Source organism: Ensifer sp. 1H6, assembly GCF_001976035.1.
Classification (GTDB): domain Bacteria; phylum Pseudomonadota; class Alphaproteobacteria; order Rhizobiales; family Rhizobiaceae; genus Ensifer; species Ensifer canadensis.
The window spans coordinates 224235-267832 of record NZ_MOAI01000006.1 but is presented as its reverse complement, the minus strand read 5'-3'; the positions used below and the strand labels follow the sequence as shown (position 1 = coordinate 267832).

The window sequence follows — 43598 nt, the reverse complement described above, 5'->3', positions numbered from 1 at the left end:
GGCCTTCATGCGACTGCCGGCCGCGACCTCGCCGGGCCGCTGCCGTCGAGACAACGGGGCCATCGCGGTCGGCGCGAAGGCTGCCAAGCCCACCGTCATTCGGCGCATCGCGCGGTGCCTGGCCGGCGAAAGCGGCTCGCGGCGGCCGCTAGCGGGCGCGGACGGCTGCAGCTCGGGCCTGCTCGTTGCTGTATCGCGTGGCGTGACCGCGTCGTCGAGGCTGACCGAAGGGGTCGGCGCCGGGCGTGCCTTCAACGCCGCGCGCTCCTCGGTTTCGATCGCATGGATGACCGCTTCCAGCCGATGGCGCTGCTGGGCGACGACGTTCTGATCCTCGATTCCCTGCTTCTGCAGCCCGGTTTCCAGCGCCTGTCGCGCAGATTGATAGATGCGCGCCCGCGTTTCGGCGTTGGTTCTGTCGGAGCGCTCCAGCGCATTTCGGATTGCAGTTTCGAGTCCGCTCACGTCAAATCCTTCTGTGCACACCGGGCCTTACAGCGCCGCGCGTCAAATATGACGCGTAAAGGACGCTGTAACGCCTTAAATCTGCTGCATAATCCTATCCCTGAATCGGATCCGATTTAAAGGATTATGCAGTAGCCCCCGCCGGCGCTCGGCATTCGATCGGTGCCTTTTTCATCATCCGCAAGCTCTTATCGGTTAATTCCGGATGCACGCCGTTGGTTTTGTTAACAATTGCGTAACCGCTGCTTTCAAAATCCGCAAGTCCGACGCGCCGGCAGCCCCGGCAACGGCGGGGAAAACTGCTTCCGAACCGTCGCTTCGCTTCGAAAATCCGCATCTTTGCAAGCGCGCAACTTGCTGCTATCTATTTTGACGTTTACGCAAACGTCAAAAATTTCATGGGATGGAGAACTCGATGTCGCTGCCGCCAATTCTTTCCGGAACGACGAGACTGCCTGTTGTCGGCGCACCCTTGTTCATCGTCTCGCATCCCAAACTGACGATCGCGCAGTGCAAGGCAGGAGTGGTCGGGTCCTTCCCGGCATTGAACGCCCGCCCGCAATCGCAGCTCGACGAGTGGCTTGCCGAAATCACCGAAACGCTGGCCGACCACGACGCCAAGAACCCCGGCCGTCCGGCTGCCCCCTTTGCCGTCAACCAGATCGTCCACAAGTCCAACACCCGCCTCGAACAGGACCTGATGCTCTGCATCAAGTATAAGGTGCCGGTGGTGATATCATCGCTCGGTGCCGTGCCCGAGGTCAACGCCGCCATTCATTCCTACGGCGGCATCGTGCTGCACGACGTGATCAACAACCGCCACGCCAATTCGGCGATCCGCAAGGGCGCCGACGGCCTGATCGCCGTTGCAGCGGGCGCGGGCGGCCATGCGGGCACGCTCTCGCCTTTCGCCCTCGTCCAGGAAATCCGTTCCTGGTTCGACGGCCCCTTGCTTCTCTCCGGCGCGATCGCCAATGGCGGCGCCATCCTGGCAGCCCAGGCGATGGGCGCCGACATGGCCTATATCGGCTCGCCCTTCATCGCCACGCAAGAAGCGCGCGCCAGCGACGCCTACAAGCAGATGATCGTCGACAGCAATGCCGCCGACATCGTCTATTCCAACTACTTCACCGGCATTCACGGCAACTACCTGAAGCCATCGATCTTGGCGGCTGGCATGGACCCGGAAAGCCTGCCGGAAGCCGATCCGTCGAAGATGGACTTCGCCCAGGCCACCGAGGGCGCCAAGGCCTGGAAGGACATCTGGGGCTGCGGCCAGGGCATCGGCGCGGTCCGCGAGGTCACTTCGGTCGCGCATATGGTCGATCGGTGGGAGCGCGAATACGACGCCGCGCGCGCCCGCCTCGGCTCCGCCCCGCCCCCACGATCGCCGCCAACAAGGAATTTTCAAGTTCTCGAAACTGATGGCTTGAAATCTTGGCGCTTTGCGTTTATCAGCGCCTCACACTTCGTTCCGCGGACTTTTCGCGGAACCGCCTCAGGGCCGCTTTAGCTCAGTTGGTAGAGCACATCATTCGTAATGATGGGGTCAGCAGTTCGAGTCTGCTAAGCGGCACCATTTTCCTTCAAAGAAATGAGCACTGTAGCGGGATGAAAGTCTGAAGCTGGCCGAAGGTCAGCTCGTCTTGCCACGCATGAGCGGCCGGCAAGAGGTCCATTTCGAGGAAGCCGATCGATGTCGCTTAAAGTCAGCCGTTTTCAAGTTCACGAGGATGCCGTCCAGGCCAATGTCTCCGGCCGGACCTGTTCCTTGTCGGCGCTGGAGATCGGCGGCGAGGTGTTTGTCGTGCTCACCTGGCTCGGAAACAAGGACGCGGGCCTGCGCCGTCCGGAATACGTGCTGCCGTTGGCGTCGATACCGCATCAATCGCGCGAACCGGATGCCGGATCGCCCTATCGCTGGATCCTGACAGGGACGTTGCCAATGTCGCTGTTCGACGGCAGCGCATCGCGGCAGGTCCGCCGACAGCACGGCGTCAGCCCCGGCCCGGCGCTCAACCTGCCGCTACCCGGCGCCACATCCTGATCTGCAGTCAAACGACAGCCTACTGCATGTTTCCTTAAATCCTATTCGATTTAAGGACAAAAGACATGCAGCAATTCAAAGTGCTACAGCGACCTTTGCGCGTCTAATAAGACGCGCGGCGCTGTCGACCGCTCGCTCACGCCGCCGGCTGGCGATCGGCCCCTTCCGGCGCTGGCACACGCCATGTCGCGCGAATGCCGCGACCACGGCAAGGCCCGCCAGAATCGCGGCTGCGGCCGGAAGCACAGATGGCGAGGCCGCTTCGACAAGCAGACCGCCGATGCCCGTGCCCAGCCCGACGCCGACATGCATCGCCGACAGGTTGAGACCGATGCCGGCTTCCGCCGTCTCGGGGCTCTGGCTGATCAGAAAGCTCTGCACCACGGGCGAAATCATCCAGCTGATGCAGCCCCACAGCATCATCACCACTAGGAACAGCAGGCGCATCTCGGACATGAAGGGTACGGCGATCAGCGCAAGCAGGTAGGCGAGCGGCGTCAACCGGATCGCCAGCCGCGGCGGAACGGCATCGCTGAACCGGCCGCCGAGATATCCACCGCAGACGCCGGCCACGCCGAAGGCGAAAAAGGCTGTGACGACCTCATCGCCCCGCATCCCGACGATCTCGGCCAGATAGGGTGCGAGATAGGCGAACAGGATGAAGTGACCGCCGATCATCAGCACCGACACGAGCTGCGCGCAGACGCAGGGTAGCGAGCGCAGATGGCCGGCATAGGAGCCACCGTGCGCCGGCTTCGACCGACCGCCCCCCGGTACGAACCAGCCACATGCCAACATCACGCAGGCCGCAAACAGCTCAAGGCCGATAAAGACGCTGCGCTCGCGGCCGCCATGCCGATGCGGGCGGCAACCAGGACGCCGTAATTCGGGCTGGCAGCGGCCACGACGTTGCTTGTGATGAAGAGCCCCAGCGTCACTAAAAGCAGGGTCCTGCGCTCCAGGCGCGCCGTCAGCATGAGGGCTGCCGGCGCCGCCAACGCGAATGTCACGGAGAAGACCGACGTCAGCTGCCCGGCGAGGCCGATCGAGACGCCGAGCCCTGACGCCACATCGGGCAGGATGCCGATGACGAGATTTTCCGCCGTGCCGGTGGCGAAGGTCGCCAATGCGAGGAGAAGAAGGGGGATGTTCATGTTGCCTTTCCCGATCGGTGGACGCCACGATCGGAAAAGGTCTTCCCGGTGTGGCGACTGGTTGCACACCGGGTTTCGAGGCAGAGCTTCGGTTATCCCTTTGACCGCGCTCCTAGCACGGATCGGCGCCTGCGAGAAGCGCCAAGGTCCGCCGGCTGGGCCGCCGCCTAAGCAGCCGCTATCTGCACAGCGCCACCATAACGCGAGAACCCGGGAAGTACCCGCTTGCATCCGCCGGCCCGGAATGCTGTCATCGCGCCGTCGCGAAAGCACAGTCTGATGCGGCTCGTTTTGTTTCTGCGTGGGGCGCCGATGATTGAGAATGCGCGTATTAAGATCTCGACGGCGCGGATGCCGGCAATGATGACGATCATCCTCCCCGTTGTCCTCTCGCTGGGGCTTGCCGGGTGCGGTGGCAAGCCCAAGGGCGTGATGACGCCGGTCGCCCTGACGGCACAAACACCGAAAACCTCACAGGTGGACATGCTGGTCGCAACGACCCGGCAGCCTTCCGGCGATCCTGCGACTCTGTTTTCAGGCGAAAGAGACGTCAACACCTTCATGACCGATGTTTCGGTATCGATCCCTCCGGATTCGGTGCGCAAGCCCGGCACCGTGCAATGGCCGCGCAAGCTGCCGCCCAATCCGGCGACCGACTTTGCGGTAACGCGGGTGCGGGAACTCGACACACTTGCCGACGGCAAGGCCTGGTTCAGGCAGCACAGTGTCGGCGGCCACACCTTCGTTTTCGTTCACGGCTTCAACAACCGCTACGAGGATTCCGTCTTCCGGCTTGCGCAGATCATCCATGATTCCGGCGCCCAGACAACGCCGATCCTGTTCACCTGGCCGTCGCGCGCCAATGTGTTCGAATACAATTACGACAAGGAAAGCACGAACTACTCGCGCACCGCACTCGAGGATACGCTGCGCATCCTCGCCGACGCGCCTGATGTCAAGGACATCACCATCCTGGCCCATTCCATGGGCACCTGGCTGACGATGGAATCGCTCAGGCAGATGGGTATTCGCGACGGCAACGTCCCCTCGAAGATCCAGAACGTGATCCTAGCCTCTCCCGATATCGACCTCGACGTCTTTGCCAAGCAATGGGTGGAGATGGGCAAGAAGAAACCGAAGTTCACGATCTTCGTCTCGCAGGACGACCGTGCGCTCGCGCTTTCGAGTTTCATTTCCGGTGACGTTTCTAGGCTCGGCGCCATCGACCCATCGAAGGAACCCTATCGCACGGACCTGGAGAAATCCGGCATCACCGCCATCGACCTGACCAAGGTTGAGACCGATGACGGGCTGCATCACGGCAAGTTCGCCGAAAGCCCGGAGATCGTGCAATTGATCGGCCAGCGGCTGATCAAGGGCCAGACTCTGACCGATTCCAACATTTCGGTCGGCACGGGCATTGCGGCCGTCGTCGCCGGCACAGCCAGAGGCGTCGGCAACGTCGCTGCGACAACGCTGTCCGCGCCGGTCAGCATCATCGAGAATCCACGCCCGACGAAAAAGCGGCAGGTGGTCGGCGACACGCTGTCCGAAGACCAACCGAAGCCGCTGGTGATCAACTGAGTGGACGTTTCGAGGGCCGACCGGAAAAACCGGTCGGCCTCAGTCGTCGTCGCCGACGAAGCGGTAACCGACACCAGGCTCGGTGCGGATAATCTTCGGGTCGGCCGGATCGCGCTCGATCTTGCCGCGCAACTGGCCGATGAAGACGCGCAGATAATGCAGGTCCTCTCCATGCGCCGCGCCCCAGACCGAGGTCAGCAGCGTCTTGTGGGTGACGACGCGTCCGGCATGGTGCGCCAGCATGACGAGCAGATCATACTCCTTCGGCGTCAGACGCACCGGCTCGCCGTCGCGCGTCACCAGCCGCTTGATCGTATCGATCGCCACGCCATCGGCCGAGAGCTGGGTGTGGCCGCCCTCCATCTGGATGCGGTGGCGAAGCGCTGCCCGGATGCGCGCCGTCAGCTCGCCGATGCCGAAAGGTTTTTCGATATAGTCGTCGGCGCCGAGGTCGAGGGCAGCGATCTTTTCGCTCTCGCGGTCGCGAGCCGACAGGATGATGATCGGCACCTGCGACCAGGCGCGGATGTTGGCGATCACATCCTTGCCGTCCATGTCGGGCAGGCCGAGATCGAGAATCACCACATCGGGCGCGGTGGTCGCCGCCGCCTTCAGCGCCTCGGTGCCCGTCAGCGCCTCAAGCACGTCATAGCCAGCGGCACTCAACGCCGGTCGCAGAAAACGCTGGATCTGGGGTTCGTCGTCGACAACGAGGATGCGCTCCACGCTCATGCACGGTCCTTTTCAGAAATTTCTGCTTCGGCGGCGGGAAAACGCATGGAAATGCGCGTTCCGCGACGCCTCAAAGCCGGGCTCTCAGCCTTGATGCGGCCGCCCATGGCCTCGACGAAGCCTTTGGCGATCGACAGTCCGAGGCCGGTGCCCGGCGTGCGGCCATCCACCTTGCCCCGCCGGAAGAATTTTTCGAATACGTGTTCGAGATCACCGTGAGCAATCCCCTTGCCGAGATCGGTGACCGACAGCACAATCTCGTTGCCGTCCCGCCTGGCATAGATGCTGACCGGCTCCTCGCCGCCGTATTTGTTGGCGTTGTCGAGCAGGTTGAAGAGCACCTGGCCGAGAAGCACGCTGTCGCCGCGCATCAACGGTAGTTCGGGCGCGATGCTGGTTTCGATCTCACGGTCCGGAAAATACTTACGCGCCCGATCGACGGCTGCCCGCACGGCGTCGGCGACATCCACCCAGTCGCGCTTGGCATTGACTGTCCCCGCTTCGATGCGGGTCATGTCCAAGAGGTTGGCGACGAAACGCGTCAACCGTGCGCCCTCCTCCTCGATCGATTGCAGCAGGTCGTCGCGGCTTTCCGGCGGCATGCGGTCGCCCAGCTGGCGCAGGCTGGTGACGGCGCCGGTGATGGTGGCAAGCGGCGTGCGCAGATCGTGCGAGATCGATGACAGCAAGGCAGCGCGAAACCGCTCGCCCTCCAGCTTGGCGGCGTGATCGAGGCTCTCGCGCGAAAGGCGCGCCCGGTCGATGGCGATCGCCGTCTGGTCGAGGATGGCGGCGAGCGCCCGCTCTTCGTTGATCTCCAGCGGCTTGCCGGCCTGGGCGAAACCGCAGACGCCGACGACGCCATGCGGGCTGGTCAACGGTCGGAAATGGAAGGGGCTGTTCGGCAGCGTACCGGTGCCGTTGCCGGCCGCCTCCTGCTTGTCCATCGCCCAGCGCGCTGCCATGGTATCGGTGACATCGAGCTCGGTGTCCGGAGGCCACGCGGCCTTGAGCTGCAGATCGCCCTCCTCCGGCAACAGCAGCGCGACATTGCGCTTCAGCGTCGTCTGCATCTGGGTCACCGCCGCCCAGAGCACATCGTCGACATTGGCGGTACCCGAGAGCTTGCGGGAGAAATCGTAGAGCGCCTGCGTCGCCGCGGCACGGCGTCGCGCTGATTTCGCCTGTTCGCGCACCCGGGAGGCCAGACTACCGGCAAGCGCAGCCGCGACCAGGAAAATGAACAGCGCGAAGACTTCGTGCGGTTCGGCGACCGTGAAGGTGCCGACCGGATCGATGAAGAAGAAGTTGTAGGCAAGAACCGAAAACAGGGCAGCCGCGATCGCCGCGACGTGGCCGGCATAGGTCGCCGACGCCAGCACCGCCAGCAGGAACAGCAGCGATATATTCGGCAGGATGATGAAGCGCTCGATCAGGACGCCAAGTGCAGTCGCCGCCGCCACGGTGACGGCCGCGATCGCGAGCGCCCGCCCGAAGCCCTCCGGCATTTGCCGCTTGACGCTCAGGCGACTTTTCGGACGCGGCTGCTCCTTGTCGGTAACCAGATGAATGCCGACGCCGGTGATGCGTTCGGCCAGCGCGTCGGGAAGCGATTGCCGGAACAGCCGTAGCGGGAACCGCTGGCGCCTGATGCCGATGACTATCTGCGTCGCATGCTCGCGACGGGCGAGCTTGAGGATCTCCTCGACGAAATCGTTGCCGACGATGCGGCGGGTTTCGGCGCCGAGCTGTTCGGCCAGGCGAAAAGTCTCGTCAAGCCGTCGCGCCGCTTCGCCATCGCCGCTTTCGCGGTCGGCCCGCTCGATGAAGACGACGATCCATGGCGCATTCAGCCCCGAGGCCAGGCGGCTGGCGGTGCGCACGACCTTTTCCGACAGCGGGTCGGGCCCGATGCACACCAGCAGACGTTCGCCGCTCGCCCAGGGGCCTTCGATGGCGTTCTGCTTGAGATAGTCGACCATCTGGTCGTCGACGCGGTCGGCCGTCCGCCGCAGCGCCAGCTCGCGTAGCGCCGTCAGATTGCCGAGGCGGAAGAAGCGCTCGATCGCGCGCTTGGCGCTGTCAGGCAGATAGACCTTGCCTTGGTTCAGCCGCTCGATCAGTTCGGCCGGCGGCAGGTCGACGAGCAGCACGTCATCGGCACGGCTGAGAACCGTGTCGGGCACCCGCTCGCGCACCGGAACGCCGGTGATCTGGGCAACGACATCGGACAGGCTTTCCAGATGCTGGATGTTGAGTGCCGTCCAGACGTCGATGCCGGCGGCAATCAACTCTTCGACATCCTGGTAGCGCTTCGGATGGCGGCTGTCCTCGGGGTTGCTGTGCGCCAGTTCGTCGACGACGATGATCCGCGGACGGCGGGCGAGCGCCGCGTCGAGATCGAATTCGGAAAGCACACGGCCGCGATGGTTGACATCGCGGCGCGGCAGTATCTCCAGCCCTTCGACGAGCGCGGCGGTCTCGCCGCGCCCGTGGGTTTCCACCAGACCGATGACGATGTCGACGCCATCGGCCTTCAACCGACGCGCCCGCGTCAGCATCGTGTAGGTCTTGCCGACGCCGGGGGCTGCGCCGAGAAAAACCGTGAGCTTCCCCTTTCGCCCCTGCCCGGCCAGCGCCAGCAGTGCGTCCGGGTCCGGACGGCTTTTCGATTCGCGGTCGGTTTCAGGCATTCAGGGTCTCTGGCAGCGTCTCTGGCCGCATCTCAGGCTTCACACTCAGCTTCTCCGGGCATCCAGAGCGAGGTTGAGTTCTAGCACATTGACGCGCGGCTCGCCTATGATCCCGAGCAGACGACCTTCCGTCGCCTGTTCGACCAGGCTCGCCACGTCGGCTTCCGCAAACCCGCGGGCCTTGGCAACACGGGACACCTGCTCGCGGGCGAAAGCCGGCGAAATATGCGGATCGAGGCCGGAGCCGGACGCGGTGCCGCCATCGGCGGCGATCTCGCCTGTTATACCGCTGGCGCGCAGCTTCTCGACGTCGGCGGCAACCCGGTCCTTCAGTTTGACCGAGGTCGGGCCGAGGTTGGATCCGGTCGAGCCGCCGGCGTTGTAGGCTTCGGGCCCGGTCGCGGAGGGGCGCGGCCAGAAATATTTGTCGGCGGTGAAGTTCTGCCCGATCAGATCGGAGCCGACGATCGCGCCATCGATGCGGATCAGGCTGCCATTGGCCTGCGCCGGCATCAATGCCTGGGCAACGCCGGTGATCGCGAAGGGATATGCAAGGCCGGTGATCGCAGTCAGCAACAAGGCCATGACGATTGCGGGACGAAGTTGGTTCAACATGATTACACCAGATTGAGAGCAGAGACGACGACGTCGACGAGCTTGATGCCGGCAAAGGGCAGCAGGAGGCCGCCGAGGCCATAGACCAGCAGGTTGCGGCGCAGGAGTGCTGCGGCGCCGACCGGGCGATACTTGACGCCCTTCAGCGCCAGCGGGATGAGCGCGACGATGATCAAGGCATTGAAGATGACCGCTGACAGGATTGCCGATTGCGGTGACGACAGCCCCATGATGTTGAGCGCGGCCAGCGCCGGATAGGTGGTGATGAACAGCGCCGGGATGATGGCGAAGTATTTTGCCACGTCGTTGGCGACCGAGAAGGTCGTCAGCGAGCCGCGCGTCATCAACAGTTGCTTGCCGATCTCGACGATCTCGATGAGCTTTGTCGGGCTGGAATCGAGATCGACCATGTTGGCCGCCTCGCGCGCCGCCTGCGTGCCGGTCTGCATCGCCACGCCGACATCGGCCTGGGCCAGCGCCGGCGCGTCGTTGGTGCCGTCGCCGCACATGGCAATCAATCGGCCGCCCTGCTGTTCCTTGCGGATATAGCCGAGCTTGTCTTCCGGTGTCGCTTCGGCGAGGAAATCGTCGACGCCGGCTTCCGAGGCGATTGCCGCTGCCGTTACCGGGTTATCGCCGGTCACCATCACGGTGCGTATCCCCATGGCACGCAGTGCCGCGAAGCGCTCCTTGATGCCAGGCTTGACCACGTCCTTGAGGTGGATGACGCCGAGCAGGCGATTGCCGTCCGCAACGGCAAGCGGCGTGCCGCCGGTGCGCGCGACCTGGTCGACGGCACGGCGGAATTCGGCCGGCACGTTCTCGTCGCGAACGCCTGCAAACTTCAGGATCGAATCCACGGCGCCCTTGCGCAGCCGGCGTCCGCCGAAATCGACGCCCGACAGTCTCGTTTCGGCGGCAAAGGGCACGACGGCATCAATTGCCAAGGCACCTGTTTGAACCGAGCCGCCACCGACAGCCAGAGCCACAACCTCGCGGCTCGTCTGCTTGTCGGAAGCTGGCAGCGATACGGCTGGCGTCTGACGACCGAATTCGCCGGTCGCAAGGGCGGCAATCGAGCGGCCCTCGGGGGTCTCATCGGCAAGGCTTGCCAGCAGCGCGGCATCGGCAAGCTCGGCATCCGTCACGCCGGGGACCGGCATGAAGTTGGCGGCCATGCGGTTGCCGAAGGTGATCGTGCCTGTCTTGTCGAGCAGCAGCGTATCGACGTCGCCAGCCGCCTCGACGGCGCGGCCGGATGTGGCGATGACGTTGAACCGCACCAGCCGGTCCATACCGGCGATGCCGATGGCCGACAGCAGGCCGCCGATGGTGGTCGGGATCAGCGTGACGAGCAGGGCTGCAAGAACCGTGACCGACAGAACCGTGCCGGAGTAGCCGGCAAGACCCCAGAGTGTCACGACGGCGACCAGGAAGACCAGCGTCAGGCCCGAGAGCAGGATAGAGAGCGCGATCTCGTTCGGGGTCTTCTGGCGCTGCGCGCCTTCGATGAGCGCGATCATGCGGTCGACGAAGGTGTCGCCGGGCGCCGTGCCGATGCGCATCTTGATCCAGTCGGACAGCACCTGCGTGCCGCCGGTGACGGCGGAGCGGTCGCCGCCGGACTCACGGATGACGGGTGCGGATTCGCCGGTGATGGCGCTTTCGTTGACCGAGGCGACACCCTCGACGACGTCGCCGTCGCCGGGGATCAGTTCCCCGGCTTCGACCAGCACGAGATCGCCGACCTTCAGCGATGTCGCCGGAATGGTCTGCGTTTCCCTGCCTTCGGCCGAGACAAGCTTGCGGGCCGTCAGTTCGGACTTGGTGCGGCGCAGGCTGTCGGCCTGCGCCTTGCCGCGTCCTTCGGCGACCGCTTCGGCGAAGGTGGCAAACAGCACCGTGAACCACAGCCAGGCGGCAATCTGGCCCGAAAACAGCGGCGTGCCGGTTCCAGTCGCAAGATCGCGAATGAAGAAGACCGTGACCATGGCTGCCACCACCTCGGTGACGAAGATCACCGGGTTGCGGACAAGCTGGCGCGGGTCGAGCTTGGTGAATGCGGCCTTGAAGGCCGGTAGCAGGATCGCCGGGTCGAGAAGGCTTGGGGCGACGGGTTTCGAAGACATTGTCTGTTCCTTCAGAAGGTCTGGCCCGAGAGCATGGCGAACTGCTCGACGATGGGACCAAGCGCGAGGGCCGGGAAATATTGCAGCCCGCCGAGGATGAGGATGACGCCGATGAGCAGGCCGACGAAGAGCGGCGTGTGCGTCGGGAAGGTTCCCTGGGAAGCCGGAACGCGGGTCTTGGCGGCGATTGAGCCGGCTATCGCCAGCACCGGTATCGCGTAGGCGAAACGGCCGAGCAGCATCGCGAAGCCGAGCGTCGTGTTGTACCAGGGCGTGTTGGCCGAGAGGCCGCCAAACGCGGAGCCGTTGTTGCCGGTAGCAGAGGTATAGGCGTAGAGGATTTCCGACAGGCCATGCGGACCTGACGTGCCGATGCTGGCGACAGCCGAGGGCATGACGGCAGAAATCGCGGTGAAGCCGAGGATCGAGGCGGGCAGGATGAGGATCGCCAGCATCGCGTATTTCATCTCGCGGCCTTCGATCTTCTTACCGAGCAGTTCGGGCGTGCGCCCGACCATCAGGCCGGCGACGAAGACGGCGAGGATCGCGAAGACGACCATACCGTAAAGGCCGGAGCCGACGCCGCCCGGCAGCACTTCGCCAAGCTGGATCAGCAGCATGGGGACAAGGCCGCCAATGCCGGTGAAGGAGCCGTGCATGCCGTTGACCGCACCGGTCGAAATGCCTGTGGTCACGCCGGCATAAGCCGCCGACATCGCTTGGCCGAAGCGGACTTCCTTGCCTTCCATATTGCCGAGAGACGCCTCGAGGCCGAGGCCGTGCAGGATCGGGTTGCCGTAGCTTTCGGCCCAGTAGATGACGCCGATACCGGCGATCAGCAACGTTGCCATGGCAGCGATGAAGGCCCAGCCCTGGCGGCGGTCACCGACTATCTGGCCGAAGGTGTAGACCAGCGCCGAGGTGATCGACAGCATCGCGAAGATCGACAGGTAGTTGCTGAGCGCGCTCGGGTTTTCGAACGGGTGCGCCGCATTGGCGTTGAAGAAGCCGCCGCCATTGGTGCCGAGCTGCTTGATCGCCTCCTGGCTTGCGACCGGACCAAGCGCGATCGTCTGCTGCACGCCCTCGAGCGTGGTGGCGCTGACGGAAGCGTGGAACGTCTGCGGCATACCCATCGCGACGAAAGCGAGTGCAACGAGAACTGCCAGCGGCAGCAGCACATAGAGGGTCGAGTGGGTCAGATCGACCCAGAAATTGCCGAGTGTCGCGGCGCCGGAGCGGGCAAAGGCGCGGGTGACGGCAAGCGCGATGGCGATGCCCGTTGCAGCCGACACGAAGTTCTGCACTGTCAGGCCGGCCATCTGGCTGAAATGGCTCATGGTGGTCTCGCCGCCATAGGACTGCCAGTTGGTGTTGGTGAGGAAGCTGACCGCCGTGTTGAAGGCGAGGTCTGGCGGGACGTTGGCAAACCCCTGCGGGTTCAGCGGCAGCGACCCCTGGAAGCGCAGGATGACGTAGAGAAGCGCGAAGCCGGCCGCGCTGAAGGCGAGCATCGACAGTGTATAGGCGAGCCAGCCCTGCTCCTTCCTAGCATCGACGCCAGCCGCGAGATAGAGCCCACGCTCGACGGGTCCGAGAACCGGAGAGAGGAAGTTGCGCTCGCCAGCGAAAACCCGGGCCATGTAAAGGCCCAATGGCTTGATCGCGAGGAAGACGGCGAGAAAGAGGAGGCCGATCTGCAGCCACCCGATAATAGACATGAGGAATTCTCCGCAAAATACGGCTGAACGATCAGAACCGTTCCGGTCGAACGAGGGTCACGATGAGATAGGCCGCGAGCGCAAAGGCGACGGCGAGGCCAATGAAGGCTTCGAACATCGACGCCTCCTAGAGCCGGCTGAGCGTGCGCGCGTAGAGCGCAAACACGACAAGGCCGCCGAGACCGGCGGCAAGAAAAAGGAAATCGGACATGTGCATTCTCCGGAACTGTTTATGGCCGGATGATGCACCCTCAGCGGGTCAATTATCGATTGCGATGGTTTCGCGCGCGCATAAGGAAAAGATAAGGATACTGCCACCGTCCGAAGGCGGCTGGCGGATTGGTGGCGTCAGAGCGTTTCCAACTTAAACTGAGTAACAGAAACGCTTTAGCTCTTTGTTTTTACGCATTTCCTGGCGAAAAACCGCTTCGCATCTTTGCTGGAAAAACCCTAGCCCTTGATGATCGGGCTTACGGTGGGTGCCGCTTCGGTGGTCACTTCGCGCATCCACTCGCGCCAGATGGCGACGAGCAGTGCCATCAGCACCGGACCGACGAACAGACCGAGAAAGCCCATGGTCTTCACGCCGCCGACGAGGCCGAAGAAGGTCGGCAGGAACGGCAGCTTGATCGGGCCGCCGACAAGGCGCGGACGCAACGTCTTGTCGACGATGAAGAGTTCGGTCGTGCCCCAGGCAAACAGCGCAATGCCCTGGACCGGCGAGCCGCTGGCGACGAGATAGACGGAAACCAGCGTGAAGCAGAGCGGCGCACCGCCGGGGATCAGCGCCATCAGGCCGGTGATGATGCCGAGCGTGACCGGCGAGGGAACGCCGGCCAGCCAATAGGCGACGCCGAGCACGATGCCCTCGCCGATGGCGATGATGCCCATGCCCGTCACCGTCGAGCTGATCGTCAGCGGCACCACGCGCGACAGCCGTTCCCAGCGCATCGGGAAGATGCGTTCGCCGAGATGATCGAGCTGCTTGGAGAAGGAGTGTCCGTCGCGATAGACGAAGAACAGCGTGATCAGCATGAAGAGCAGCGTCAGGAAGGCGTGAAACGCCGACGCGCCGATGACCAGCACGCCGCGATAGATATTGCCGATGTTGGAGCCGCTGACGAGCTGCACCAGTTCGCCGAGCGCTCCGGGATGGCCGACATATTTGACCCATTGCTCGCCGAGCCAGGCACCGGCGACGGGGATCGAGGTCAGCCAGACGGGCACGCCGGCGCCGTTGGCATTGGTTTCAACCGCCCAGACCAGCCAGTCGCGCACTTCGTCGACCGCGTAGACGGCAGCGACCGAGATCGGCACGACGATGAAGGCGACGACGCAGATAATGGCAATGGTCGCCGCCAGTGTGCGGTTGCCGCCGACGGCCGCCAGCAGGCGGCGATAAATCGGCCAGCTGGCAAAACCGATGACGACAGCAGCCAGAACCGGGACGAGGAAGCCGTGGAAGAAATAGACGCCGGCCAGAAGCACGAAGACGAGCATCCAGCGCGCAGCGGTGATCGGACCAACCAGAGCCGAGCGCGACGCCGCCGCATGCCCGAAGAGTCGCGGCTCTACGGGAAGGTTTTCTCGTTCGCGATTGCCCAACTGCACCAACATTCCTCCGTCTCCAGACGACCTTACAACAAACCCGAGGCCTTGCCAGCCTGTACAGTGCCGCGCGTCTCCCACAAAGACGTGCAAAGGTCGCTGTACCAGGATCTGATGCATAATTTTGCGCTTAAATCGATCCGATTTAAGCGCAAAATTATGCAGTGCCGCCCCCATGCCCCCGGTTTACGGTAGTTTCGGGGCCACAGCCGACGCTAGCGGCGGGACATGACAGAAAAATTTAGCGGCGCGCAAGCTCTCAGGCTTCATTTGATGGCAGAAGTCATTCTGCCGCACGTATCGCCGCCCGCTTGGTCGTCTCGGCGCGATCGACGAAAACCGATGCGAGGAAGATACCGAAACCGGCAACCCCCATGACGGCACCGACCAGACCAGTCGAAGTCCAACCATAGCCAGCGGCAATGGACCAGCCGCCAAGCCAGGCGCCGAGCGCATTGGCGAGGTTGAAGGCGGAATGGCTGAGTGCTGCGGCAAGTGTCTGCACCTCGCCCGACACGTCCATAAGTCGGGTCTGCACACCCGGTACGACGGCAAAGCCGCCGCCGATGAACAAGACGTTGACGATGGCGATCCACGGATTGCCCATGGTGAAATAGAACAGCACATAAGCGAAGATATTGAAGGCAAGCGCGATGCCGATCGCCGGCAGCAGCGCCCAATCGGCGAGCCTGGAGCCGACGATGTTGCCGAGGATCATCCCGGCGCCAAACACCGACAGCATGATCGGCACGTTCGCCACGGAAACGCCTGCGACGTCCGTCAATGCCGGAGCGATGTAGCTGAAGACGGCGAACATGCCGCCGCAGCCGATGGCGCAGATGCCGAGCATCAGCCACACCTGCAGCTTGCCCAGGGCGCCAAGCTCGCGCAGCGGCGTCGCCTGCGGATTGCCCTTGTCGCGCGGCACGTAGGACCAGGTGAGCGCAATGGTCAGAAGGCTGATGCCGCCGACAATGGCGAAGGCCGACCGCCATCCGAGCGCCTGACCGAACCAGGCAACGAGCGGCGTTCCGAACAGGGTCGCGATCGTCAGGCCCATCATCACGCGCCCGACGGCACGCGCCCGCTGGTTGGGTGCAGCCAGCCCTGCAGCCACGAGCGCCGCCACACCGAAATAGGCACCGTGCGGAAGACCGGCAAAGAAGCGCGCGGCAACCAGCGTGTAGAAATCCGGTGCGATGGCGCTTGCGAAATTGCCGATCGCAAACAGCAGCATCAGCACCAAGAGCACCCGAAAGCGGGAAAACCGCGCCGCAAGCACCGCGATCAACGGTGCGCCGACGACGACGCCGAGTGCATAGGCGCTGATGACGGCGCCGGCGCGCGGCACCGAAACGCCGACGTCATCGGCCACTTGCGGCAGCAGGCCCATGATGGCGAATTCGCCCGTACCGATGCCGAACCCGCCAACGGCGAGCGCAACCTCGGCAACAGAGATGCGGCTTCGGCGCGAATCGACGGCAGAAGAATAGGCTTCGTCACACATGAGCAATGACCTGTGTCGTTCGGCCTCGAACAGCGGAACAAATCTGTGGGGTGCTGGCGGCGTGGTATCGGACGGTTTCCGACGGGGATATGCTGCAATGCAATACAGGCTTTAAACCCGGCTGGCAAAGGCTTTGCGGCACTCATCATACTTTTTCACGCGCTGGTGAAGCAGACCGGCTAACTGTTCGCTGAGTTGACGTTTACGTCAAAGTTATATAATCCCGAATCTCGGCTTGAAGAGGTGTCGTAAAAGCATCATCTTCATCGGCAAGAGAAGACCGGGAGGGTTACTTCTTTGGCCGCAAGCAAGGCTAGCCTGTGGCGACCAGAGGGAGAGAGGTCATGGCGGAACTCAACACGCAACCAACAGGCATCAGCCCGGAGAAGATCTGGCTGAAGTCCTATCCGCCGGGCATTGCCGCCGAAATCGGCCCTCTGCCCTACAAATCGATCGGCGACTTCTTCGACCATGCCGTCGCGCGCTACTCGCGCCGCTTCGCCTTTACCTGCATGGGCAAATCGCTGACCTTCTCCGAGCTCAATGCCGAATCCGCCAAGATCGGCGCCTGGCTGCAGGCGCGCGGGCTGTCGAAGGGCGACCGCGTCGCGGTGATGATGCCGAACATCCTGCAGAACCCTGTTATCGTTTTCGGCATTCTGAGGGCAGGATTCACGGTCGTGAACGTCAACCCGCTCTACACGCCGCGCGAACTGGAACATCAGCTCGTCGATTCCGGCGCCAAGGCGATCTTCGTGCTTGAGAACTTCGCTCATACGGTCCAGCAGGTTGCGGCCAAGACCAGCATCAAGCATGTGGTGGTCGCCACGATGGGCGACATGCTCGGCTTCAAGGGCACGATCGTCAATCTGATCGTGCGCCGGGTGAAGAAGCTCGTGCCCGCCTGGTCGATCCCCGGCCATCATTCCTTCAAGTCCGTGCTCGCCGAAGGTGGCCGCCTGAAGCTGACCAAACCCAATGTGGCGCCGAGCGATGTCGCTTTCCTGCAATATACCGGCGGCACCACGGGTATTTCCAAAGGGGCGACGCTCACCCATTCCAACCTTTTGTCGAACATGGCGCAGATGGAAATCTGGTTCGACACGGCGTTCCGCTCGCGTCCGCGGCCGGACAGTCTCGTCTTCATGTGCGCTCTGCCGCTCTACCATATCTTCGCGCTGACGGTGAACTCGCTGATGGGCCTTGCCACCGGCGGCAACAACATCCTGATCCCCAACCCACGCGACATTCCCGGCTTCGTCAAGGAGCTCGGCAAGTACAAGACCAACATCTTCCCGGGTCTCAACACGCTGTTCAATGCGCTGATGAACAACCCCGAATTCCAGAAGCTCGACTTCTCGTCGCTGATGCTCACCTTCGGCGGCGGCATGGCCATCCAAAGACCGGTGGCAGAGCGCTGGCAGAAGATGACGGGGTGCCCGATCGCCGAAGGCTACGGGCTTTCCGAGACGTCGCCGGTCGCCACCGCCAACCTTCTCGACTCGACCGAGTTCACCGGCACGATCGGCTTTCCGATCCCTTCGACCGAGGTTGAGATCCGCGACGACCAGGGCAACACCCTGGCGATCGGCGACGTCGGCGAAATCTGCATTCGCGGGCCGCAGGTCATGGCCGGTTACTGGCAGCGTCCGGACGAAACCGCCAAGGCGATTTCGCCCGACGGTTTCTTCCGCTCCGGCGATATCGGCTTCATAAATCCCGCCGGCCTCGTCAAGATCGTCGACCGCAAGAAGGACATGATCCTGGTTTCGGGCTTCAACGTCTTCCCTAACGAGATCGAGGAAGTGGCGATGACCCATCCCGGCATTCTCGAATGCGCGGCGATCGGCGTTCCGGACGAACATTCGGGCGAAGCCGTCAAGCTGTTCGTCGTGCGCAAGGATCCTGACCTGACCGAAGAGGACGTCAAGCGGCATTGCGCGGCCAATCTCACCAACTACAAGCGGCCGCGCTTCGTCGAGTTCCGCACCGAGTTGCCGAAAACCAATGTCGGCAAGATCCTGCGCAAGGACCTCCGGGGCTAGGGCCAGCCTCGACTTAAAACGATTTAAAAAATCCTGAAAACCGCCATCCCGGCGGTTTTGCGGGCTTGATTTGGACAATGCAAAGCGAATAGCTACGCAGGCGAATGTCCGACACAAGGAGCCCCGCGATGAAAGCGCTTGTCGATCAACTCAAAGCAACCGCCGCGCAGACCAATGCGACCGATATCCGCGCCGCCTTCGCGAGCGATGCCCAGCGCTTCTCGCGCTTCAGCACCTCGCTCGACGATCTGCTGCTCGATTATTCGAAATGCGCAGTGAACGAACAGGTGCTCGACGGTCTTGAGGCGCTGGCGAAAGCGGCCAAGGTCGAAGAGAAGCGCGACGCGATGTTCCGCGGCGACATCATCAACATTACCGAAGAACGGGCCGTGCTGCACACGGCGCTGCGCAACCGCGGCAATCGTCCTGTCATGGTCGACGGCAAGGACGTGATGCCCGACGTCAACGGCGTGCTTGAAACCATGGGCGCCTTTGCCGATGGCATCCGCTCGGGCGCGCTCAAAGGTGCGACCGGCAAGAAGATCACCGATGTGGTCAATATCGGCATCGGCGGCTCGGATCTCGGCCCAGTGATGGCGACGCTGGCGCTCGCGCCGTTCCATGACGGCCCGCGCCTGCATTTCGTCTCCAACATCGATGGCGCGCATATCGCCGATACGCTGAAGCTCGTCGATCCGGAAACGACGCTCTTCATCGTCGCCTCCAAGACCTTCACGACCATCGAGACGATGACCAATGCGGCGACTGCCCGCGCCTTCATCGCCGGCAAGCTCGGCGAAGCCGCAGTCGGCCACCACTTTGCCGCCGTCTCGACGGCACTCGACAAGGTCGCAGCTTTCGGCATCGACCAGGCGCGCGTGTTCGGCTTCTGGGATTGGGTCGGTGGGCGCTATTCGATCTGGTCGGCCATTGGCCTGCCGCTGATGATCGCCATCGGCAAGGAGAATTTCGGCCGCTTCCTCGATGGCGGCCATGCCATCGACGAGCACTTCCGCACTGCGCCGATCCGCCAGAACCTGCCGATGCTGCTGGGCCTCCTCGGCTTCTATCACCGCAATGTTCTCGGCTATCCCTCGCGGGCGATCCTGCCCTATGACCAGCGCCTGTCGCGCTTTCCGGCTTACCTGCAGCAGCTCGACATGGAATCGAACGGCAAGGCGGTCACGCTCGACAGCAAACCGGTCGAATATTCGACGGGTCCGGTCGTCTGGGGCGAGCCGGGCACCAATGGCCAGCACGCCTTCTACCAGCTGATCCACCAGGGCACGGACGTCATCCCGGCCGAGTTCATGATCGCCGCCAACGGCCACGAGAAGAACCTGCGCCACCAGCACGAACTGCTGATTGCCAATTGCCTCGCCCAGTCTGAAGCCCTGATGAAGGGGCGCACGCTTGCCGAGGCGAAGGCACAGCTGACCTCCAAGGGCATGGCGGATGCCAAGGCAGACAAGATCGCGCCGCACCGCGTCTTTGCCGGCAACCGCCCGTCGCTGACGCTGGTCTACGACCAGCTCGATCCTTTCGCCTTCGGCCGGCTGATCGCGCTCTACGAGCACCGCGTCTTCGTCGAAGGCGCGCTCTTCAACATCAATTCGTTCGATCAGTGGGGCGTCGAGCTCGGCAAGGAGCTGGCAACGGGCCTGCTGCCCGTGGTCGAAGGCAAGGAAAGTGCTGCCGGTCACGATTCGTCGACGGCGGGCCTTGTGGCCGTGCTGCTCAAGGCTTCTCGCTAAGAATGCGAGGCCAGGGCGCGCCCGGCGTGCCCTGGCCGTTCAGGCCGCGCAGGCCGGCAGCGCCTTGACGCCGGACTGGCGGAGCATATCCATCAGATCCAGTCCCGAAAGGAGCTGGAAGTAGTTTTCGTCGGAACGCGTACGGATCCAGGCATCGACCGTGACTTTCTGGTCAGCAGGAAACGCACCGCTCCAGCAGCCACCGGAAAAACCGACCGTAAGGCTTCCGCGACCCTTGGCCTCCGTGCCTTTGGTCGCCGCGATCTTCTCCTGCATATCGCGCAGGCGCTCCGCATCGGCGGGCGTCAGCGTCAGGACATAGAGCGTCTGCCCCTCCCGCATCCCCTCGGTCAGCCCCGGCGCCCCGACATTTCCGGATTGGATCTGAAGGGCAAAACGGTGGGTGTCGAGGGGCGCACCATCCGCCTTCCACGAAATGCCGAGTGTTGCGTCGCCGCGCCTGAGCGACAGCGCTTCGGGCACCAAAAGGGCAACACGCAGTTCTGCCGGATCGGACGTGAGCGGATCGACGCCAGACAGTTTTTCAAACGAGCCGACATTGAGCGCTGCACAGGCGGCCAGCACGTTGAGGGACAGGAAAAGGCATGGGTTCATCAAAATACGGAAAGTCATGAAACGCACCAAAATCATAATTGACGCGAAATAATTATCGTTTTACAATAAAAAAACAAGTGAACCGATAAGGAACTTTTTAATGAACGGATCTCCCGAGCGGCTGCGCAAGCTGAGCCGCATCATGAAACTGATGGTCGTATTGTGCGGCGCAGTGTTCTGCTCGGCCGTCGTCTACGGGCACTGGCAGATTTTCTTCGACCGGGCCGGCTTCGAGCAGGGTATTCGCGACGTGGTCTTCCCGAAGGTCTCCGCCATCACGCTCTCCTATCGCGCGATAATAACCGTCATGTTTCTCACTGCGATGAACAATGCGCTTGTTATTGCCGGCCTCGCCTTTGCCTGGCAACTTTTCGACGGTTTCGAACGCGGTGAGATCCTTTCCAGCCGCAATGGTGTCCTGCTGAAGCGGATCGGCATCATCGCCATCGTCGGTTCCTTGTGCATGACTGTCAGCAACGCAATCGGCATCATGGCTGTCACCTACGACAATCCCAGTACGACCGGGCACTCCGTCTTCATCGACATCAATGGGGGAACGATTATCGTTATGCTGATGGCCGGGCTGCTTCTGGTGCTCGGCCATGTCATGGTCATCGCATCGGGGATCGAAGCCGAGAACAGGAGCTTCGTTTAACGGATGCCGATTGTCGTAAACCTCGACGTCATGCTGGCGAAACGCAAGGTGCGCTCGCGCGATCTTGCGGAACAGGTCGGCATTACCGAGCAGAACATATCGCTGTTAAAATCGGGCAAGGTCAAAGGCGTGCGCTTCGACACGTTGGAGAAGATCTGCGCCGTTCTCGATTGCCAGCCGGGTGACATTCTCGAATATCGCCCGGAGGAAAAGGATTGAGTTTCGTGCGGGCTCTTCTCAGAGCCCGATTTCATGCTTCCAGGGCGGGTTGGCGCCGGCACGCGAAACGGTGACGGCGGCGGCCCTGGCGCCGAGGGCCAGGGCGTCGCGAACAGCGCTTTCCGAGAGGTTTGCGACGGCGTCCTTGGTCAGGAGACCGCTCAGCTTCAGCGATGCGAGCACGCCGGCATCGAAGGTATCGCCGGCACCGACCGTGTCGACGACCGTGACGCGCTCACCGGCAACGTCGACCTTGTGACGCCCGGTGTAGCCGACGGCCCCATCGGCGCCCTTGGTGATCAGAACCAGCTTCGGACCGCGCTTCAGCCATTCGGCCGCCAGATCGTCGTGGCTGCCGGTCATGCCGAACCAGTCGAGATCTTCATCCGAGAACTTGATGATGTCAGACATCGCCGCCATGCGGTTCATCCGGGCGAGATGGGCTTCCCGATCCTTGATGAAGCCGGGCCGGATGTTCGGGTCGAAGGAGATGATCCGCTTTTCGTGTTCGCGGGTCATCAGCGCCTCATATGTCGAGCCGCAGGGCTCGGGGATGAGGCTGATCGCGCCGAAATGCAGCGCCTCGCAGAAGTCGCCGAGCGCCGGCAGATGATCTTTCGTAATCATCCGCCCCGCCGTGTTCTCGTCGAAGAAGGCGTAGGTGGCATGGCCGTTGACGAGCTTGACGAAGGCAAGCGTTGTATGCAGCGACAGGGTCGCGCAGGGAGCGAAGTCGACATTCGCCGCCTTCAGCGTTTCGCGGAGGACATCGCCGAACATGTCATCGGAAAGGCCGGTGAAGAAGCCGGTGGGAATGCCGAGCCGACCGAGCGCGATCGCCGTATTGAAGATCGCCCCGCCGGCATAGGGCGCAAATGCACTTTCGCCCGCGGTCGTGTCCCGCGGCAGCATGTCGATCAGCGCTTCACCACAACATACGATCATCGGCATTTCTCCCCTGAAGACATTTCAACTGATTTCAATGACTTTCGACGAAATCCCAGAGTGTCGCCGACTATTGGGCGGCAAGCGCGCTGACGCCGCCATTGCGGCCAGACCAGGCCAGCGGGTCGTTGAGGAAGGCCTCGACTTCGCCAAGCGTCTCGTCGTCGAACAGCGCCTGCTCGCGGGCAACGGCAAGCACGTTGCGCCATGTGGCGATCCAGTGCAGGTCGACACCCTTGCCCTTCATCTCGCCGACGGCCTCCGGGAAGATATCGTAATAGAAGAGCGCGATGCCGTGGTCGACGATGCCGCCGGCTGCGCGGATCGCATCGATGAACTTGAACATCGAGCCGCCGGCGGTCGTCAGGTCCTCGATAACAAGAACACGGGCGCCCTCCGGCATGTGGCCCTCGATCTGGGCGTTGCGGCCATGACCCTTCGGCGCCTTGCGCACGTAGATCATCGGCAGGCCCAGGCGCTCGGCCAGCATCGCCGCGAAGGGAATACCCGCCGTCTCGCCACCGGCGACGACGTCGAACTGCTCGAAGCCCGCCTCGCGCAGGATTGATGCCGCGGCAAAATCCATAACGGCCGAACGGATGCGCGGATAGGAGATCAGCTTGCGGCAGTCGATATAAACCGGGCTCGCCATTCCGGACGAGAGCTTATAGGGCTTGTCGGCGCTGAAATGCACCGCCTTGATCTCCCAGAGCATCTTGGCGACCAGCTCGGCCATCACGGCCTTGTCGGTGAACGCATTGGAAAACATCAAACTCTCCTTCAAAATTCCAAACGATCAGGCGACGGCCCAGTGCAGCGGGAACATCGGATCGAAAACGGTGACCGGACCGGCACCGGTCTCGATCTTCTTGGGATAGGTCACGGCTTCTGCCTGCTTCCTGAGCGTGATCGTCTCCTCGTTGACCGGCAGGCCATACCAGGTGGGACCGTTCAGCGAGGCGAAGGCTTCGAGCTTGTCGAGCGCGCCCTCCTCTTCGAACACATGCGCCAGGCAACTCATGGTGTTGATCGAGGTGTAGATGCCGGCGCAGCCGCAGGCGCATTCCTTCAGCGGATCGACATGCGGTGCTGAGTCGGTGCCGAGGAAGAAGCGCTTGTCGCCCGAGACGGCGGCAGCGCGCAGCGCCAGACGGTGGTTTTCGCGCTTGGCAACCGGCAGGCAGTAGTAGTGCGGCTTGATGCCGCCGACGAGAATGGCGTTGCGGTTGATGATCAGGTGATGGGTGGTGATCGAGCCGGCAAGATTGGCCTTCGACGCCTTGATGTAGTCGATGCCGTCCTTGGTGGTGACGTGCTCCATCGTGACCTTCAGTTCCGGCAGGCGCTGGCGCAAGGGATCAAGCACGGTGTCGATGAACACGGCCTCGCGGTCGAAGATGTCGACGTCCGATGTCGTGACCTCGCCATGCACGCAGAGCGGCAGGCCGATCTTCGCCATGCGCTCGAGCACCGGCATCGCCTCATCGATGTTGCGCACGCCGCTGTGCGAATTCGTCGTCGCGCCAGCCGGATAGAGCTTGACTGCCTTGACGAGGCCGCTCCTGTGGCCGGCCTCGACGTCGTCGGGGTTCGTGCCCTCGGTGAGATAAAGCGTCATCAGCGGCTCGAACCGGTCGCCTGCCGGGATGGCCGCGAGGATGCGCTCGCGATAGGCAGCAGCGTCGGCCGCGGTGACGACCGGCGGCACGAGGTTGGGCATGATGATCGCGCGGGCGAAATGGCGGCTGGTGTCGGCGATGACGCCCTTCAGCATGTCGCCGTCGCGCAGGTGAAGGTGCCAATCATCCGGCCGGCGGATAACGAGGTCTTGCATGGTCAGCGTTCTCCTAAGTCAGGGCGGGATGCAGGCGGAAAACCGCGTACACTTTTCCTGATCCCCCTCCCGGTGCTCGCGCCCGATCCGCGCGCGCAGCTTTGCAGCCGGCAGGTGCGGGTGTTGGGCGGTTACTCATGTGGTGAAACCGCGTCTCGATATCACCAATGCGCCCGCAAACACAATCCGCAATCCGACCATCGCTCAGAAATCCGCAAGCACGACATCTGCGCGTCGCTGATGCTCGACCACACGATGCGCGTTGGGGATGTCGTTGCCATGGGCTTTTCGCTTCGCCGCCTCCTCGTCGTAGCCGTGGTCGAACCAGCGCTTCAAAAGCCGCCGCTCCAGTTCCTCGATGCCGGGATTGATGAAGATGGAGAAATCGAAGGCACCGGCAAGCTTGTTCCAGGGCGCCTCGTCGAGCAGCAGATAGTTGCCCTCGGCGAGAATAATGCGGGTATCGGCCGCTACAACACGCGCCGAGGCGATCGCCAGTTCGCGCGAGCGATCGAAGACCGGCACCAGCACCTCGCCGTCATTGGCCCTGACCGCAGCGATCGTCGCCAGGAACGACCTGACATCAAAGGTTTCCGGCGCACCTTTGCGGGCAAGCAGGCCCTTCTCTTCGAGCACGGCATTGTCCATGTGAAAGCCGTCCATCGGCAGCACCGCCGCCATTTCTCCTGCAGCTACCAGCGCTTCGGCAAGCGCGTCGGACAGGGTGGATTTTCCGGCACCCGGCGGGCCGGCAATCGCCACGACGAAACGGGCGGCTCCAGCCGCCCGTTCGAGGATCTGATCAACCACCGGCCCGACATTCATGCGGCGAGCGCCTCGCGCGGCGGCTCCTTCGCGCCGGTCATGAAGGCGACGGCATCAGACATCGTGTGTTCCTTCGGATTGATGACGCAGAGGCGTTTGCCAAGCCTGTGGATGTGGATGCGATCGGCCACCTCGAACACATGCGGCATGTTGTGCGAGATGAGCACGATCGGCAGGCCGCGCGAACGCACGTCGAGGATCAACTCCAGCACCCGCCGGCTTTCCTTGACGCCGAGGGCTGCCGTCGGCTCGTCCATGATCACCACCTTGGAACCGAAGGCTGCGGCTCGCGCCACCGCCACGCCCTGGCGCTGGCCGCCCGAAAGCGTTTCCACCGCCTGGTTGATGTTCTGGATGGTCATCAGGCCGAGCTCGGACAGCTTTGCCCGCGCCCGCTTCTCCATCTCCGCACGGTCGAGCGTGCGGAAAAGCTTGCCCATGATGCCGGGTTTACGGATTTCGCGGCCGAGAAACATGTTGTCGGCGATCGAGAGCGCCGGTGACAGCGCCAGGTTCTGATAGACGGTCTCGATGCCGGCCGTGCGCGCCTCCATCGGCGAGCGGAAGTTGATCTGCTGGCCCTCGAGCCGGATTTCCCCCTCATCCGGCGTGATGGCGCCGGAGATCGCCTTGATCATCGAGGACTTTCCGGCGCCGTTGTCGCCGATGACGGCCAGGATCTCGCCCGGGTAGAGGTCGAAATCGGCATAGTCGAGAGCCGTAACTCGGCCATAACGCTTGACCAGGCCGCGCGCGGTGAGAATGGGTTCCTGAGCCATCAGCCTGCTACCTTTCTGATCCATTGGTCGATTGCGACGGCGGTGATGATCAGCACGCCGGTGAGGAAGACTTTCCATTGCGGATCGGCGCCCAACATGTTGAGCCCCATGGAGACCACGCCGACGATCATCGCGCCGATCAGCGTTCCAAGGATCGATCCACGCCCGCCGAAGAGTGAGATGCCGCCGATTACGGCCGCGGTGATGGCCTGAAGATTGTAGTCGGTGACCGCTGCCGAAGGCGAGATCGAGCCGTTGCGGCCGATCGAGACCCAGGCGGCGAGTGCCGCAATCAGGCCGGCGAGCGTATAGGCGCTGAGCAGCACGCGGCTGGTGCGGATACCGGAAAGCTTCGCTGCCTCAGGATCGTCGCCGACGGCATAAAGGTGGCGTCCCCAGGCCGTATGGTTGAGCGCGTACCAGAGGCCAAGGACCAGCACGACCATCATCACCACACCGAGCGTGAAGACGGCGGATCCCACCTTGAAGCTGACGCCAAAGAGGTGAAGCATCTTGGTGACGGCCGCTACATCGGCCTCGCGGATCGTCGCATTTGCCGAGTAGATGAAGTTCGTCGACATGATGACGTACCAGGTGCCGAGCGTGACGATGAACGGCGGAAGCTTGACCCTGGAGACGAGGAAGCCGTTGAGGAAGCCGCAGGCACCGCCGACGACGAAGCCGATGAAGATCGCGATCGGCGCCGGAAGGCCGTAAGTCACGGCGCAATTGCCCATGATGACAGCCGAAAGCACCATGATCACACCGATCGAAAGGTCGATGCCGGCCGTCAGGATGACCAGGGTCTGCGCGGCCCCCAGGATGCCGACGATGGCGATCTGCTGCAGGATCAGCGTCAGCGTATAGGACGAGAAGAACTTTCCACCGATCGTCAGACCGAAGATCAGGATCGCTGCAACGAGCACGATGAACGGCACAGCCGCCGGCGTCGAATGCAGGAAATGCTGGATCTTCTGGATCAGCGTCTTGTCATGTGTGTCGAACGACGCGACCTGCGTCGAACTGTTGACCAGGACCTTTTCGAATTCCTGGGATGGCTGTGCGGCTGCGTTGGGCTCGCCCATGGACCTTCCTCCGGTGAACCCCACTCCCAAGGGGTTGCGATGCAATCTGGTGCACAGCCCGCCCACCATGTGGCGGGCATCAGCACTCATTCAAGAAGCTGCGCGGTTTTCGTCGCCTTGTCAAAGACATCGACGCTTACGCGAAGGGCGGCCCGGGCCGCCCTTCCGTTGCTGCTCATGCGTTCGAAGAACGGGAGCGATCAGCCCCAGCACTTCTCCGTGCCGACCTTGACGTCGATCGATTCGACGCCGGCAGCCGGCTTGTCGGTGACGAGCGAAACGCCGGTGTCGAAGAAGTCCTTGCCTTCGGTCGGCTTCGGCTTTTCGCCGCTGTCGGCGAACTTCTTGATCGCCTCGATGCCGAGCGCCGCCATCATCAGCGGATACTGCTGCGAGGTCGCGCCGATGACGCCTTCGGCCACCGACTTGACGCCGGGGCAACCGCCGTCAACCGATACGATCAGCACGTCCTTTTCCTTGCCAACGGCTTTCAGCGCCTGGTAGGCGCGACGGCGGCCGGCTCATTGATGGTGTGGATCACGTTGATATCAGGATCCTTCTGCAGAAGGTTTTCCATCGCCTTGCGGCCACCTTCTTCGTTGCCGTTGGTGACGTCGTGGCCGACGATGCGGGCATCATCCTCGTCGCCGATCTTGTTAGGATCTTTCGGGTCGATGCCGAAGCCGATCATGAAGCCCTGGTCGCGCAGGACGTCAACGGTCGGCTGCGACGGTATCAGATCGAGGAAGCCGACCTTGGCGGTCTTGGCGCCCTCGCCCATCGTGGCGGCGGCCCATTGGCCGATCAGCTTGCCGGCGAGCAGGTTGTCTGTAGCGAACGTCGCGTCGGCGGCGGTGGCCGGATCAAGCGGCGTATCGAGCGCGATCACCAGAAGACCGGCCTCCTGCGCCTTCTTCACCTGGTCGACGATTGCCTTCGTGTCGGAAGCGGCGATCAGGATGCCCTTGGCGCCATCGGCGATGCAGGATTCGATCGCAGCCACCTGGCTGTCATGGTCGCCGTCGATCTTGCCGGCATAGGACTTCAGCGTGACGCCGAGTTCCTGGGCCTTGGCGGTAGCGCCTTCCTTCATCTTGACGAAGAAGGGGTTGGTATCGGTCTTTGTAATCAGGCAGGCGCCGATATCGGCGGCCTGTGCCGGAGCGGCAAAAACGACGCCGAGCGACAGCACGCCGAACGCGGCGGAGAGAACAGTCTTCTTCATGTAATCCTCCCAAGGATGAAAAACGTGCCGGTGGACCGGCCCAGGCCTCGCCGCCACAGCATTCTCCTCTGCTGCAGCAGGCGCTTCCGGATCAAAAACAAACATTAAATTTCGGGGGTGTCAATAAATAAATCAAATTGAATTATTATTTCGATGTGGCATTCTCTGGATAACAGCGATCCGAGGCCATCCGGGCCGTCGCGCAAATTGACAGGTCCGCCCAGAGCGGAAACAACAGACCCGCGCCAAGCGGGCACCAATGCCAACGGGAGGAGACGGTGGCATGTCATTGACAGACGGCCCCGACAGGGGACCGATACAACCTGAGGTCATCGACCCGAGCGGCGGGGCGAACCAGACGCGCGTGCGCGCCTACAACGAGAGGCTGGTGATGTCGCTGGTGCGGCGTCACGGCGAGCTGTCGAAGGCGGATATCGCCAGACGCTCCGGCCTTTCGGCGCAGACCGTTTCCGTCATCATGCGGGCGCTCGAAAGCGATGGCCTCTTGGTGCGCGGCGCGCCGGTGCGCGGCCGTGTCGGCCAGCCGTCGACGCCGATGCGGCTCAACCCGGATGCGGTGTTTTCCTTTGGGGTGAAGATCGGGCGTCGAAGTGCCGACCTGGTGCTGATGGATTTCGTCGGCAATATCCGCCTGCACCTGCACCAGATCCATGCCTATCCGCTGCCCGGCGAACTGGTCGACTTCATCGTCGGCGGCATCGAGAAACTCGAGGCGCAACTGAGCCCAGAGGAGCGCAAGCACATCGCTGGGGTCGGTATCGCCACGCCCTTCGAACTGTGGAACTGGGCGGAAGAAGTCGGCGCCCCGCGGGAAGAAATGAACCGTTGGCGCGAGGTGGACCTGCAGGCGATCGTGGCCCAACGCACCCGCCACCCGGTGTTCCTGCAGAATGACGGCACCAGCGCCTGCGGCGCCGAACTCGCCTTCGGCGTCGGCGCCAGCTATCCCGACTTCGTCTATTTCTACATCGGCTCGTTCATCGGCGGCGGCATCGTCATCAATTCCGCGCTCTTTTCCGGCCGCACCGGCACCGCCGGCGCCGTCGGCCCGCTGCCGGTTTCCGGCAAGGACGGCAAGACCATCCAGCTCCTGAAGATCGCCTCGGTCTTCGTGCTCGAAAACCTGCTGCGCGAACGCGGCATCGATCCGAAGCCGCTGTGGTATTCGGCCGACGACTGGATCGATTTCGGTGAGCCACTCACGATCTGGATCGACGACAGTGCGGCAGCCCTTGCCCAGGCGGTCGTCTCCGCCGCCTCGATCATCGACTTCTCCGCCGTTGTCATCGACGGCGGCTTCCCGCCCTGGGTCCGCGCCCGGCTTTTGACGGCAACGCGCAAGGCGCTCTACGACCTCGACCTGCAGGGCGTGACGATCCCGGAACTGGTCGAAGGTTTGGTCGGCAGCCATGCCCGCGCCATCGGCGGCGCGAGCCTGCCGTTGTTCTCCCGCTACCTGCTCGACACCAACGTCCTCTTCAAGGAGCTCAGCTGATGCTGAAAGGCATAGACCCGATCCTCAGCCCCGAATTGCTGGCGACGCTTAGGGCAATGGGCCATGGCGACGAGATTGCGCTGGTCGACGGCAACTATCCCGGCCAGGAACATGCTCGCCGGCTGGTTCGGCTCGACGGCCACGGGCTGATCCCGGTGCTGGACGCCATTCTCAGCGTGATGCCGATCGACGATTTCGTGCCGGCGGCGATCTTCCGCGCTACAGTCAAGCAGGACCGGGACGCGCTAGATCCCGTCCACCGGGAGATCATCGATTGCTGCGGCAGGCATGAGCCGGCACGAACGGTCGTGCCCCTGCTCGGCCCGGAATTCTATCCGCGGGTGCAAGCGGCGCACACGGTGGTGCAGACCAGCGAACCGCGGCTTTACGGCAACGTCATCCTGCGCAAGGGCGTGATCTATCCCTGACGGATCGGGCGACAAAACGAAAAACCCGCCGGCGGAACCGGCGGGTTTTTTCGTTTCATGTCTGGAATGTCTTAGGCGCGACGTGCGTCGATCGACAGTGCGCCCGGGCCGAAGGCGGCAAGCACCAGGAAGCCGCCGGCAACCGAGATGTTCTTCATCATCATCAGGCCGTTGAAGACGCTCAGCAGGCCGTTGGCTTCCGGCGGGAACGTCGGAATGTTGATTGCGCCGCTGTGGAAGACGAAGGCGGTGACCAGGCAGAACAGAGCCAGCAGGTAGGCTGCAATCTTCGTCTGGAAGCCGACCAGAACGGCAAGACCGCCGATCAGCTCGAAAGCGCCGGCGAGATAGGCAAGCGCGGTTGCTGCCGGCCAGCCGGCATTAGCAATCATTCCGGCGGTGCCGGCGGGATCAGTCAGCTTGCCGAAGCCAGCGGTGATGAACATGATCGAAAGGAGAATGCGCCCGATGAGGACGACGACATTCTGAGACATGCGAGGCTCCTGTGAGAAACGAGTGTTGGCAGCAGAAGTATCAGCATTTTCAAATTCATCTAGCCGCACGCCCGGCGACAGATCGTTCACAACGTAGAGACAACCGGGATTTATCGTCAACCGACATTTGAGCCGCGGCCCAGTCTGTGCAGTGCTTTTCGTCCTAGCGAGCGCTGGTTCGGCCACAAGTGTTCTTTTCTGTTGCAAGGACGGGGCTGCTGGGTGAAATTCAGGCGCGGCAGGGGACGCCGCGCGGGGGCATCTCATGAACGAAATCAACAGGAGCCCGGCCTTCTGGCACTCATTCGCGATCTTCGAAGGGTTCGACAAGAAAACGATCGAGGATCTCGCCGATATCGCCACCTATCGAAAGTGGCCGGCCGGCACGGTGATCTTCCAGCGTGGCGACGAAGGCAACTATATGATCGTGGTCATATCGGGCCGCATCAAGCTTTCTCTGATCACACCGCAGGGCCGCGAACTGATGCTGCGCCAGCATGAAGCCGGCGCGATCTTCGGCGAGATGGCGGTGCTCGACGGCCAGACGCGGTCGGCAGACGCCACGGCGCAGACGGCGTCCGAAGGCTACGTGATCGGCAAGAAGGCGTTTCTCGATATGGTCACTACCCGGCCGGCGGCAGCTGAGTCCGTCATCCGCTTTCTCTGCGCCCAGCTGCGCGACACCACCGAGCGGCTGGAAACCATCGCGCTCTATGACCTCAACGCCCGCGTTGCGCGGTTCTTCCTGGCCACACTCCGGCAGATCCACGGCAACGAGCTTCCCGAAAGCGCCAATCTGCGGCTGACGATGAGCCAGACGGATATCGCCGGCGTTCTCGGCGCCAGTCGCCCCAAGGTCAACCGGGCCATTCTGTGGCTAGAGGAGAGCGGCGCCATCAAGCGGGGAGAAGGGATCATCGCCTGCAAGGTCGGCCGGCTGCTGAGCATCGCCGATCCTGAAGAGGATTAGGCGGCATGACCGTGCAACCTCGCCGGCAATTTCGCTTCACTCCGCTCGCCGGCGGGATCCTGACGAGCCTGATCGTCGCATTGGCACTCTATTTCTATGCGGAACCGGTATTCGAAACGCAGCGGGAGCTGTTCTTCGACCGCCTGATGCAATGGGTGCCGTCACCGCAATCGCCCGACATCGTCGTCGTCGATATCGACCGGGCGGCCTACCAATCCCGGCCTGATGGAGACTGGGACAGGGCGGCAACCGCCGAACTCCTATCCGGACTGACCGTGGCCGGCGCCAAGGTCATCGCCGTCGACTTCGTCTTCAGTTCCGATTGTGCGGCAGAGCTGCCAGGCAATACATCGCTTTCGCAAGCGCTTTCGAAGACCCCCGTCGTTCTCGGCTTTCTCATTGCCGATACGCTGCAGGAGCGCCCTCGCCCGGCTCCGCCACTGGCGTTGAGCCGCCCCTTCGCAGCACCGGAACTCTGGTTCCTCGACGGCGCGGAAACCTCCTGCCCTTCCTTCATGGATCACGCCAAGGCGGCGGCCGCATCATTTCTTGTCGGCGACGAGGATGCCCGTATCCGACGGGTGCAGGCTTTCGCTGTTCTCGGCGAAGAGGCCTATCCGACGCTTGCGATCGAGGCGACGCGGCTGATGATGGGTGCAGGAACGCCGATACTCGGCGGCGACCCAGCCTGGCTGCGGCTCGACAGGCAGGTGATCACACTCGACGATACCGGCAGCCTGCGCTTCGTCGCGAGCACCCCTGACTTGATCGCCGCCCGGACCATTTCGGCAGCCGACGTTCTCTCAGGGAAAGCAGGCAGCGACAGGTTTGCGGGCAAACTCGTCTTCATCGGCAGCAGCCTGCCCAATCTCGGCGGCCTCCGGCCGAGCGCCTCAATGCCGCTCGAGCCCTCGGTTCAGATCCATGCCGATATCGCCAATGCGATCGCCACCGGTTTCATTCCACGGCGTGACGCGCGGCTTCCCGTCATCGAGGCCCTGTTCTCGCTGGCAGCGGGCATTGCCGCCGCCTATGGCGCGGCAAGGCTCCGGCCGATGACATCGGCCGTGCTCGGCATCGTCGCGGTTGCCGTCGTCGTCGCGGCGACTGCCGCGATCTACCGCACCAGCGGCTGGCTCGTCGATGCAGTGAGCATTTCAGTCGCACTTGCTGCCGTGCTGGCAGTGACCAGCACGCTGCAGTTCGCCCATGTCAGGCGGGCGGAAGCGACGGCGCGGGAAAAATTCTCGCAATACCTGCCGCAATCCGTCGTCGCGCGCTACATCGACAATCCAGGTGCTGCCCGGGTTGCGGGCGAGGAACGGGCGGTGACGGCGCTGTTCACCGACATCGAGAGCTTTTCGACGCTTTCGCAAAAACTCGGGCCGCGCGACCTCATCGCCCTGCTCGATATCTATTTTACCGAGGTCAACGGGCTGGTAGCGCAATATGGCGGCATGGTCGACAAGGTGGTCGGCGACGCCGTGCACGCCTTCTTCAACGCGCCGGAGGATCTGGCCGATCATGTCGACAAGGCAATCGAATGCGCCAAGGCAATCCATGCGTTGACCGAAGAAATGCGCAGGCGACCGCAGTTTGCCGCACGGGATTTCGGGCGCACGCGCATCGGGGTCGAGACGGGTCAGGCGGTGCTTGGCGAAGTCGGCGCCGGCGGCAAGCTCGACTACACCGCCCATGGCGACGCCATCAACCTTGCAGCGCGACTGCAGGAGGCAAACAAATTTCTGGGCACGGCCATCTGCGTCGGCCCGGCTGCAGCAGCTGAAAGCAAGCAACGGCTTCGCTCGCTCGGCAGCCATGAAATCCGCGGCTTTGCCACGATGGAACTCTTCACAGTCGCCGACCCTGAACAGGTGTAGCGCCACTGCAGAATTCCATGGTCGGCATCGATTGAGGCAGAGAATTGCTCCTCGTGGTGCTGCCGACGCTACTGTTGGCCAACACTGGCATAGGCTTCCCGGATCCGCGCCTGTCCCCAGTTGACGGGGTCGCTCGGCGCGTCGCCTCGCTGTCGGAACTCGACGCCCTGCCCCGCAGCGACAATCTGCGTTACGCCGCCCGCGGCGACCGCAACGCTGCCATGCTCGACGAAGACGGCGAAGGCGACACGGCTCGGGCCGCAAAAGAACTTGGTGCCGCGCACGCCGATCATGCCGAAAGCGGTCCTGACGGCAACATCGACCTTGGGCAGCCCCTCGGGGCGGTCGAATACCATTCGGCCGATGCCGAGTTCGAGCGTACCGCCCTGGCCGGCAATGAAGCTGTCGACCAGCAGATCGGTCTCAGCACCCAAGAGGACGCGGGTGTCGGCACCAAGCGCCAGGGTTGCGAAACTTTCGGCCTCGGTGCGCACATGATCGTTGTCGAAGATCTGCGCACCGACAGCCAGAGCCTCTTCCTGCTCAGTCTGTCGACGACGAACGTCGCCGCGGATTTCCGTTGCCTTGCCGATCACCGGGCTCGCCATGGTCGTTGCCACGCCGCCGCCCATGGCCGCCAACAACAGGCCACCAACGACGACGCGCCTGCTCACCAGCATCTGCCGCACCAGCTCCCGGTCCATCATGGTCCTTCTCCCTGTTCGACGCGTTCGAGCCCTCGAGCGTCCGGCTTTCCCAAAGGATATCCCCGATATCAGCGGAAACAAGCCGAACGCGCAATGGTGCGTTCCTTGCCACCTCTCCACTTCGCCAGAGCCCCAGCAATCCGGCTGTTACCGCCGGAACAGGCAGTGCGAACCCACCGGGCTAAGTTCGCGTCAAGAGACGGGGAGAGCATCATGGAAAATCAGCGCAAAACAGGCATTCGCATCTTCAACGCATTGCTTCTCGCCATCGTCAGCTTCCTGGCGCTTGCGGCAATCGCGCTTCCTCCCGCCCGTGCGGCAGAACTTTCGGCCGTCGACATCTGCGACCGCGAGGCGGGCAGCATCTTCGACCTGCAGCGCAACCAGGCCTTCCCGGCAGTTGCGACCGAGGACATGAAGATCGGTATCGCCCTTTCGGCCTGCCGCGAGGCCTATAACCAGCATGCCGGCGCCCGCATCGAGTTCCAGTTGGCCCGCGTGCTCGACAAGGCCGGCCAGAAGATCCAGTCGCTGCGCATCCTCAGCGAAGCGGCCGAACACGGCCATGCGCTGGCGATGACCAACTATGCGGTGCTTGTCGGCGAACAGGGCGACATCAAGACCGAATTCGCGCTCAACCAGAAAGCCGCCGCAGCCGGCAATATCCTCGCTGCCTATAATCTCGGCGTCGCCTACCGCGACGGCATGGGCACCGCCGCCAACGGCAAGCTCGCCATCGAATGGTTCGAGCGGGCGACGCTCGCCGGCGATGACATCGCCGCATTCAACCTCGCGGTCATCCTGGATGAAGGCAAGCTGGTGCCGGAAGACAACGCCAGGGCCGCGCGCTTCTATCGCCTCGCCGTCGAGCGCGGCAATGTCGACGCGATGGTCAATCTCGGCCTGATGCTGGAGACCGGCGAAGGCGTAACCAAGGATTCATCGGCCGCGCGCGCCATCTTCCGCAAAGCCGCGGCCGAGGGCGACGCCTTTGCTGAGCGCAAGTTCGCCGAACTCAGCGGCGGCAGCAATTTCGAGACGGCCATGCTCGACAAGACCAGCCGCATCAAGTGACGCATTGCGAGCCGACCTCAACCGGTCGGTCCGCGTTATGTCCCGACAGGTTCCCCCCAAAGATGCAGCTTGACGTGCAGCCGGGCGCACTACAGCGTGGCGGGAAGACACCCCTCGCCTGGAAATGTAATGACGAAACTGATTATCTTTACCGACCTGCACATGGTGCCCGAGGGCACGACGATCATCGGCCTCGATCCCTACCAGCGCCTGGCCAACGGTATCGCACATGTGAACCGCTACCACGCGGATGCCGACCGGGTGATCTTCACCGGCGACCTCGCGCATCATGCCGACCGCGCCTCCTACGAGCGGCTGAAAACGCTGACCGATCAATTGCTGCCTCCGGCCGCCATCATGATCGGCAACCACGACCGGCGCGACGTGTTTCTCGACGTCTTTGCAGACGCCGTAACGGACGACGATGGCTTCGTGCAGCAAGTGGTCGACTTTGGCGATTGCCGGGCGATCCTGCTCGACACGCTGTTTGCGCCGCCCTACGACTACCCCAACAGCCATGCCGGGCTCCTGTGCCAGAAACGCCTTACCTGGCTCGATCGCCAATTGGCAGAAGCCGGCGACAGGCCGGTGCTCATCTTCATGCATCATCCCCCGCACGCCACCGGCTTCACCGGCATGGACATGATCCGCCTCGTCAACGAAGTGGAATTTTATGCGCTCGTGAAGAACCACGGCAATGTGCGCCACATCTTCGCCGGCCATGTGCACCGCACGATCAGCGGTTCCAGCCGCGGCATACCCTTCTCTGTCTTCAAGAGCCCGGTGCACCAGCAGCCGATGCCGTTCGATGCGCCGGATGCCTCGCTCTCAGTCGATGAACCAGCAGCCTACGGCATTGCCGTGGTGACGAAGGATGGCGTTCTCGTTCATACCGAGGATTACGAAATCGCCCGCCGGGACGCTGCCTTCGCCTGATACCAACCTGCACGGATATTGACCCATTGGGCCGGCGCGATTTTGGTTTCCTGTAAGGAGAAAACCGGAGCCGGACCACGCGGTCCGGTGAGGATTGTCGACGCTATCAGGAGGCCAAAAGCGCCCGGCCCTTCGGATGGGCCGCCTGTCGGCCACCGGCAGCCTCGCAATCCTCGACCGATGTCCAGGCATCGCTCTAAGGTCCGCTCCTTCCCGGACGACCGCAGACGGTCCCACGCAGTGGGCCAATATCCGTGCAGGTTGGTATGAGGGGCATTCCGGCCGCCGGGCCTTCATGCTAGGTTGGCCCATGACCCAAACCACCGCCACCGATGAAATCCTCGACTGTCAGAGCTGCGGCGCCTGCTGCGCCTACTCCTCCGACTGGCCGCGATTCTCGATGGAGACGGACGAGGAACTCGACCTGATACCGGAAGAGTACGTCGCCGCCGACCTCGGCGGCATGCGCTGCGAAGACAACCGTTGCACGGCACTCGGCGGCAAGCTCGGGGTGCATGTCGCCTGCAAGATCTACGCTGTGAGGCCGATCGTCTGTCGCACCTGCATGCCCGGTGACGACGAGTGTCTGATGGCGCGCGAACGGCACTTCGGGCAGGCCGCGTAGAACTTCGGATCATCCGGCACTCAAGCCTACATTCCGTATCCCCATCGGTTTGCCGGCACTGCGATAGTGAAACATTCCGAGAATGACGAAATTTGCCGGATGGATGTTCGGCGGGACGACGCGTATTTTCTGCCCACGAAATCCAAGGCGCATTGCGCCTTGTCACCGCCTTCCGGAGGACCGCGTTCGATGAGCCAGACCCAGCTTCAAAAATCCAGCCCAAAGGCCGATGCGGCCCCGGCCCCCTTTGCCGACTTCGCACCGCCGATCCGCGCGCAAGGCACGCTGCGCCAGGCGATCACCGCCGCGTGCCGCCGGCCGGAAACCGAAGCGCTGCCGCCGCTCGTCGAAGCAGCAACGCTTCCGGCCGAGACACAGAAGGCAGCCGCCAGAACCGCCCGCAAGCTGATCGAGGCCCTGCGCGCAAAACATAAAGGTTCCGGCGTCGAAGGACTGGTGCACGAATACTCGCTGTCGAGCCAGGAAGGTGTGGCGCTGATGTGCCTGGCCGAGGCGCTGCTGCGCATTCCCGACACGGCAACGCGCGACGCGCTGATCCGCGACAAGATTTCCGACGGTGACTGGAAGTCGCATCTGGGCGGTGGCCGCTCGCTGTTCGTCAACGCCGCGACCTGGGGTCTGGTCGTGACCGGCAAGCTGACGTCGACGGTCAACGACCGCAGCCTTTCGGCCGCGCTGACGCGCCTGATCGCCCGCTGCGGCGAACCGGTGATCCGCCGCGGCGTCGACATGGCGATGCGGATGATGGGCGAACAATTCGTCACCGGCGAAACCATCGACGAGGCGCTGCGCCGCTCGCGCGCGCTCGAGCAGAAGGGTTTCCGCTACTCCTACGACATGCTGGGCGAAGCCGCGACCACGGCTGAAGACGCCGAGCGCTATTACAAGGACTACGAAACGGCGATCCATGCCATCGGCAAGGCATCGGCCGGACGCGGCATCTACGAAGGCCCCGGCATCTCCATCAAGCTTTCGGCGCTGCATCCGCGCTACGTGCGCGCGCAGTCGGCCCGCGTCATGGAAGAGCTTCTGCCGAAGGTGAAGGCACTCGCGGTCATTGCCAAGAAGTACGACATCGGCCTCAACATCGACGCCGAGGAAGCCGACCGGCTGGAGCTTTCGCTCGACCTGCTCGAAGAACTGTGCCTCGACAAGGATCTCGCCGGCTGGGACGGCATGGGCTTCGTGGTCCAGGCCTATGGCAAGCGTTGCCCCTTCGTGCTCGACTTCATCATCGACCTCGCCCGCCGCGCGAGCCGCCGCATCATGGTCCGGCTGGTCAAGGGCGCCTATTGGGACGCCGAGATCAAGCGCGCGCAGCTCGACGGCCTGGAAGACTTCCCCGTCTACACCCGCAAGATCTACACCGACGTTTCCTACATCGCCTGCGCCCGCAAGCTGCTGGCAGCAACCGACGTGATCTTCCCGCAGTTTGCCACCCACAACGCTCAGTCGCTCGCCACCATCTACGAACTGGCCGGCAAGGACTTCCAGGTCGGCAAGTACGAGTTCCAGTGCCTGCACGGCATGGGCGAACCGCTCTACGACGAAGTCGTCGGCAAGGGCAATCTCGACCGGCCGTGCCGCATCTATGCGCCCGTGGGCACGCACGAGACGCTGCTGGCCTACCTGGTGCGCCGCCTGCTTGAAAACGGCGCCAACTCTTCCTTCGTCAACCGCATCGCCGACCCGAAGGTCTCAATCGACGAACTGGTTGCCGATCCGGTCGACATCGTGCGCGCCATGCCTGTCGTCGGCGCGACGCACGCGCAGATCGCCCTGCCGGTCGGTTTGTTCGGCTGTGCACGCCCGAACTCCGGTGGTCTCGACCTTTCCAACGAAACCTCGCTCGCATCGCTAACCGAAGCGCTCAAGGCCAGTGCTGCCATCGACTGGCGCGCGGTGCCGCAACTGGCAACCGGTCCTGCATCGGGCGAGACCCGCCCGGTCGTCAACCCCGGCGACCACCGCGATATCGTCGGCGCCGTCACCGAGACATCGGAAGCGGACGCCCGCCAGGCCGCAAGCCTTGCCGCGAAGGCCGCCTCGAGCTGGTCGGCGGTTTCACCGGCAGAGCGTGCAGCCTGCCTCGTGCGTGCAGCCGACATCATGCAAGCCCGCATGCCGACTTTGCTCGGCCTGATCGTGCGCGAAGCCGGCAAGTCGCTGCCGAACGCCATCGCCGAAGTGCGCGAAGCGATCGACTTCCTGCGCTACTATGCCGAACAGACCCGCCGCACACTCGGTCCTGCTCATAAGGCGCTCGGACCAATCGTCTGCATCAGCCCGTGGAACTTCCCGCTGGCGATCTTTGCCGGCCAGATTGCCGCAGCACTCGTCGCAGGTAACCCGGTGCTGGCAAAGCCGGCGGAAGAAACGCCACTGATCGCCGCCGAGGGCGTGCGCATCCTGCACGAAGCCGGCATTCCGGCCGACGCGCTGCAGCTCCTGCCCGGTGACGGTCGCATCGGTGCGGCACTGGTTGCCGCGCCTGAAATCGCCGGCGTGATGTTCACCGGCTCGACCGAAGTCGCACGCCTCATCCAGGCGCAGCTGGCCGACCGGCTGTCGCCGTCGGGCCGGCCGATCCCGCTGATCGCCGAAACCGGCGGCCAGAACGCCATGATCGTCGACAGTTCGGCGCTCGCCGAACAGGTCGTCGGCGACGTGATCGCCTCGGCCTTCGACAGCGCCGGCCAGCGCTGCTCGGCGCTGCGCGTCTTGTGCCTGCAGGAAGATGTCGCCGACCGCATCCTCGCGATGCTGAAGGGCGCGCTGCACGAACTGAAGATCGGCCGCACGGACAAGCTTTCCGTCGACGTCGGCCCTGTCATCACCGCGGAAGCGCAGGGGATCATCGAGAAGCACATCGAAACCATGCGCGGCATGGGTCGCAAGGTCGAGCAGATCGGCCTCGCGTCCGGTACCGAACTCGGTACCTTCGTGCCGCCGACGATCGTCGAGCTCGAAAAGCTCTCCGACCTCAAGCGCGAGGTCTTCGGTCCCGTTCTCCACGTCATCCGCTACCGCCGTGACGATCTCGACCGGTTGATCGACGATATCAACGCGACGGGCTACGGCCTGACCTTCGGCCTGCACACCCGCCTCGACGAGACGATTGCCCACGTCACGTCTCGCGTGAAGGCCGGCAACCTCTACGTCAACCGCAACGTCATCGGCGCTGTCGTCGGCGTACAGCCCTTCGGCGGTCGTGGCCTCTCGGGCACCGGCCCGAAAGCAGGCGGTCCGCTCTATCTCGGCCGCCTCGTCGCCACCGCCCCGGTGCCGCCGCAGCACAGCTCCGTCCACACCGATCCGGCGCTGCTCGACTTCGCCAAATGGCTCGACGGCAAGGGTGTCAAGGCGGAAGCCGAAGCCGCCCGCACAGCCGGCAGCAACTCGGCCCTCGGCCTCATCTCCGAGCTTCCAGGCCCGGTTGGCGAGCGTAACCTCTATGCGCTGCATCCTCGCGGCCGCGTGCTCCTGGTGCCAGCCACCGAGACCGGCCTCTATCGCCAGCTCGGCGCGGCACTGGCGACCGGCAACACCGTCGTCATCGACGCGGCGTCGGGCCTGCAGTCCTCGCTGAAGACCTTGCCGGCAAGTGTTTCCACCCGCCTGTCCTGGTCGAAGGATTGGTCGGCGGACGGCCCCTTCGCCGGTGCACTGGTCGAAGGCGACGGCGAGCGTGTGCGTGAGGTGAACAAGGTGATCGCCGGCCTGCCGGGTCCGCTGGTTCTGGTCCAGGCCGCCTCGACTGACGAGATCGGCCGCAACCCCGACGCCTATTGCCTCAACTGGCTCTTGGAAGAGGTGTCTACCTCGATCAACACCGCCGCTGCCGGCGGCAATGCCAGCCTGATGGCGATCGGCTGAGCCGGCCTGCATCAACAAGTACGGCCCTCTCCCCCACGGGGGAGAGGGATAAATCAGTTCTCATTGCTCCGGTCCGCCGCTTCGGACTTTGACGACCGCGCTACCTGCGTGCGCCGGATGGCGCATTTGGCAGCAATCCGCTATCAGCGTTGAACAAACGGAAGCAGCGGATGTTCACCCTCAAGCACACAGAAACCTCGACGCAGGAAATCAAGAAGAGCCGGTTTCTGGCAATCTGCGCGCCCGTGCCCGACGAGCAGGCGGCAAAGGCTTTCCTTGCTGAGCATTCCGATCCCACCGCCAACCACAATTGCTGGGCGTGGCGCATCGGCCAGGCCTATCGCTTCAACGACGACGGCGAGCCGAGCGGGACCGCGGGCAAGCCGATCCTCGCTGCGATCGATGGCCAGTCGCTCGACCGCGTCGTCGTGGTGGTCACCCGCTGGTTCGGCGGCATCCTGCTTGGCAGCGGCGGCCTGATCCGCGCCTATGGCGGCACCGCCGCGCTCTGCCTGCGGGCGGCCGAGAAGATCGAAATGATCGAGACGATACGCACCACCATCGCCTGCGACTTTGCCGATCTGGCGCTGATCAAGGCCCGCCTTCTTGCCCGTGACGTCACGATCTCAGGCGAAACCTTCACCGACAAGGGGCCGGTAATGACGGTCGACATGCGCAAGGACGAAGCAGACGGCATTCTTGCCATGGTCACCGATCTCAGCCGCGGCCGCGCGGTCATTTCGACCGACGATTGATCGCCTTCCCCTTGCCGATCGAACCATCATAAAAGCGACCCGCAAACCGAATATTCAATCCGAAAACGATTTCGACGCCAGGGAGATGATCTGCATGAAAACGAGAGTTCTGGGCAAGACAGGTGCGACGATTTCGGAGATCGGCTTCGGCGCCTGGCAGATCGGCGGCTCCTGGGGCGACGTCAGCGAAACGGACGGCAAGCGCGCGTTGAATGCCGCACTCGACAGCGGCGTCACCCTCGTCGACACGGCCGACGTCTATGGTGACGGACGGTCTGAAAAGATCATTGCCGCCGTCCTGAAGGAGCGCGGCGGCGAAAAGCCGTTCGTCGCCACCAAGGCCGGACGCAGGCTGAACCCGCATGTCACCGAAGGCTACACCGGCGCCAATATCGAAGCCTTCATCGATCGCAGTCTTAGCAATCTCGGTATCGAAACGCTGGATCTCGTCCAGCTCCACTGCCCGCCGACCGACGTCTATTACCGTCCGGAGTTTTTCGGTGCGCTCGACCAGCTCATCACCAAGGGCAAGATCCGCAATTACGGCGTCTCGGTCGAGAAGGTCGAGGAAGCTCTGAAGGCGATCGAGTATCCGGGTGTTGCCACCGTCCAGATCATCTACAACATCTTCCGCCAGCGGCCGCAGGATCTGTTCTTCGCGGAAGCCAGGAAGAAGAATGTCGGCGTGATCGTGCGCGTGCCGCTCGCCTCCGGGCTGCTGTCGGGCAAGATTACCCGCGACACGGCGTTTGCCGCCGACGACCATCGCAACTTCAACCGCTTCGGTGAAGCCTTCGATGTCGGCGAGACTTTTGCAGGCGTGCCCTTCGAGACGGCACTGGAAGCCGTCGAGCAGCTTCGCCCGCTGGTGCCCGCAGGCGTGCCGATGGCGCAGTTCGCCCTGCGCTGGATACTGGAGCAGGATGCCGTGTCCGTCGTCATCCCTGGCGCCCGCAATGAGACGCAGGCGCAATCCAATGCGGCTGCCAGCGCGCTGCCTGCCATCGACGAAAAAGCCAAGGCCGCCATCGCCGCGCTTTACGAGCGGCTGGTCAAGGTTCATGTTCATCATCGCTGGTAGGATGTATCGTAGCTGCCAATGGGGCCGCCGCCAATGGGCGCGACCGGCGGCAGCGGACACCACCCGACTGCATGTTTCCTTAAGTCCTATTCGATTTAAGGATAAAAACATGCAGCCATTCAAAGTGCTACAGCGACCTTTGCACGTCTAATAAGACGCGCGGCGCTGTAGCGGGCACACAGGCGCGCCAGGGCGGGAGAAGCGATCATGGCAGACCCTTTCGTGCTGCAGCGCTTTGTCGACGCTCAGGGCCGCGTCCATGCCGCAGCGCTCGACGAATTGCGGCGTGGCCGCAAAGAGACCCACTGGATGTGGTTCGTCTTTCCCCAGCTTGCGGGCCTGGGGCATTCGCCGATGGCCCAGCGCTTCGCCATCTCCGGGCTCGCGGAGGCCAGGGCCTATCTCGCCCATCCAATCCTCGGGCCCAGGCTTGTCGAATGCACCGAGACCGTCAACGGGCTGATCGGGTGTTCGGCACACGAAATCTTCGCAAGCCCTGATGACATGAAATTCCGCTCGTCGATGACGCTGTTTTCGAAGGCCGCAAACACAGGCAGCGTCTTCGGGCAGGCCCTCAGTTTCTATTTTGCCGGGGAAGAGGATCGACGAACGCTCGACCTGCTCGGCCCGCCTTCGCCATGACGGCGCACAAGCGCCAGGGGCATTCAGCCCGCGGATCGCGTTAGACGCCGTGCGCGGCGCTCGCGAGGAAGAACAGGATCACGAAAGCGCAGACGGAAAGCCCGGCTACGATCACCAGCAGCTCTTTCATCATATAACGATACATCGGGCACCTCCTTCCATCAGCCGTACGGCTCCCTTTTATATGGGAATCGGACCGGCCATTTTTCAGTCGCAGGCTTCAAAAGATCGTGAGGATGCCCCCTTTTTCCGGCCGCCGCAGACGCCTCCGGATCGCTCTCTTCCGCCCCCATCAGGCGCAACGCAAGCGCGCAGCCTGTAAGTTACATTATACTAATATATAGATTTATTACAACT

The 43598-nt window shown here is 63.2% G+C and carries 35 protein-coding genes, 1 tRNA gene and 4 pseudogenes; 20 read left to right on the top strand and 20 right to left on the bottom strand.

The features are described 5' to 3' along the window. Positions 1–465: pseudogene (locus BKP54_RS36425) on the bottom strand (biotin transporter BioY); the annotation flags it as partial. 415 nt (positions 466–880) lie between these two features. Here BKP54_RS36425 and BKP54_RS09985 point away from each other — a divergent pair. The 3 genes and pseudogenes from BKP54_RS09985 (at position 881) to BKP54_RS09975 (ending at position 2512) form a co-directional block, all read left to right on the top strand. Beyond that, a pseudogene (locus BKP54_RS09985) lies at positions 881–1890 on the top strand (nitronate monooxygenase family protein). Between the two features lie 78 nt (positions 1891–1968). Further along, a tRNA-Thr gene (locus BKP54_RS09980) sits at positions 1969–2044 on the top strand. 117 nt (positions 2045–2161) lie between these two features. After that, on the top strand, positions 2162–2512 hold the full coding sequence (locus tag BKP54_RS09975; RefSeq protein WP_025425790.1) for a hypothetical protein: 351 nt from the start codon (positions 2162–2164) through the stop codon (positions 2510–2512). A gap of 75 nt (positions 2513–2587) precedes the next feature. Here the strand turns inward: BKP54_RS09975 and BKP54_RS36420 are convergent, their stop codons facing one another. Both BKP54_RS36420 and BKP54_RS36415 read right to left on the bottom strand, forming a co-directional pair. Next, the gene (locus BKP54_RS36420) at positions 2588–3310 is read right to left on the bottom strand and encodes an MFS transporter (RefSeq protein WP_051509152.1); all 723 of its coding nucleotides are present in this window, start codon (positions 3308–3310) and stop codon (positions 2588–2590) included. Next, positions 3310–3666 carry an MFS transporter gene (locus tag BKP54_RS36415; RefSeq protein WP_051509151.1) on the bottom strand — a complete coding sequence of 119 codons (357 nt, stop codon included), beginning with the start codon at positions 3664–3666 and terminating at the stop codon, positions 3310–3312. Before BKP54_RS36415 ends, BKP54_RS36420 begins: the two co-directional genes overlap by 1 nt. 360 nt (positions 3667–4026) lie before the next feature. Between BKP54_RS36415 and BKP54_RS09965 the strand changes: the two genes are divergently transcribed. Then, complete coding sequence (locus BKP54_RS09965) at positions 4027–5250, top strand: alpha/beta hydrolase (RefSeq protein ID WP_244494167.1); 1224 nt, start codon at positions 4027–4029, stop codon at positions 5248–5250. A gap of 39 nt (positions 5251–5289) precedes the next feature. On the opposite strand, the gene BKP54_RS09960 is transcribed toward BKP54_RS09965, so the two are convergent. The 7 genes from BKP54_RS09960 to BKP54_RS09925 form a co-directional block, all read right to left on the bottom strand. Beyond that, positions 5290–5982 carry a response regulator gene (locus tag BKP54_RS09960; protein WP_025425788.1) on the bottom strand — a complete coding sequence of 231 codons (693 nt, stop codon included), beginning with the start codon at positions 5980–5982 and terminating at the stop codon, positions 5290–5292. Beyond that, positions 5979–8675, bottom strand: coding sequence for a sensor histidine kinase KdpD (locus tag BKP54_RS09955; protein WP_025425787.1), 2697 nt, complete (start codon positions 8673–8675; stop codon positions 5979–5981). Before BKP54_RS09955 ends, BKP54_RS09960 begins: the two co-directional genes overlap by 4 nt. Before the next feature lie 45 nt (positions 8676–8720). Beyond that, a complete protein-coding gene (kdpC, locus tag BKP54_RS09950) occupies positions 8721–9290 on the bottom strand; it encodes a potassium-transporting ATPase subunit KdpC (RefSeq protein WP_025425786.1) in 570 nt (189 codons plus the stop codon). A gap of 2 nt (positions 9291–9292) precedes the next feature. Next, a complete protein-coding gene (gene kdpB / locus BKP54_RS09945) occupies positions 9293–11419 on the bottom strand; it encodes a potassium-transporting ATPase subunit KdpB (protein WP_025425785.1) in 2127 nt (708 codons plus the stop codon). Between the two features lie 11 nt (positions 11420–11430). Beyond that, complete coding sequence (gene kdpA, locus BKP54_RS09940; RefSeq protein ID WP_057204271.1) at positions 11431–13140, bottom strand: potassium-transporting ATPase subunit KdpA; 1710 nt, start codon at positions 13138–13140, stop codon at positions 11431–11433. A 450-nt stretch (positions 13141–13590) separates the two neighbouring features. Further along, positions 13591–14751 (bottom strand): AI-2E family transporter, encoded by a 1161-nt coding sequence (locus BKP54_RS09930; protein ID WP_025425783.1) that lies wholly within the window; start codon positions 14749–14751, stop codon positions 13591–13593. A gap of 280 nt (positions 14752–15031) precedes the next feature. After that, positions 15032–16255: an MFS transporter gene (locus BKP54_RS09925; RefSeq protein ID WP_084814373.1), complete on the bottom strand. Its 1224-nt coding sequence runs from the start codon at positions 16253–16255 to the stop codon at positions 15032–15034. Positions 16256–16599: 344 nt separating this feature from the next. Here BKP54_RS09925 and BKP54_RS09920 point away from each other — a divergent pair, with 344 nt between their 5' ends. After that, positions 16600–18300, top strand: a complete 1701-nt coding sequence (locus tag BKP54_RS09920; protein WP_025425781.1) for a long-chain fatty acid--CoA ligase — start codon at positions 16600–16602, stop codon at positions 18298–18300. A 128-nt stretch (positions 18301–18428) separates the two neighbouring features. After that, positions 18429–20054 (top strand): glucose-6-phosphate isomerase, encoded by a 1626-nt coding sequence (gene pgi / locus BKP54_RS09915; protein WP_057204273.1) that lies wholly within the window; start codon positions 18429–18431, stop codon positions 20052–20054. A gap of 39 nt (positions 20055–20093) precedes the next feature. Here the strand turns inward: pgi and BKP54_RS09910 are convergent, their stop codons facing one another. Beyond that, positions 20094–20687, bottom strand: a complete 594-nt coding sequence (locus BKP54_RS09910) for a hypothetical protein (protein ID WP_128090391.1) — start codon at positions 20685–20687, stop codon at positions 20094–20096. Between the two features lie 82 nt (positions 20688–20769). On the opposite strand from BKP54_RS09910, the gene BKP54_RS09905 reads away from it, so the two are divergent. Together BKP54_RS09905 and BKP54_RS09900 are read left to right on the top strand one after the other, a co-directional pair. Beyond that, positions 20770–21324 (top strand): DUF2975 domain-containing protein, encoded by a 555-nt coding sequence (locus BKP54_RS09905; RefSeq protein WP_025425778.1) that lies wholly within the window; start codon positions 20770–20772, stop codon positions 21322–21324. 3 nt (positions 21325–21327) lie between these two features. After that, positions 21328–21543 (top strand): helix-turn-helix transcriptional regulator, encoded by a 216-nt coding sequence (locus tag BKP54_RS09900; protein ID WP_025425777.1) that lies wholly within the window; start codon positions 21328–21330, stop codon positions 21541–21543. Between the two features lie 18 nt (positions 21544–21561). On the opposite strand, the gene BKP54_RS09895 is transcribed toward BKP54_RS09900, so the two are convergent. From BKP54_RS09895 to BKP54_RS09865, 7 genes and pseudogenes are all read right to left on the bottom strand, one after another. Next, positions 21562–22488: a carbohydrate kinase gene (locus BKP54_RS09895; RefSeq protein ID WP_025425776.1), complete on the bottom strand. Its 927-nt coding sequence runs from the start codon at positions 22486–22488 to the stop codon at positions 21562–21564. A gap of 70 nt (positions 22489–22558) precedes the next feature. After that, positions 22559–23257 carry an orotate phosphoribosyltransferase gene (locus tag BKP54_RS09890; RefSeq protein ID WP_025425775.1) on the bottom strand — a complete coding sequence of 233 codons (699 nt, stop codon included), beginning with the start codon at positions 23255–23257 and terminating at the stop codon, positions 22559–22561. Between the two features lie 27 nt (positions 23258–23284). Then, positions 23285–24322 (bottom strand): dihydroorotase, encoded by a 1038-nt coding sequence (pyrC, locus tag BKP54_RS09885; RefSeq protein ID WP_025425774.1) that lies wholly within the window; start codon positions 24320–24322, stop codon positions 23285–23287. Positions 24323–24526: 204 nt separating this feature from the next. Beyond that, on the bottom strand, positions 24527–25147 hold the full coding sequence (locus tag BKP54_RS09880) for a nucleoside triphosphate hydrolase (protein ID WP_025425773.1): 621 nt from the start codon (positions 25145–25147) through the stop codon (positions 24527–24529). After that, on the bottom strand, positions 25144–25926 hold the full coding sequence (locus BKP54_RS09875) for an ATP-binding cassette domain-containing protein (RefSeq protein ID WP_025425772.1): 783 nt from the start codon (positions 25924–25926) through the stop codon (positions 25144–25146). Before BKP54_RS09875 ends, BKP54_RS09880 begins: the two co-directional genes overlap by 4 nt. Continuing rightward, positions 25926–27011 carry an ABC transporter permease gene (locus BKP54_RS09870; RefSeq protein ID WP_025425771.1) on the bottom strand — a complete coding sequence of 362 codons (1086 nt, stop codon included), beginning with the start codon at positions 27009–27011 and terminating at the stop codon, positions 25926–25928. Before BKP54_RS09870 ends, BKP54_RS09875 begins: the two co-directional genes overlap by 1 nt. A 200-nt stretch (positions 27012–27211) precedes the next feature. Further along, positions 27212–28236, bottom strand: a pseudogene (locus BKP54_RS09865) (sugar ABC transporter substrate-binding protein). 283 nt (positions 28237–28519) lie between these two features. On the opposite strand from BKP54_RS09865, the gene BKP54_RS09860 reads away from it, so the two are divergent. Then, positions 28520–29752 (top strand): ROK family transcriptional regulator, encoded by a 1233-nt coding sequence (locus tag BKP54_RS09860; protein ID WP_084814372.1) that lies wholly within the window; start codon positions 28520–28522, stop codon positions 29750–29752. Further along, a complete protein-coding gene (locus BKP54_RS09855; RefSeq protein WP_025425768.1) occupies positions 29752–30180 on the top strand; it encodes an RbsD/FucU family protein in 429 nt (142 codons plus the stop codon). The genes BKP54_RS09860 and BKP54_RS09855 overlap by 1 nt, the downstream gene beginning before the upstream one ends. Before the next feature lie 71 nt (positions 30181–30251). Here BKP54_RS09855 and BKP54_RS09850 read toward each other — a convergent pair whose 3' ends face one another. Continuing rightward, a complete protein-coding gene (locus tag BKP54_RS09850; RefSeq protein ID WP_025425767.1) occupies positions 30252–30674 on the bottom strand; it encodes a DoxX family protein in 423 nt (140 codons plus the stop codon). A 265-nt stretch (positions 30675–30939) separates the two neighbouring features. Between BKP54_RS09850 and BKP54_RS09845 the strand changes: the two genes are divergently transcribed. Next, a complete protein-coding gene (locus BKP54_RS09845) occupies positions 30940–31644 on the top strand; it encodes a Crp/Fnr family transcriptional regulator (protein ID WP_025425766.1) in 705 nt (234 codons plus the stop codon). 5 nt (positions 31645–31649) lie between these two features. Beyond that, a complete protein-coding gene (locus BKP54_RS09840) occupies positions 31650–33524 on the top strand; it encodes a CHASE2 domain-containing protein (protein WP_025425765.1) in 1875 nt (624 codons plus the stop codon). Positions 33525–33592: 68 nt separating this feature from the next. Here the strand turns inward: BKP54_RS09840 and BKP54_RS09835 are convergent, their stop codons facing one another. Beyond that, complete coding sequence (locus BKP54_RS09835) at positions 33593–34213, bottom strand: FecR domain-containing protein (protein ID WP_025425764.1); 621 nt, start codon at positions 34211–34213, stop codon at positions 33593–33595. Between the two features lie 231 nt (positions 34214–34444). Here BKP54_RS09835 and BKP54_RS37275 point away from each other — a divergent pair. The 8 genes and pseudogenes from BKP54_RS37275 to BKP54_RS09800 form a co-directional block, all read left to right on the top strand. Then, positions 34445–34990: pseudogene (locus tag BKP54_RS37275) on the top strand (sel1 repeat family protein); the annotation flags it as partial. Further along, on the top strand, positions 34967–35305 hold the full coding sequence (locus BKP54_RS37270; RefSeq protein WP_309141641.1) for a tetratricopeptide repeat protein: 339 nt from the start codon (positions 34967–34969) through the stop codon (positions 35303–35305). The pseudogene BKP54_RS37275 and the gene BKP54_RS37270, both read left to right, overlap by 24 nt. Positions 35306–35434: 129 nt before the next feature. After that, positions 35435–36241, top strand: coding sequence for a phosphodiesterase (locus BKP54_RS09825; RefSeq protein WP_025425762.1), 807 nt, complete (start codon positions 35435–35437; stop codon positions 36239–36241). Between the two features lie 310 nt (positions 36242–36551). Further along, positions 36552–36866, top strand: a complete 315-nt coding sequence (locus BKP54_RS09820; RefSeq protein WP_025425761.1) for a YkgJ family cysteine cluster protein — start codon at positions 36552–36554, stop codon at positions 36864–36866. Positions 36867–37055: 189 nt separating this feature from the next. Then, positions 37056–40763 (top strand): trifunctional transcriptional regulator/proline dehydrogenase/L-glutamate gamma-semialdehyde dehydrogenase, encoded by a 3708-nt coding sequence (putA, locus tag BKP54_RS09815; RefSeq protein ID WP_084814371.1) that lies wholly within the window; start codon positions 37056–37058, stop codon positions 40761–40763. A 170-nt stretch (positions 40764–40933) separates the two neighbouring features. Next, on the top strand, positions 40934–41518 hold the full coding sequence (locus BKP54_RS09810) for a YigZ family protein (RefSeq protein WP_025425759.1): 585 nt from the start codon (positions 40934–40936) through the stop codon (positions 41516–41518). Between the two features lie 94 nt (positions 41519–41612). Further along, on the top strand, positions 41613–42599 hold the full coding sequence (locus tag BKP54_RS09805; protein ID WP_025425758.1) for an aldo/keto reductase: 987 nt from the start codon (positions 41613–41615) through the stop codon (positions 42597–42599). 204 nt (positions 42600–42803) lie between these two features. Continuing rightward, positions 42804–43241 (top strand): DUF1810 domain-containing protein, encoded by a 438-nt coding sequence (locus tag BKP54_RS09800; RefSeq protein WP_198956827.1) that lies wholly within the window; start codon positions 42804–42806, stop codon positions 43239–43241. Positions 43242–43598: the final 357 nt, after the last annotated feature.

Coding starts and splice junctions, on each gene's coding strand:
- BKP54_RS09975 (WP_025425790.1), top strand. CDS start 2,162: ATGTCGCTTAAAGTCAGCCGTTTTCAAGTTCACGAGGATGCCGTCCAG.
- BKP54_RS36420 (WP_051509152.1), bottom strand. CDS start 3,310: ATGTTGGCATGTGGCTGGTTCGTACCGGGGGGCGGTCGGTCGAAGCCG.
- BKP54_RS36415 (WP_051509151.1), bottom strand. CDS start 3,666: ATGAACATCCCCCTTCTTCTCCTCGCATTGGCGACCTTCGCCACCGGC.
- BKP54_RS09965 (WP_244494167.1), top strand. CDS start 4,027: ATGATGACGATCATCCTCCCCGTTGTCCTCTCGCTGGGGCTTGCCGGG.
- BKP54_RS09960 (WP_025425788.1), bottom strand. CDS start 5,982: ATGAGCGTGGAGCGCATCCTCGTTGTCGACGACGAACCCCAGATCCAG.
- BKP54_RS09955 (WP_025425787.1), bottom strand. CDS start 8,675: ATGCCTGAAACCGACCGCGAATCGAAAAGCCGTCCGGACCCGGACGCA.
- kdpC (WP_025425786.1), bottom strand. CDS start 9,290: ATGTTGAACCAACTTCGTCCCGCAATCGTCATGGCCTTGTTGCTGACT.
- kdpB (WP_025425785.1), bottom strand. CDS start 11,419: ATGTCTTCGAAACCCGTCGCCCCAAGCCTTCTCGACCCGGCGATCCTG.
- kdpA (WP_057204271.1), bottom strand. CDS start 13,140: ATGTCTATTATCGGGTGGCTGCAGATCGGCCTCCTCTTTCTCGCCGTC.
- BKP54_RS09925 (WP_084814373.1), bottom strand. CDS start 16,255: ATGTGTGACGAAGCCTATTCTTCTGCCGTCGATTCGCGCCGAAGCCGC.
- BKP54_RS09920 (WP_025425781.1), top strand. CDS start 16,600: ATGGCGGAACTCAACACGCAACCAACAGGCATCAGCCCGGAGAAGATC.
- pgi (WP_057204273.1), top strand. CDS start 18,429: ATGAAAGCGCTTGTCGATCAACTCAAAGCAACCGCCGCGCAGACCAAT.
- BKP54_RS09910 (WP_128090391.1), bottom strand. CDS start 20,687: ATGACTTTCCGTATTTTGATGAACCCATGCCTTTTCCTGTCCCTCAAC.
- BKP54_RS09905 (WP_025425778.1), top strand. CDS start 20,770: ATGAACGGATCTCCCGAGCGGCTGCGCAAGCTGAGCCGCATCATGAAA.
- BKP54_RS09900 (WP_025425777.1), top strand. CDS start 21,328: ATGCCGATTGTCGTAAACCTCGACGTCATGCTGGCGAAACGCAAGGTG.
- BKP54_RS09895 (WP_025425776.1), bottom strand. CDS start 22,488: ATGATCGTATGTTGTGGTGAAGCGCTGATCGACATGCTGCCGCGGGAC.
- BKP54_RS09890 (WP_025425775.1), bottom strand. CDS start 23,257: ATGTTTTCCAATGCGTTCACCGACAAGGCCGTGATGGCCGAGCTGGTC.
- pyrC (WP_025425774.1), bottom strand. CDS start 24,322: ATGCAAGACCTCGTTATCCGCCGGCCGGATGATTGGCACCTTCACCTG.
- BKP54_RS09880 (WP_025425773.1), bottom strand. CDS start 25,147: ATGAATGTCGGGCCGGTGGTTGATCAGATCCTCGAACGGGCGGCTGGA.
- BKP54_RS09875 (WP_025425772.1), bottom strand. CDS start 25,926: ATGGCTCAGGAACCCATTCTCACCGCGCGCGGCCTGGTCAAGCGTTAT.
- BKP54_RS09870 (WP_025425771.1), bottom strand. CDS start 27,011: ATGGGCGAGCCCAACGCAGCCGCACAGCCATCCCAGGAATTCGAAAAG.
- BKP54_RS09860 (WP_084814372.1), top strand. CDS start 28,520: ATGTCATTGACAGACGGCCCCGACAGGGGACCGATACAACCTGAGGTC.
- BKP54_RS09855 (WP_025425768.1), top strand. CDS start 29,752: ATGCTGAAAGGCATAGACCCGATCCTCAGCCCCGAATTGCTGGCGACG.
- BKP54_RS09850 (WP_025425767.1), bottom strand. CDS start 30,674: ATGTCTCAGAATGTCGTCGTCCTCATCGGGCGCATTCTCCTTTCGATC.
- BKP54_RS09845 (WP_025425766.1), top strand. CDS start 30,940: ATGAACGAAATCAACAGGAGCCCGGCCTTCTGGCACTCATTCGCGATC.
- BKP54_RS09840 (WP_025425765.1), top strand. CDS start 31,650: ATGACCGTGCAACCTCGCCGGCAATTTCGCTTCACTCCGCTCGCCGGC.
- BKP54_RS09825 (WP_025425762.1), top strand. CDS start 35,435: ATGACGAAACTGATTATCTTTACCGACCTGCACATGGTGCCCGAGGGC.
- BKP54_RS09820 (WP_025425761.1), top strand. CDS start 36,552: ATGACCCAAACCACCGCCACCGATGAAATCCTCGACTGTCAGAGCTGC.
- putA (WP_084814371.1), top strand. CDS start 37,056: ATGAGCCAGACCCAGCTTCAAAAATCCAGCCCAAAGGCCGATGCGGCC.
- BKP54_RS09810 (WP_025425759.1), top strand. CDS start 40,934: ATGTTCACCCTCAAGCACACAGAAACCTCGACGCAGGAAATCAAGAAG.
- BKP54_RS09805 (WP_025425758.1), top strand. CDS start 41,613: ATGAAAACGAGAGTTCTGGGCAAGACAGGTGCGACGATTTCGGAGATC.